At 63.6% G+C, this 57,671-nt stretch carries 39 protein-coding genes and 1 tRNA gene (2 of these 40 cut by a window edge); 29 read left to right on the top strand and 11 right to left on the bottom strand.

Going from position 1 to position 57,671, the window contains the following annotated elements; genetic code table 11:
• On the bottom strand, nt 1–1,763 hold the 5' portion of the coding sequence (locus tag E5675_RS16780; RefSeq protein ID WP_247594660.1) for a TonB-dependent receptor. Its footprint begins 1,240 nt before the window's first position; the window shows 1,763 of its 3,003 coding nt (coding positions 1–1,763); its start codon is at nt 1,761–1,763; its stop codon lies beyond the left edge, outside the window.
• A gap of 402 nt (nt 1,764–2,165) precedes the next feature.
• On the opposite strand from E5675_RS16780, the gene E5675_RS16775 reads away from it, so the two are divergent.
• Nucleotides 2,166–4,574 carry a penicillin acylase family protein gene (locus E5675_RS16775; RefSeq protein ID WP_136175496.1) on the top strand — a complete coding sequence of 803 codons (2,409 nt, stop codon included), beginning with the start codon at nt 2,166–2,168 and terminating at the stop codon, nt 4,572–4,574.
• Here E5675_RS16775 and dacB read toward each other — a convergent pair.
• From dacB to E5675_RS16755, 4 genes are all read right to left on the bottom strand, one after another.
• Nucleotides 4,555–6,042: a D-alanyl-D-alanine carboxypeptidase/D-alanyl-D-alanine-endopeptidase gene (gene dacB / locus E5675_RS16770; protein WP_136175495.1), complete on the bottom strand. Its 1,488-nt coding sequence runs from the start codon at nt 6,040–6,042 to the stop codon at nt 4,555–4,557. The two genes, E5675_RS16775 and dacB, sit on opposite strands and share 20 nt — an antisense overlap.
• Nucleotides 6,039–7,067, bottom strand: coding sequence for a serine hydrolase domain-containing protein (locus E5675_RS16765; protein ID WP_136175494.1), 1,029 nt, complete (start codon nt 7,065–7,067; stop codon nt 6,039–6,041). The genes dacB and E5675_RS16765 overlap by 4 nt, the downstream gene beginning before the upstream one ends.
• Entirely contained in the window at nt 7,064–8,599 is a 1,536-nt protein-coding gene (locus E5675_RS16760) for a permease (RefSeq protein ID WP_247594659.1), read from the bottom strand. Before E5675_RS16760 ends, E5675_RS16765 begins: the two co-directional genes overlap by 4 nt.
• A gap of 142 nt (nt 8,600–8,741) precedes the next feature.
• On the bottom strand, nt 8,742–10,385 hold the full coding sequence (locus tag E5675_RS16755; protein ID WP_136175493.1) for a hypothetical protein: 1,644 nt from the start codon (nt 10,383–10,385) through the stop codon (nt 8,742–8,744).
• Between the two features lie 338 nt (nt 10,386–10,723).
• On the opposite strand from E5675_RS16755, the gene E5675_RS16750 reads away from it, so the two are divergent.
• The 6 genes from E5675_RS16750 to E5675_RS16725 all read left to right on the top strand — a co-directional run bounded on the left by E5675_RS16750 (nt 10,724) and on the right by E5675_RS16725 (nt 16,444).
• On the top strand, nt 10,724–11,302 hold the full coding sequence (locus tag E5675_RS16750) for a superoxide dismutase family protein (RefSeq protein ID WP_136175492.1): 579 nt from the start codon (nt 10,724–10,726) through the stop codon (nt 11,300–11,302).
• 130 nt (nt 11,303–11,432) lie between these two features.
• Entirely contained in the window at nt 11,433–12,374 is a 942-nt protein-coding gene (locus E5675_RS16745; protein WP_136175491.1) for a hypothetical protein, read from the top strand.
• A complete protein-coding gene (locus tag E5675_RS16740; RefSeq protein WP_136175490.1) occupies nt 12,371–13,243 on the top strand; it encodes a ThiF family adenylyltransferase in 873 nt (290 codons plus the stop codon). Before E5675_RS16745 ends, E5675_RS16740 begins: the two co-directional genes overlap by 4 nt.
• The gene (locus E5675_RS16735; RefSeq protein ID WP_136175489.1) at nt 13,240–14,379 is read left to right on the top strand and encodes a hypothetical protein; all 1,140 of its coding nucleotides are present in this window, start codon (nt 13,240–13,242) and stop codon (nt 14,377–14,379) included. The genes E5675_RS16740 and E5675_RS16735 overlap by 4 nt, the downstream gene beginning before the upstream one ends.
• Nucleotides 14,376–15,470: a GNAT family N-acetyltransferase gene (locus E5675_RS16730; RefSeq protein ID WP_136175488.1), complete on the top strand. Its 1,095-nt coding sequence runs from the start codon at nt 14,376–14,378 to the stop codon at nt 15,468–15,470. The genes E5675_RS16735 and E5675_RS16730 overlap by 4 nt, the downstream gene beginning before the upstream one ends.
• Nucleotides 15,471–15,568: 98 nt before the next feature.
• Complete coding sequence (locus tag E5675_RS16725) at nt 15,569–16,444, top strand: hypothetical protein (protein WP_136175487.1); 876 nt, start codon at nt 15,569–15,571, stop codon at nt 16,442–16,444.
• On the opposite strand, the gene E5675_RS21935 is transcribed toward E5675_RS16725, so the two are convergent.
• The 4 genes from E5675_RS21935 to E5675_RS16705 form a co-directional block, all read right to left on the bottom strand.
• Nucleotides 16,441–17,796, bottom strand: coding sequence for a cytochrome c (locus tag E5675_RS21935; RefSeq protein WP_168707911.1), 1,356 nt, complete (start codon nt 17,794–17,796; stop codon nt 16,441–16,443). The two genes, E5675_RS16725 and E5675_RS21935, sit on opposite strands and share 4 nt — an antisense overlap.
• A 426-nt stretch (nt 17,797–18,222) precedes the next feature.
• Nucleotides 18,223–20,388, bottom strand: coding sequence for an AsmA family protein (locus E5675_RS16715; RefSeq protein ID WP_247594658.1), 2,166 nt, complete (start codon nt 20,386–20,388; stop codon nt 18,223–18,225).
• Between the two features lie 184 nt (nt 20,389–20,572).
• Nucleotides 20,573–24,334, bottom strand: a complete 3,762-nt coding sequence (locus E5675_RS16710) for a CHAT domain-containing protein (RefSeq protein ID WP_168707910.1) — start codon at nt 24,332–24,334, stop codon at nt 20,573–20,575.
• Nucleotides 24,335–24,540: 206 nt separating this feature from the next.
• On the bottom strand, nt 24,541–27,054 hold the full coding sequence (locus tag E5675_RS16705; protein ID WP_136175483.1) for a TonB-dependent receptor: 2,514 nt from the start codon (nt 27,052–27,054) through the stop codon (nt 24,541–24,543).
• Nucleotides 27,055–27,250: 196 nt separating this feature from the next.
• Between E5675_RS16705 and guaA the strand changes: the two genes are divergently transcribed.
• Complete coding sequence (gene guaA / locus E5675_RS16700; RefSeq protein WP_136175482.1) at nt 27,251–28,837, top strand: glutamine-hydrolyzing GMP synthase; 1,587 nt, start codon at nt 27,251–27,253, stop codon at nt 28,835–28,837.
• 18 nt (nt 28,838–28,855) lie between these two features.
• Here guaA and E5675_RS16695 read toward each other — a convergent pair whose 3' ends face one another.
• On the bottom strand, nt 28,856–30,361 hold the full coding sequence (locus tag E5675_RS16695) for a peptidase S10 (RefSeq protein WP_136175481.1): 1,506 nt from the start codon (nt 30,359–30,361) through the stop codon (nt 28,856–28,858).
• Between the two features lie 96 nt (nt 30,362–30,457).
• Nucleotides 30,458–32,644 (bottom strand): excinuclease ABC subunit UvrB, encoded by a 2,187-nt coding sequence (gene uvrB, locus E5675_RS16690; protein ID WP_136175480.1) that lies wholly within the window; start codon nt 32,642–32,644, stop codon nt 30,458–30,460.
• A gap of 102 nt (nt 32,645–32,746) precedes the next feature.
• Between uvrB and E5675_RS16685 the strand changes: the two genes are divergently transcribed.
• The 21 genes from E5675_RS16685 to E5675_RS21805 all read left to right on the top strand — a co-directional run.
• Nucleotides 32,747–33,265 carry a DUF3617 domain-containing protein gene (locus tag E5675_RS16685; protein WP_136175479.1) on the top strand — a complete coding sequence of 173 codons (519 nt, stop codon included), beginning with the start codon at nt 32,747–32,749 and terminating at the stop codon, nt 33,263–33,265.
• Nucleotides 33,266–33,818: 553 nt separating this feature from the next.
• Nucleotides 33,819–35,576 (top strand): tetratricopeptide repeat protein, encoded by a 1,758-nt coding sequence (locus tag E5675_RS16680; protein ID WP_136175478.1) that lies wholly within the window; start codon nt 33,819–33,821, stop codon nt 35,574–35,576.
• Between the two features lie 54 nt (nt 35,577–35,630).
• The gene (locus tag E5675_RS16675; RefSeq protein ID WP_136175477.1) at nt 35,631–36,827 is read left to right on the top strand and encodes a serine hydrolase domain-containing protein; all 1,197 of its coding nucleotides are present in this window, start codon (nt 35,631–35,633) and stop codon (nt 36,825–36,827) included.
• 46 nt (nt 36,828–36,873) lie between these two features.
• On the top strand, nt 36,874–37,110 hold the full coding sequence (locus E5675_RS16670) for an acyl carrier protein (protein WP_003039428.1): 237 nt from the start codon (nt 36,874–36,876) through the stop codon (nt 37,108–37,110).
• Nucleotides 37,111–37,293: 183 nt separating this feature from the next.
• The gene (fabF, locus tag E5675_RS16665; protein ID WP_136175476.1) at nt 37,294–38,553 is read left to right on the top strand and encodes a beta-ketoacyl-ACP synthase II; all 1,260 of its coding nucleotides are present in this window, start codon (nt 37,294–37,296) and stop codon (nt 38,551–38,553) included.
• Nucleotides 38,554–38,839: 286 nt separating this feature from the next.
• Entirely contained in the window at nt 38,840–39,781 is a 942-nt protein-coding gene (mltG, locus tag E5675_RS16660) for an endolytic transglycosylase MltG (protein WP_136175475.1), read from the top strand.
• Between the two features lie 25 nt (nt 39,782–39,806).
• Entirely contained in the window at nt 39,807–40,556 is a 750-nt protein-coding gene (locus E5675_RS16655) for an alpha/beta hydrolase (RefSeq protein ID WP_136175474.1), read from the top strand.
• Between the two features lie 230 nt (nt 40,557–40,786).
• Complete coding sequence (locus E5675_RS16650) at nt 40,787–41,272, top strand: 2'-5' RNA ligase family protein (protein WP_136176542.1); 486 nt, start codon at nt 40,787–40,789, stop codon at nt 41,270–41,272.
• Nucleotides 41,273–41,333: 61 nt separating this feature from the next.
• Nucleotides 41,334–41,410: transfer RNA gene (locus tag E5675_RS16645), tRNA-Met, on the top strand.
• 190 nt (nt 41,411–41,600) lie between these two features.
• Nucleotides 41,601–42,926, top strand: coding sequence for an integrase arm-type DNA-binding domain-containing protein (locus E5675_RS16640; protein ID WP_081095415.1), 1,326 nt, complete (start codon nt 41,601–41,603; stop codon nt 42,924–42,926).
• Nucleotides 42,927–43,298: 372 nt separating this feature from the next.
• Complete coding sequence (locus E5675_RS16635; protein ID WP_242528166.1) at nt 43,299–45,974, top strand: TonB-dependent receptor; 2,676 nt, start codon at nt 43,299–43,301, stop codon at nt 45,972–45,974.
• An 86-nt stretch (nt 45,975–46,060) separates the two neighbouring features.
• Entirely contained in the window at nt 46,061–46,204 is a 144-nt protein-coding gene (locus E5675_RS21565) for a hypothetical protein (RefSeq protein WP_168196078.1), read from the top strand.
• 1 nt (nt 46,205) lies between these two features.
• Entirely contained in the window at nt 46,206–47,630 is a 1,425-nt protein-coding gene (locus E5675_RS16630; protein WP_157228455.1) for an aldehyde dehydrogenase family protein, read from the top strand.
• A 76-nt stretch (nt 47,631–47,706) separates the two neighbouring features.
• A complete protein-coding gene (locus tag E5675_RS16625; protein ID WP_136175472.1) occupies nt 47,707–49,341 on the top strand; it encodes a GMC family oxidoreductase N-terminal domain-containing protein in 1,635 nt (544 codons plus the stop codon).
• A gap of 129 nt (nt 49,342–49,470) precedes the next feature.
• Nucleotides 49,471–51,015 carry an AMP-binding protein gene (locus E5675_RS16620; protein ID WP_026108915.1) on the top strand — a complete coding sequence of 515 codons (1,545 nt, stop codon included), beginning with the start codon at nt 49,471–49,473 and terminating at the stop codon, nt 51,013–51,015.
• Nucleotides 51,016–51,081: 66 nt separating this feature from the next.
• A complete protein-coding gene (locus E5675_RS16615; RefSeq protein ID WP_011415062.1) occupies nt 51,082–51,876 on the top strand; it encodes an enoyl-CoA hydratase/isomerase family protein in 795 nt (264 codons plus the stop codon).
• Nucleotides 51,877–51,919: 43 nt separating this feature from the next.
• Nucleotides 51,920–53,158 carry a thiolase family protein gene (locus tag E5675_RS16610; RefSeq protein ID WP_011415063.1) on the top strand — a complete coding sequence of 413 codons (1,239 nt, stop codon included), beginning with the start codon at nt 51,920–51,922 and terminating at the stop codon, nt 53,156–53,158.
• Nucleotides 53,159–53,195: 37 nt separating this feature from the next.
• Nucleotides 53,196–54,341: an acyl-CoA dehydrogenase family protein gene (locus E5675_RS16605; RefSeq protein WP_017499968.1), complete on the top strand. Its 1,146-nt coding sequence runs from the start codon at nt 53,196–53,198 to the stop codon at nt 54,339–54,341.
• Between the two features lie 105 nt (nt 54,342–54,446).
• Nucleotides 54,447–55,349, top strand: a complete 903-nt coding sequence (locus E5675_RS16600) for an SDR family oxidoreductase (RefSeq protein WP_011415065.1) — start codon at nt 54,447–54,449, stop codon at nt 55,347–55,349.
• A gap of 197 nt (nt 55,350–55,546) precedes the next feature.
• Nucleotides 55,547–56,611, top strand: coding sequence for a TonB-dependent receptor plug domain-containing protein (locus tag E5675_RS21810; RefSeq protein WP_231679520.1), 1,065 nt, complete (start codon nt 55,547–55,549; stop codon nt 56,609–56,611).
• Nucleotides 56,506–57,671, top strand: partial view of a TonB-dependent receptor gene (locus tag E5675_RS21805; RefSeq protein ID WP_231679523.1) — the 5' portion only. It continues 22 nt past the right edge of the window; only the first 1,166 of its 1,188 coding nucleotides appear in the window; the start codon lies at nt 56,506–56,508; its stop codon lies off the right edge, out of view. The genes E5675_RS21810 and E5675_RS21805 overlap by 106 nt, the downstream gene beginning before the upstream one ends.

Below are 57,671 nucleotides of genomic sequence, written 5' to 3'. Positions count from 1 at the left end.
TCTTCGCGATATTCGCCGCCGATCGCGATGCTCACGTCGCCCGCCCATGTCGCGAACGGCGTCAGCGACAGGTTCGCACCGGCGACATATTGCTCCATCACCTGCTTTCGATAGGGATCGCCGAGCACATAGTCGATCGCAGCCGGGTTGGCGACGCCGATACCCAGACGGTTGAGCGGCACGCAGTTCGGATCGTTGTTGTTGGCGTCCGCATCGACGTTGATCAGGCACTGGATCGAACCGGTCGCATAGCCGCCGGCATTTCCCGACGGCGCGAAGGCGGCATTTGACGCGTCTCGCATCCGGGCCACGTTCATGATGTTACGAAGCTGCTCCCGCAGGTCCGACCGGCTATACTGGCCATAGACGTCCCAGCGCGCCGATTTGCCGAACGCGTCGAACTCGCCCTCGGCGCCGATGACATAACGCTGGACCTCGCGCTTGTTGTTGATGCCGCGGAACGGGAGGTCGGCCGCGGTGGTCGTGATGCTGATGCTGTTGACGCCCGCGAGGCGCGCGGCACCCAACGTTTGAAGCGCGAAGGCGTTGCAGGTCGTGGGGACGGGGACGACCGTGCAACCGACGGTGCCGAGCGTGGCTGATCCGAGGTTGGGCCCCGCATTAAAGAAGACTTCCTGCCGGTTGTACGAGCCTTCGGCGAAGATTTCGACGCCATCGGCGATTTCGTAGCTCAGGCGGCCATAGGCGCCCCAGCGATCGTCCTTGGGGCTAAGGCCGATGCGGCGGCCCGAATCGTTGAGGCGCCAGTCGCCGCCGACGGTGCGCGTCACTGCGGAGCCGCTGGTCAGCGCGGGCGAGTTGAATGAGCCATAGTTGAATTGATTAACCTGACCATTCTGACCGAAATAGAGGCCGCGCAGTGCATTGTTGTTGCCAGCCGAGCCCGTGATGAAGCCGCCGGGCGCCTGATTGGTCTGGCCGGCATTCTCGCGAAAGGTGATAAACGCCGGTTGGCCATTGGTGGCGGTATAGGCGGGGTTTGCGAAGGCCAGATAGCCGCGGTGGTTCCACGGCCGGTCGTTCGGATCAATCTCGTAGATGCCATCCTGGTGCGCGATCTCGGCGTTGAAGACGGCGTGGCCGCGCCCGTCGGCGAACGACAGGCCGCCCGCCACGCTACCCGAATAGTTGAACCCGTCGCCCTTGTCGGTGAGACCGATGTCACCGGTGATGCGGAGACCTTCCAGCCTTTTGTTGAGGACGAAATTGACAACGCCTGTGACAGCGTCGGAACCATAGGCCGACGATGCGCCCCCGGTGACCACCTCGACCCGATCGACCAACGCCTGCGGGATGGTGTTGATGTCAACCCAGCCGAAAATCGTGGAACCGACCGAACGGCGGCCGTCGACGAGAACGAGTACGCGGCTTTCGCCGAGGTTGCGCATGTTGAGCGCGTTGATGCCCGCCGAGCCATTGGAAATATTGAGGCGCGAGTTGGCGGGCCGCGTCGAACCGGCGAGTTGCGGAAGCTGGTTGACGAAATCGGCGATATTGTTCGACGGCGAGGTGTTCTGGATGTCCTGTTGCGACAGAACGACGAGCGGGGTCGGGGCCTGGAAGCCGTCGCGTGCGACGCGCGAACCGGTGACGATGATCTGGTCGGACAGCGCCGCTTCGGTGCTGTCGGCGGCTGAGGCTTCCTCCTGCGCCAGGGCTGGTGCGGCCTGCACGAGCGCCAGCGCGGTCATCGCCGCCCCGAAACGGCCCAGCGGCCCACGAACATGTTCCATATCACGCATATCAGCAGTCCCCTGTTGCCCGAGCCGCACGCCCCGAGGCGCGTTCCGGCCTGTCGCCGGCTCGGCTTGCCTAATGTCCCACCTGACCATCTGGCGGATGATTTGCTCCGCCTTTTTTATTCATGATAAGCGCCGTACCGTACCCGCGGCCGCCACGCACAAGGCCAGCCCAAGTCGGTTTGGTGACGGTGAGGTTACAGGGTGCTTTCGGCAGGTCAACAACTACCCTAATAACTTGAATATATGGATATATAACCTCAAGGAATGGCGCTGCTGCAGCCTCTGCGGGAATGCTCGATAGCTTGCAGTTATAGGGCGTGACCCGCTTGTTATGGCCGCGCAGCGGCAAGGTGCGATAGGGTCGGCGTTCGTTGTGCCTTTTTCGATGTTGGAGGGCTCCTGTTGATCCAGCGCCGTGCGTTCCTGCTGGCTTCCGCCGCCTTCGTCGCGATGCCGGCCAGCCTGATGGCAAAACCCAAAGTGACGGGAGGGATGGGCACAGCGCGGCCGGTCCGGCTGTCGGGCGCGCGGGCACCGATCGAGGTGATCGAGGACGAGTTGGGCGTGCCGCACGTCCGCGCCGCTTCGTTGCACGACGCCTTTTTCGGACAGGGCTATCTGGTCGCGCGCGACCGGCTCTTCCAGATCGATATGGATCACCGCCGCGACATGGGGCGGATGGCCGAAGCTTTCGGCCCACGATTTATCGCGGCGGACAAGGCGGCGCGACTGTTCCTTTATCGCGGCGACATCGACGCCGAACTCGCGGCGCTGCCGCCCGACGTCCTCGAATGCGCGCGCGGCTATGTCGCCGGCGTCAACGCCCGCATCGACGAACTCGCAGCCGATCCGACACAATTGCCGCTGGAATATGGCATCCTCGGGATGAGCCCGCTGCGCTGGGATGTGCGCGATCTCGTGCGGGATCGCGGCATCAGCACGGGCGATGCCGACGACGAGGTTCGCCGCGCACAGCTTCAGGCGCGCGGCCTGCTCGACGCCGACCAGCTCATGATGCCGCTGCGCCCCGCCTGGTCCTTCACCATCCCCGAAGGGCTCGACGTCGCGGCGGTGAACGAAACCGATCTCGGTATCCTTGACCCTGCCAACCGGCCTGCGAGCTTCGCGCCGATCCAGGAAACGCAGCTCGACCCCGCCGAGCGCAGTGCCGAGCGCTTCGCACTCGGCAGCAACGCATGGACTGTCGCACCGTCGCGCAGCGCGACCGGGCGGCCGATTCTCGCCAACGACCCGCATCTCGGCATCGGCGGGTCGAGCCCGCGGCACATGATCCACCTGACCGCGCCGGGGCTCGACGTCATCGGCGCGGGCGCGCCGGGACTGCCCGGCATCATGCAGGGCCATACCGACCGCTTCGCCTTCGGCCGCACCAATTTCCACATCGATCAGACCGACCTCTTCATCCTCCGCACCAAAAAGGATGATCCCGGCCGCTATTGGCACAAGGGCGAATGGAAAGCGTTCGAGACGGTCGAGGAGGAGATCGCCGTCAAGGGTGCGCCGGCCGAGAGCGTGATCCTGCGCTATGCGGACGGCCGCCCGGTCGTGTCCGAGGATACGGCACGCGAACGCGCTGTCGCCTTGGCGACCGTCAACATGCTGCCAGGTGCGAACATGCGGTTCGCGATCATCGCGATCAACCTGTCAAAGGACTGGGCGTCGCTCCGCAAGGCGTTCAAGCTCCACGTTTCGCCGACCAATTTCCATTATGCCGATATCGACGGCAACACTGGCTGGCAGACGATCGGTTTTGTACCGCGCCGCCCGCGGCACGACGGGCTGTTTCCGGCGCCCGGCGACGGGTCGTTCGACTGGACGGGTATCCTGCCCGTCGAGGATATGCCCCACGTCTATAATCCGCGCGAAGGCTGGTTCGCGTCGGCGAACCAGATGAACCTGCCGGCCGATTATCCCTATCGCGAACGGATTATCAGCTTCAGCTGGAGCGACCCCTTTCGCTACGATCGCTGCGCCGAGGTCTTGCGTTCCCAGCCGAAACACCGGGTCGAGGACAGCATCGCGCTTCAGCACGATGTCCAGTCGCTTCCCGCACGCGCGATCGTCAAGCTGCTTCCGGCCGCGCCGTCGCCCGAAGCCGCCGGCGCCGCGGCGCTCCTCCGCCGCTGGAATTGCGGGATCGAGGCCGATAGCGCTGCGACCCTGCTCTATGAAATGGTCATGGCATCGCTGTCGACGGCCTTTTACGAGCGGATCGTTCCTGCGGCTGCGCGCGACCTGATCCCCTCGGTCAACCTGTCCGAAATGCTGCGGATCCTGGGCTCGCCCGACAAGCGGCTCGGCGACGATCCAGTGGGCGCGCGCGATGCGATGATCGATGGCGCGCTGGCGGCGGGCTGGAAGCGCGCGGTCGAACTGGCCGGCCCCGATCCCGCGGACTGGCGCTGGGGCGACCTGCACCGCGTGACGATCGCGCATCCGCTGGCGTCGTCGAACCCGGCGATCGCTGCCGCCTTCCCGAAGATCGAGGGCGGCCGTTCGGGCGGCGACTGGAATACGCCGATGGCGCGCGGTTTTAACGCCAAGCGCGGCTTCGACGTCTCGCACGGCGCGAGCTATCTCTTCGTCGCCGACGTCGGCGCTTGGGACAATAGCCGCTTTCTGTTGCTCCCCGGCCAGTCGGCCGATCCGCGCTCGCCCCGCTATCGCGATTTCTATCCCAAGTGGATCGCGGGCGAAATGCAGCCCTTGTGGTTCAGCAAGGCGGCGGTCGAACGGCACGCCGCCGCGCGTCTGATCCTGACGCCGGCGGCTAAAGCGCCTCGGCGATAGCGACCAGCGCGCGATCGACGGCGGCGGTCGCCTCGCTATCGGTGTCCTCGGGCATATCGTTCGCCAGCGCCGAGAAGATGAGCGTCGCGCCGCCACGCGTCACGAGATAGCCCGACAGCGCGCGCGACGCGTTGAGCGAGCCGGTCTTCGCGAACAATTTTCCTTCGAGGATCGTGCCCTTGAACCGGTTTTGCAGGGTCCCGTCGCGCCCGGCGATCGGCAGCGTTTCGCGCCACGCCTCGCCCCATGGCTGGCGCGCTATCCAGCCGAGCAGGCCGACCGCGGCGCGCGGGCTGAGGCGGTTGTAGCTCGACATGCCCGACCCGTCGGCAAAGTGATAGCCCGCCTCGGACACGCCCGCTCCGGTCATGACCTTTCGCATCACCGCCTGCCCGTCGGCGATCGAGCCGCTTCCCGCGTGCCGCGCGACGCGCCGCAGCATCAGTTCGGAGTGGAGATTCTGGCTCTCCTTGTTGATCCGCACCATATTTTCGGCGAGCGACGGCGCGGGCAATTCGGCAAGCATGGCGGGTTCGGGGGGCAGGGTGGCCGGCGCGTGCTTGCGCTTCTCGGGATCGTCGGCGGCGGCCAGCGGCCGGTGATGCACCGCAATATCGCCATCGACGCGCACGCCGCGCGCGCGCAGCAGTTCGCCAAAACGCCACGCTGCATAATGGGCGGGATCGTCGATCCCATAGCGGAGCGTCATCGGCGCGACGTCGGCGCCGACGGTGCCGGTCAGTCGAAGGGTGCGGCTGTTCGGCATGCGATCGGCCTCGATCGCCTCTTCCTTGCCCGCGACGGTAATGACGCGATTCTCGATCTCGTAATAGCCGGACGCCTGTATGCTTGGCGCCGCGCCGATCGCACCCGGCGCCAGCTTCACTACCAGCTCGTTATCGTCGAGCGTCAGCGCCGATATGCCGGTGCCGTAACGCGACGCGATATTGTTCCAGCTCATCCCCGGGCTCCAGCGCTCGTCGGGGAACCAGCTGTCATCGCCGACGATGTTGCCGACATGGCGCGTCTTGGCCGCGACCGCATCGGCGAGCGTCTGCAGGCAATCGACCTTGCAGTCGTTGGCGCTCGACAGCATCGCGTCGCCGCGCCCGTGCAGCACGACGTCGACCTTGCCGTCGGCGCCGGTTTCGAGCCGCACGCCCGTGCCCTTTGCCGTGCGCTGGAGCAAAGGCAGTTCGGCATAGGCGATCGCGGTCGTGAACATCTTGGTATTCGACGCAGGGATGAAGCGCTGATCGGGCGCGATCGACACCAGCACCTTCCCGTCGAGTGTCGTGACGAGCACACCGAAGCGCGAACCCGCTGGTCCTTCGGCCAGCCTTTGCTCGACAGTCGCCAGCAGCGGTGCAGCCGCCGGGCTCGTAGCCGTCTGCGCTTGCGTTGCGACCGACAAAAACGACAGCGCGAGCGCGGCAGCAAGGGCGAACTTGTTGATCGATGCGTTCATGATTTCGTCTGTTCGTCCCATGCAGTGATGACCCGGTTGCCCACCGCGGGGCGCAGAGCCGTGATGCCGCTATCGGCGTGGCGGGTCGGATGGACCCGGTTGGAGAGCAAGGTCCAGGCGAGGCCGCGTTCGAAATCGATCCAGAGGCCGGTGCCGGTGAATCCGGTATGGCCGATCGTCTCCGCCGAACAGGCATCGCCGCCGTGCCATCCGGTGAAGGCGCGTTCCCAGCCACAGGTGCGATGGCGATCGCCCGCCGTGCGGATTTCGGTCATCATCGCTTCCGACAGGATTTCACCGGCCATCAAGGCGCGTGCAAAGCCGAGCACGCCGTCGATAGTGCCGAACAGTCCCGCGTGACCCGGCGCGCCACCGAGCGCAAAGGCGTTTTCGTCATGCACCTCGCCCTTCATTACGCGTCCGCGCCAGCTGCAATCTTCGGTCGCGACCGCCGGGCCGGGCGGCGGGCCGAAACCGAGCCCTTCGCCGAGCGGCCAATCGGGCAACGGCGCGCCGGTAAGGCGTTCGATCGCGATGCCGAGCAGGATGAAATTGATGTCGGAATAGACCGGCGGTCCGTGTCGCCACTGGCGCTGGAGGACGAAGGCGCGCAGCCGCGCCGGATCGTCGCCATAGGTATATATGGGCTCAACCGCGGGCAGGAAGCTGCGATGCATCAGGCAGTCGCGAAAGGTCAGCTTGCGCTCGGCGGCCCCCGCGACGTCATATTGGCGCAGGTCGGGGATCGCGTCGGTCAGCGGCCGGTCGAGCTCGAGACGACCTTGCTCGGCGAGCGTCAGGATCATCGTCGTTGTCGCGATCACCTTGCTGAGCGAGGCGAGGTCGAACCAATGATCGCGCGTCAGTGTCTCGCGCGCGGGGGCGAGCGCGGCCATGCCCGCCAGCCGTACCGCACTCTGACCGTCGGCGCCAACCACGCCGACCGCTGCGCCGGGGATGCGCCCGCTTTCGACCGCCTCGCCCGTGGGGGCGAAGGCCGCCTCGCAAACAGCTTCGACCGTCATGCCGGCACGCGCCCTTTTACGCGGGCGACAACGGGCAACAGAAAGATCGCCGCAAAGCTCAGCGCGCCGGACAGCAGGAAAAAGCCGTCATAGCCGATCTGCGTCTGCATCGACCCCGATGCCCCCGCGAGGAGGCGCGGCAGCAGGAAAGCGAAGCCCGAAAGCAGGGCATATTGCGCGCCCGGAAAGGAAGGACTCACCAACATCGAGAGATAAACGACGAAGACCGCACCCGCGAAGCCATTGCCGAACTGGTCGACCGCGACAGAGGTGTAGAGGACGAGTGCCGACGGGTCGGCGTGCCACAGCCAGATATAGATCCAGTTGCCTACGGCCGCAGTCACCGCACCGATACCGAGCGTCCAGCCGAGCGACAGCCGCGTCGACAGAAGGCCGCCGAGCGCGACTCCCGCCATGCTCGCCGACAGCGCGACCACGCCGTCGGCAACGCCGATCTGGTGCAGGCTATAGCCCTTTGCGTTCCACAGCGGATGCGACAGCGTCAGCGTCAGCACGTCGCCCATGCGGTAGAGTGAAACGAAGGCGAGCATTGCGAGCACGGCATAGCCATAGCGCCAGAACAGCTCGATATAGGGCGCGGCAAAGGCGGGCAGGGTAGCCGCTGTGCCGGCGGAAAGGCGATTGATCCGTGGCAAAGCCAATGCCAGCGCCGCAAAGGGAAGCAGCGCCACCGCCAGCACGAAAGGCGTCACATTGGTCTTCGCCGACAGCCCTATGCCCGCGGCAGCCGACAGCAGGATCCAGCCGGCGGCCACGGTAATCAGCGCGGCGGTGAGCAGGATGAGCAGGCTGGCGCCGATCCCGCTCGCCAGCGCCAGGGCGCGACCGCCCACGCCATCGCGTTCGGGGCGCATCGCCGCGAGTATCGGGAAAGGCGCAAACGCCGCGATTGCGATGACCAGATAGGCGATCGTCCAGTCGGCCCAGGCCGCGACCAGAATCGCGCCGCTCCCCGCCGCGACCATCGCGCTGCGATAACCCCACAGATTGGCGGCGACGATCGGCGCCTGCTCGGTCTGCGTGGGCGCAAGCTCGATCCGCCAGCCATCGGCGGCAACCTCCAACGTTGTGGTCCAGAAGGCGAGCAGGATCGCGAACAGCGCGGTAAGTGGCAGGCTCTTGTCGCTCGAGGTAAAGGCCATCGCGACCATCGACAGGAAAATACCAAGCTGCGACAGCATGATCCATCCGCGCCTTCGCCCCCAGAATCGCGAAAATCCGGGGATGTCGTAGCGTTCGATAAGCGGCGCCCAGGCGAATTTGAAGGTCGGCAGCAACGCGATCCACGCGAAAAAGCCGATGATCACGATGTCGACCCCATGCCGCGCGAGGCGCAACGTCAGCACCGCATTGAACATGTAAAAAGGCAGCCCCGCCGCGAAACCCAGAAGTAGATAAAGGCCGAGCAGGCGCCTTGCCGACGGTTTGGCGGGCGTGTCATGAGGGAGCGCCGGCGCATCAACGCCAAGCACCGCGGCCGCTGCATTCGCCTCAATCGCCGATACAGTCACGTGCCGGCACCCAGCGCGGCGGTCCCCTGGTTCTCCGACGCCGCGATTCCGCGGTGGAATATCCCTCTCATCGCCCCTTTTTTGCCTCGATCTGTTCGTTCCGTCCCGAGCGTACGATCCTTCCGCGAGCGGAGCCCGCCCGTCAAGTTCGGCGTTTCTCGTTGCCCCCGCGGCGCGCCCGAAATTTGATTGGTGGAACCGTGATGGTCATGTTTTCGGAGAGGGCGATCGGGCCGGGCGGCGGTGGTACGCCAATGTCGATCGCGTGCGCCTCGACCTTCCACCGGCCGGTGCCATGGACAAGACGGATATCGCCCTTCTTGTCTCTGACGCCGACCGCGGGGTGGATCGCGCCAAGCAAGTCCTCGACCTTTTCCATCGTCGGCTCGCTGGTGAACAGAAGGCGGATATCGTCGTCATCGCCGAGCGAGGTGAGCAGGAAGTCGCGAAACTCGCCCGATGGCCGCGTCTTGTCGTGCGTTGCGTGCGACAGCAGCATGAAGGAAGGATCGGTCTGCCCGGGATAGTTCGCCGCGGCGAGAACGCGATAGAAATGGGCATTGTTGCCGCCGTGATGGGCCACCTGGATCACGTGCAGCGGCGCCATCGCCGCGAGCAGCTTGGGATGATAGGCGTTTCGGTCGAGCTTGAAGTCGACGCAGCCCGCATCGCCGGTCACGAGTATCGACTGACCGGCGTGGCGGAAGCATCCGATATAGCTGAGCTGATTGCTGGGCGTGATCGACCTTATTTCGCCGCGGAAGCTGACGGCCATCAGGCCCGCCTTGAGCACGGGCAACCGGTCGCGATGTTTTCTGACCAGCGATACCGATGGTCCGAGGAGGTCGAATATCAGGCCGGTTGCATCCGCTCTCGCGGCGATAAAACGCCGCTTCTTTTCATTCCACCGATAGCGGCGGGGCGTGCCGTCGTCGATGATCTCGGTCCGCATCGGCACATTTTCTTCTTCGAGGGCTTTCACCACTTCGTGGAGGGCCTTCGCATTGATCGCCTCCTTCGCCGCCGATTTCTGCAGGTGCGCGATGCTGCGGGACCGGGCGTGGACGAGGTCGGGCTCGACATGTGCACGGCGATCGGCGACCGCCTTCAGGCCGCCAAGGCTGCTGCGCTCACCGAAGAGCAGTTCGAATTCGGCTCCGCGCCGAATGGCGTCGGCCATCGCGATCACGGCCGGATGCCCCTCGACCTCCAGGTCCGTGCAATGGTCGATCTCGTGCGGGTCGTCGCCCGTCCCGGCAAAGCGGGCGAAAAACCGGTCGAGGCTTTCATCGTCGCGCCGCGCCGCGCGTTTATGCTCTATGGACGCGCTCCTATTCTCGAATAACGCGTACTCGACAGCGCCGAGCGTCTCGATATCCGAACGTTTCGCTTCCTGATACGATGCCAGCACTCCTGTGCCGGCTTCTCCGAGAAATTGCCGGGCGAGAAGATCGTTTTCGCGCAACAGATCGTCAGCCGCGAAATCGACGGTGTCGTTGACGACCGGGGGCATCCACGCCTCGCCGATCTTGAAGGCCTTATCCTTGATGATCGGGACGAGGCCGCTCAGATGATCCTCGTCGTAGTGGGTGCCGATGATCAGGTCGATCCTGAGATCGTCGTCGAGCAGTTCCCTGAGCTTGTCGAGCACATGCTCGTTCGAATAGCCGCTTGCCTTCACTCCGGCATCGGCAAGAATGCGGACCGTTTCGCCGCCGACGGTGAACTGGAGGAAAAGCGCGGCGCCAAGTTGCACCTCGAACATGTCGATCTGGATGTCGTTCATGGGGCTTCGGCGATCCCTGGCTGGTCCTCGACTGCATGAGCGCGCAGTTTTCTGGCGGGCGAACGGAAAGGAAGTTGCAAGCCTGATAATCGTCGACCGCCTTCAGTTCCAGTGTCTGAACACATAACGGACCGGAGGGAGGTTCGCTCGGCCCGGCGATGCCTGCACATCGGCATCGCGGTCTGGTGGACGTTCAACATCGGGATACCGAAGCGGGCGATCCCGGCCCGGCCGAGAGCGTTGGCCGCTGATCCGCGCTGGCCAGTTAACGGCTGTCGCGGAACATTGGAGCCCCCGGGCGGTTTGCTTAGTATGTGACATGGCAACGGAGGCCTTTGATGAACAAGCTCTACTTGATGACTGTCGCGATTTCCGCCGTTCTGGCTGGTTGCGACGCGCCTGAAACTTCGACGCAGGCGCCCGACCCGACGGTATCGAAAGAAGGAGAGGCCGGGTCCGGCGGCGATGGAACGACGGTAGAAAGTGCCGCGGCGATCCTCCGGACCGCCGGGGGCGAGCTTGCCGGACAGGCGACCGCAACAATGGTTGACGGGCGCGTCAAGCTGGCGCTTCAGGTCGAAGGGTTGCCGCCGGGTCAGCACGGGGTCCATGTGCATATGACGGGCAAATGCGACGCTCCCAAATTCGAGAGCGCCGGAGGTCATTGGAATCCCACCGATGCGAAGCACGGACTGGAAGACCCGGCAGGGCAGCATGCCGGCGACATGCCCAATCTGGTTGTCGGCGAAGACGGGCGCGGCACGCTTTCGTACGAGTTGCAGGGCGCGACCTTCGAAGGTCTGCTCGACAGCGATGGCTCGGCCATGGTGATCCACGCGTCGGTCGACGATCAGAAGACCGATCCGTCGGGCAATAGCGGCGACCGAATCGCTTGCGGTATATTCAAGACTGGCTGACGGCTCGGCGGTCTTGCTCGCAAGCGAATCGCCGCTAATCCTCCGTCGGGGAATCCGACCTGCGCCAGCTGCGCTATGGCATGTTAACCAACTGATGTTACAGTCCGCCTGATTGGCCGGGAAGGGGCGGATGAATATTCTGTTGGCGGCATTTCGGCACAAACAATTGAGACTGCAGTTCCGGGCATCGCCCGAGCATGTCGTCAATATCTACGAACGACCCGGCGAGTTCCTGGCGCCGGCGGAGCTCGACCGGCTGGTTGCGCAATGCCGCACCGTTGTGCGCGCGTGTCTGGCGGGACAGGATCTCGATTACGGCCTCTTCGACCCCCGGACCGACGCGTGGTCGCGCTGCGTTATCACCTTGGTATGCCGCAGCGCCGACGGCGCGCCGGTCGCCTTCAACGCGATGCCCCAGCTGGCGGTCAAACGCGCCGGGCGCGACGAGCATGTCCTGCACCTCGGCCTCGTCATGGTCGACCCTTCGGAACGTAGCGGCGGCCTGTCGTGGATACTCTATGGTCTCACCTGCTTTGCCCTGTTCCTCCGCGGCGGACTTCGACCACTGTGGGTCAGCAGCGTGACGCAGGTGCCGGCGGTCGTCGGCATGGTCGCCGAAACCTTCAGCAATGTGTTCCCCGCCCAGGACGCAACGCGGCAGAGCTTCGCACATCGCCATCTGGCACATCAGATCATGAAACGGCACCGCGCCGCTTTCGGTGTCGGCGACGACGCCGGGTTCGATCCCGACCGGCAGATCATCACCGACGCCTATACCGGCGGTTCGGACAATCTGAAGAAGAGCTTCGATGTCGCGGCGAAGCACCGGGTCGAACGCTATAACGAATATTGCCGGCGCGAGCTCGATTATGGCCGTGGCGACGATGTTTTGCAGATCGGCGCCATCGATCTTGGCGCCGGACAGCGCTTCCTGTCGCGCAGCGTTCCGCGCAGCGCCTTGCCGCAGCTTGCCGTGCAAGCGCTGGTGCTCGCCACCGGCGCCGTCGTCGCCCCGCTGATCCAATGGCTCGATGCGAGCACGCATTTAGGACGTTTGAGGCCGGCCCGATGAGTGATTTTGACTATGGCGAAATGACCACGCGCAATCGCGGTTTCGTGACCCGGGCCGAGCAGGAAAGGCTGCGCGACGCGCGCGTGTTCATCCCCGGTGTTGGCGGCATGGGCGGCGCTGCTTTCATGGCACTTGTTCGCGCGGGGGTCGGCAGCTTTATCATCGCGGATATCGATGTCTTCGAGGTGTCGAACCTCAACCGCCAACTTTTCAGCCGCGCCGACACCATCGGCCGCCCGAAAGTCGAGGCGGCCCGCGATCTGGCGCTGGAAATCAACCCCGGCCTCGATATCGAAGCGCTGAACGGTGCGTGGGTCGATGAACTCGACCGGATACTGCCGTCGGTGGCGGTCGCGATCAATGGCACCGACGATGCCGCGGCGGGGGCACAGCTTTACCGCAAGGCGCGCGAACATCGCCGGGCGTTGATCGACGCCTATGCGTCGCCATTGCCGTCGGTCACCGTGGTGCGGCCCGACGATCCGCGGATCGAGGACCGGCTCGGCTATCCAACGCGTGGCGTCGCTTGGACCGATATCGACCGCAACATGGCAGTCGAATGCCTGATGCTCGAAATAGAATATGTGCTGACGCACAGCAGCAGCCACAAATATGTCGACCTCGATGTTGCAGCGGAAGTGGCACAGGGCAAACGCTCGCGCTTTTCTTTCTCGACGATGGTCACGATGGCCGGAACGATGATGGCCGAAGAGGCGGTCCGCGTTATCCTGGGCCGCCCGGGAGGGCCCGATTATCGGGGCTATTTCTTCAATGCCCATACGGGAAAGGTGGAGCGACCGTTGGCGGCGCCGATCGCCGCGGTCAAGCGCGCCCTCGTGCGGCGCTTCATGAAAAAACTGATGGCGTGACCCTGTCGCCTACGATCCTGTTGACGCTCATTGCGCTCGCTGCGGTGCTTGTCGCGCGGCGGGGGATCGCGGCGGCTGCGCGGCGTTCGCCCGTCGCGGCGCGGCTGCGGCTGGTGTACGGACTGGTCGGGACGCTCCTCTTGCTGCGACTGGTATACGCCGCGTGGATGGTGCCGCCGGTCGCCTCGCTCGTGATGATCGCCGCCGCGTGGCTGCCTGTCGCCATGCTGCGCCTGGTCGAAGAGCTTGTTCGCCGCCATGCACCACGCGCCGCCAAACTGGCTGCGCTCGTCGGAGCGATCGGCTTCTCGGTTCTTGCGGTCACCTTCGGGCTGGTATGGAGCGGCGCCGCGATCGCGGCGCTCGCCGCTTTCCAGATGCTGGCGATGGTCACGGTGATCGTCATGCTGGTGCGCAGTCGCGGCGAGCTTTCGTTGTCGGAGCGGCGCGCCGCCGATCTTTTCGTTATCGCGCTGCTGCTCGCGATGCCGCTCGTCCTGACCGATTTTCAGCGACTGTTTCCCCAACTCTCGGTTCGCGGCGGCGCGTTTGCGGTGCTGATCCTGATCCTCGCGACGTCGCGGCTCGTGGCGGCCGAGGGACGGCCGCGTCAGCTGTTCGGTGACCTGCTCCTCGCGCTCGGCGGGGGTGGCATCGTCGCGCTGGCGCTGCTGGAGCCGTCCGGCCGCGGGATCGAAATGCTGCCGATCGTAGTCTGCGCGACCGCGGGCGCGGCGTTGTTGCTGCTGATCGAGCGTTTCGCCCGGGATGATGAAGCACGAGATGGTCTCGTTTCGGCGCTGGTAGGGGTCGAGCATTGCCGCAGTGCGATGCTTGCGGCACACCCGCTGCTCGATCGCGGCGTGCTGGTCGAAGGCGATGCCTTGTCGGACTATCCGCCAGCGGTGATCGAACAGCTTGCCGAGCATCGCCTGATCAACGGCGGGCTCGTGCCTGACGACCCCGCATTCGCGGATGCCGCCGCTGATCTGCTCGGCCATTATGCCGCAAGCCACCTGATCCGCCTGTCGCAACGGCCGCCGCGTTTTCTCGCCGTTTCTGCCGGGGGCCTATCCGAAGCCGCGCTCGACGAAGAACTCGAACTCGCGGCAAGGTTGCTGGAGGGGGCGGCATGACGATCGAGCTTCGTTCGGGCGATGCACGGGCCTTTTTCGACGCGCCTTTCAACGCCTATGATGACGCTGTCGGCTATGTTTCGCCGATGAAGGGCGACATTTTCCGCATGCTCGAAGCGGCGAAGAACCCGTTGTGGACTGCCGGAAATCCGTTCACATTCTGGACGGCGCATCGCGACGGGCGTCCGATAGGGCGGATCGTCGCGCATGTGCATGGCCAGTCGAATGCGGCCCATGGGTGGAAGCGCGCGCAATTCGGCTTCTTCGACTGCGCCGACGACGCCGAAGCCGCGGCCGCGCTGTTGGACGCGGCGCAGGATTTTGCGCGAAGGCACGGCCTTTCCGAACTGGTCGGAAACTTCAATCTTACGGCCATGCAGCAATGCGGGGTGATGACCGGCGGCTTCTCGCGGCGCGGATATACCGACATGGTCATCGGGCCGCCGCATCTGCCCCGACTGCTGATGGCGAACGGGTTCGAACCCTTTTTTCCGATGACGACGTTCGAGCTCGACCTTGGACGCGCCAAACCGCCGTCGGAGGAGCCGGTCGCGAGCGGCGGTTACAGCTTTGCCCCGATCGAGCGGCGCAGCTTTCCGGCGCGCATGGAGGATGCGCGGGCGGTGCTCAACGACGGGTTCGCGCAGAATCCGATGTTCGTGCCGTTGACGGAGGAAGAGTTCGCGTTCCAGGCGGGCGAAATGAGCGCAATTCTCGACCCGCGCCTGTCATCGGTGCTGATGGAGGATGGCCGGCCGGTGGGCACGATCATCTGTATCCCCGACCTCAATGGCTTTCTGCGCGCGACCCGTTCGCGCATCGGGATGCTCACCCTATGGCATTTCCTGCGATTCCGTTTTCGCCGTCGCCGCGCTGTCATCATCTTCTATTCGATCGTGCGCGATCGGCACGGTCGCGGCTTGATGGGCGCGATGCTCGCGCGCACGATCCGCCAGCTGCGCGCTGCTGGTTACAGGCAGCTGGGCATCACCTGGATCGCCGACGAAAATGCGGCAAGCCTGCGCCAGATGGAGAAGCTGGGCGCGGAACCTCTTCACCAGTTGCACCTGTTCCGAAAGACGCTCGCATGACCAAAGCGATATTGCGACGGCTGGTCGAAGACGCGATCACGGCACCGAGTGTTCACAATGTCCAACCCGCGCGCTGGCGGATCGAGGACCATTCGCTGTTGCTCGCCGAAGATCTGTCGCGCCGGCTGGCGGTCGGTGATCCGACCGGCAACGATGCCGCCATCAGTCTGGGCGCCGCTGCTGAAGCGTTGCGGATCGCAGCTTCGCGCGAGGGTTGGCATGTTCTCGAGGAACGAACGGGCCTTCCGGACCTCGGCGACGGGCTGCGGGCTATCGCACGATATCGGTTCGATCGCGGCGCGGACGTCGACCCGCTGGCCGGGTGGCTCGGTAAACGGGCATCCTGGCGCGGAAATTTCCTCGTTCCGACGAAGGCCGATCGGGAGGCGGTACAGCAGTTCGCCGGCGCCGATGCGACCGTCGTCACGGCACCCGACGCGCTTGCCCTGCTCGGACGGGAATTCGACGCCGCCAGCTATGGTTTCATGCGCGACGGCGCCTTTCGCGGCGAGCTGCTTGGCTGGATGCGGCTGCGGCGGTGTCACCCCTGTTGGGCGCGCGACGGGCTGAATGCCGAAGCGATGGCATTGTCGCCGGTCGAGGCGATCGGCGCGAAACTGGTCCTGGGACCGCTTTTCAGCCCGCTCGATCGCCTGCGCGTTGCACCAGCGCTGCTGGCAGAGGGTGCCAAGGTGGCTGCGGCCGCCGCCGTCGTCCTGTTCCACCGCCCTGTCGTCGAAGCGCCTTTCGAAAGCGGCCGACATTTTCTCCGCTTGTGGCTCGGCATCGAGCGGGCAGGGATGGGTGCGGCGGTGCTCGCCGCGCTGGCCGATGATCCGCGGGCGGCATCGCACGTCGCCTCAACCCATGGCATCGCCGCCGGACGGCGGCTGGTCAGCGCCTTTCGCGTCGGCCGGCGCTCGGGACCGGGCTTTGCCCGGGCCCGTCTGCCGATCGACGCTGTCCTGTTCTAGAGCTGCTTCAGAAATTCGATGAGCGCTTGCCGGTCGGCAGCCGTCAGTCCGGCTCCGAACAGGTGTCCTTCATTGCCGCGTCCGGGCTGCGTCGTGTCAGTCCACTGCGGTGTCGAAAAGGGGCGGTAACCGTCGGGATATGCGCCGACGGGGCCCAGACGGAGTCCGACGCTTTCGAAATCGAGCGCATGTCCTCCGACGAGGAAACGCGCCTGACGCCGTGCCGGGTCGAGCAGCGCGCCAAGGCTTGTGACCGAACCATTATGCAAATAGGGTGCGGAGGACCAGAGACCGGCCAGCGGCGGCGCCGCATATCCCCGTCCCGTCTTCACGGCGATCAGCTTGCGATACCCGGTATTGCCGACAGCCTTTCGGAGCCCGGCATCGAACAGGCGCGCGCGCAGCGGGTCGGTTCCGACATCGCCGATCCAGTTGGGGAAGCGCACGAGTTGCGGTGCTGCGTCTTCGTTCATCGTGTAATCGCCGTGACACGCGGCGCATTGCGCCCGGTAAACCGCCGCGCCGCGCCGCGCCGCCGCATGATCGATTGCTCCGGGGAAGGGCTGCGGTCGATAGGTTCGCAGCCAAGCGAAAACCGCTTCGGCATCCCCGATGCTTTGCTGCGCCCGGTCGGGGTGGACACCCATGCTCGGAACCGTGAAGAAGCTGGTGATCGCAGCCAGCTCGCGCAGTCTTTCGGCGGTCAGGTCGGCCTCGACGGTCGCGCCCGGCTTTACGCCGGGCAGCGCATAGGCTCCGTCGGCGAGCAGCGCGCTGCGCCACTCCCGGCCGCCTAGCTCGGGCACCGAAACAATTCCGTCATCGCCCGGCCCACCTTCGGCAAGCGGCGTACCAAGCGCGTGCTTGAGCGCTGCTACGCCGTTGGTGCTGCCGGGCGATCCGTTGGGAAAGGGCAAAGGTCGCTCTTGACCCTCCAGCGCGGCAAGCCGTCGCTTCGCAAGCGGAATGACCAGCCAGCGCAGGCTCTGCCGCTCGCGCCATCCCATCTCGGGGTAGAGCGTCGCGGCGGTGGTCAGCAGCTCTTCGGACCCGATGTGTCGGCGCGTCGCGTCGAATATCGCCTGCGTATAGGCCTCAAGGTCGATCGAACTGTTGGGCGCGCCCAGCCACGCCCGGTCGGGTCGGGGGGCGCCCGTTTCATCATAGGTCACGCCGGCATGGCAGGCCGCGCACCCGAGGTTGGCGACTTCCACCCTGGTGCCGCCGATCGGCGCGATGGCGCCGTGCGTGATGCCCAGCGGCATCTCGCCCCCGCGCGGGCGAAGTCCCGCGGGAAGGTTGCCGATCGTTGCGGGATAGAGGAACCCGAAGCGCTTCAAGATGCGGCGCACGGTTGCCCCGTCGATGGCGGCGGACGGGTCCCGGCGGCGTTCGTCAAGCACCAAGGCAGCGGTTGCAAGCCGCCAGGGAATAGCACTGGAGTCGAGCGATTCCATCGAGATGCCACCGAAACCCGCGCCCAGGAAAGCGGCTGCGCCACGTGCATCTGCGGGGGCACCGTCCGATAGGGCCGGGCGGGAATCGGCTTCGATTTGCGGTTTGGAGGTCAGCCACAGTAACGCAGCTGCCAGAAGGAGCGAGACAAGAATTCGCAGGATCCAGCGCCGCGTCGAGGTTGGGCGTAAGCTCTGTTGCCTCATTGCCATGACGCATGTTTGACGAAACGGTGCTGAAGGCAACCTGGAAATATCGGCGCCGGAGCTCGGGGTTCTATTTGGCCAGGCTTTGCCCGGGCTTACGTGCGCCGCTCCCCGCGATCAGAAAATTCCGAGGAATTTCTTGCGCTGTTCCTTCCTGCCCTCGGAATTCTGCTTGCCGTCCTCCGACTTGGCGGTCGTTCCTTTGCCCACGTCGTCGCGCGGCCTGCCCTTGGCTGTCCGCTGCGCCTTGGCGGTCGCGCCGGCGAGGACTGGGCCGCATTGGGCAGCCTTGGCATCGCCCGGGTCGATGAAGGGCGCGATCGCGGCGACGGGGCTCGCCAGAATACCGAGCCCGAGCCCGGCGCCCGCGCGCCCCACCAGCTCGTCGCTGATCGGATCGATTTTGGGCGCCGCGAAATAGCCGCCGACGCCGACCGGCGACTGGCCCGAAAATAGGCTGAAGGTCTTGCCGTCGGCGCGGACCGCCATATCGATCGCCTCGCTGCGGAAGGAAAAGCCGCCGCGGCCAAGCATCACGTTCTTTTTCGTGTCGATGAGGATCGGATCGGCGGCAGCGACGCCGCCGCGAACGGTAAAAGCGATGACACCGCAATTGATATCGACCGGCTTCTTCAGCTTTTCCTGGAACATCTTCTGAACGAACGTGCCGATATCGAGTTCGGCGAGCTGGATGTTGCGTGTCCAGAAGGTGCCCCGCGGCATGACGAACGCGATGCGGCCATTCGACGTGGCAAGGGATTCGCGCACGCTGTCGCCAAAGCCCGCCATCCGGACCCGCCCGCTGACCGTTCCGGTCGTCCCTGATTCTTCGGTACCGAAGTGGGCGAGGAGGGCACCGAGTTTGGTGGGAGACAGGCGGATGTCATATTCGGTGCGCACGATCGCGGGACGGCTGTCGATCGAAATGTCGCTTTTGACCGAGCCGCCGGCGATGGCGAAATTGAAAGGCTTGAGCTCCATCAACCCGTTCTTCAGCGCGAGCGTCAGATCGACATCGCTGATCGGAAAGCTTTCGGCGCGGACTCTCGTGACGCGGTAGCGCACGTCGGCATCGAAGCGCTTGATCGCCTCGACGCGGAGCGGTGCATCGGGAAGGATGCGCGGACGGCCCTTTTCGGTCCGGACCGTGCCGGAGGTTCCCATCCTGTCGAGGCGTTCGGGATCGTAGCCGACAAATGGTCCCGCATCGATGATATTGAGCGAGCGGGTGACGAGATCGGCCTTGAGATAGACGCGGCCCTTGGGCTGGCTGACCGCAAGGTTGCCGGCAAGGTCGCTGTCGCCGAACATGCCTTTCAGCCCCGTGAGCTTCCAGACTTCCCCCTCATAGGTGAGGGCGGAGCGCAGGCGATAGGCACGGGTGTCGGGAATGGCGACGCCCAGAAAATCGAAGATACGCGAAAGATTGCCGCCGCGCGCACTAAGATCGAGCTCGGCACCCTCGATGTCGGTCGGACCGCGTAGCGTGCCGGATATATCGAGCGTGTTACCAAGACCTTCGGCGTGTAGTGTGAGCGCATTCTTCCCTCCCGCGATCGTCTCGTTCGGCGAGGCAAGGCTGCCCGAAAGGCTAAAGGGCTGGGAGCGCATCGTCCCCCGGCCCGCGAAACGGATCGCGTCTTCGATCCGCGTATTCTTCGATGTCACCGTCTCGAAGCCGATGTCGGCGAACAGCCGCAGCCCCGGGTCGCGATAGGACAGGCCGCTGTTCGCGATCGCGGCGCGGCGGATCACGGGGAGGTCGAGCGGCTGGGGCGGACGATCGGGGTCGCCGAAGGTCCAGCTGTTATGCCTGTTTCCGGCCTCCCATTCGAGAGCGACTCTGGCGCCGTCGAAATTGGCGAAGCGGACGATGCGTCTTCCGAAGATCAGCGGGACGGTGGCGATCCGCGTATCGATCTTTCGGGCAACGAAAAACTGCTTCTCACGCGCCCAGGCGGGGTTCGCGATGCGGATGTCTTCGGCATAGAATTTGATGTCGAACGGCGCGAAATAAAGCTGGAAATCGCCGCCCACATCGACCTGCCTTTCAAGCTGCGACGTTGCGAAGCGCTCGAACGTACCCTTGAGAAACCGGCCTTTGGTGACGAAGAGAATCAGCCAGATCGCAAATAGCGTCAGCAGAAGGATCGCGGCCGTGCGGACCATGATGCGGACCGGGCGCGGGCGCTTCTCAAGCCAAGCCGGAGTCCAGCTATTCCGTGCCCAGTGCCGGGGATGGTCGAACCATCGCGGCGAGCGCGACGTGGCCGCGGAGGCCATTTGACCCGTGCGCATTTCCATGAGGTACCAATCCGCCGCTCGGCGCATCGTTCCGCCGGTTGCGCGCTGGTCCGAGCGCTGGCCGGGCCGAGCGGAGGATCGGGTTTTTGCGGCAGACGGGGCTCGACCTGGCTTGCTTCCGGCAAAGGTAGCGGGTGAAATCGGCAAAAAGCGTGCGAGGCCGTCAATCCTCGGTTGCGATCAGTGTGAAGGGCGCCCAGGCGGCGGGGTGCGCCCAGTCGCTGGTCCAGCCTTCGACCGCCGATCCGTCGTCGCGTTTGCCGGTGCGGATCGCCCGCATCGCGGACTGAAGCGCCGCCGCTTTGCCACCGGCCGGGTCTTGACGCGCGTTTACAAGCGTTTCGACGGTAAGCGCGGCGGTGACCTTGTCGCCGACGCGCCAGCGGCTCGCGAGCAGCGCGTCGGCGCCGGCATAGAGGAAAGAACGCGCCAGCCCGGACAATGCGTCGCCGCCGCCGGGGCCCTCGGTCGTGCCCGTGTTGCATGCTGACAGGATGACCCACTCGGCCGACAGGTCCAGCCCCGCGGCTTCCGCCGCGGTCAAGATACCGTCGTCGGCGTAAGTCGCACGCCCCGGCGGGGTAAAGATCAGCCCCGGTTCGGCAAAGCCTTCGATTTCGCCGGGAAGGACACCGTGCGTGGCAAAGGCGACGATACGCGCATGACGCAGTCGGTCGTTGGTGCGGACGGCCCTCTCGGTCGCCTCTGCGCCGAGATGGATCGCCGCCGTGTCGGCGCCCAGCGCCTGCGCCATCGCGTTCAGTTCGACCTCGGTTCCCGGCAAGGACGGAAGCGCGCGCAACCGTGCGGGATCCGCGAGCGCGGGACCGGCAGGGTCCGCCTGCGGCGACAGTCCGGCGGTCGCCGCACGCTTGCCCCCGGCTTCGGCGAGCAGCGGGGCGCCATAGCCGATGAGCGGCGGCGCGCCGCGCTTCTCCGGCCGCTGCCGGCCGATCCGCAGCGATTCGACCGACGGCAGGTTGACGATCGCGAACCGGTCAGCGAGCCACGGGGTCGCCGCGAGCGCCGCGTCGGTATCTTCGCCTTGGGGTTCGGCGGTGATGAAAGCCGCGAAGGGCAGGTCGGCGAGCGGCCCCGATGTGGTCACATAAAGCGTCTTCACATCCTTCAGCAGCGCTTCGTGCGGCTGGACGAGGAAGCGATACAGGTCCCAGGCATAGCGGCGATCGAATAGCGGCGAAGCCGTCCAGATGCCCGAGCAGGTCTTCGGATCGACTTCGCAGCGGAACGCCTCGATCGTGCCGCGCAAATAGGATTGCAGCCGCGGCACGGCGTTCCAGCCGGCCGCCTCGGCGGTGACGACGAAGGTGAAATCGTAAAGCTCGCCCTCGGTGACGAGGAGCAGCGCTTCGCCGGGGCGCAGACGGCGGCGCACTTCCTCCTCGCTCAACGACTGCGGAACCGCGAGCCGCGCATAATCGGGATAGGTACGGCGCAATCTTTCTTCGATCGCACCGAGCTCGCGCCCGAGCACGCCGATCCGGTCTCTTGTGGTCGCGGCGGTATCGGTGGCGCCGATCATCGCCTTGCCGAGACTCTGGTTGAGATCGCGAATGTCCTGCGCCAGATCCTGCTGGCGCCGCACCAGCCGGCCGAGCGGCGTGTCGCCGAGTGCTTCGCGCGCGACGATTCCGGCGAGCGCACGGGTCGCGGCGCTCGATGTCGAATCCTGCGCGATGCGAAAGGCTTCGGCGCGAAGCTTCGCCTCCTCGCCGCGGACTGCGGTCGCGTGATTGGCATAAAGAGTGAGCGCCAGTGCGAAAACGCCCGCGCCCGAGCGGTCGGACCAGTCGTTGTCGCTCAGCGCCGCTGCCGTCGCGCGTTCGCCTGCATTCGCACCCGACACGTCGGCCGCCGACAGCACGCGCGTCCGCTCGCCGCGCGCACGCGCGACGGCTTTGCGCATCAGGTCGACATATTCGTCCGATGCGGGGTCTTGCCGCGCGATCGACCGCGCCAGCGCCGTCGATGCGATCGCGATATAGGGATGGCCGGGGTCGAGCGTGTCGAGCGCGAGCGCCAGTGCGCGGCGCTGATAGGCGATCGCGTCATCATGCTTGCCTTCTTTCGCGAGGATCGCGCCCATCCGCCCGAGGTCGGCGATGCCCTCCTCGTAATTGCGTTCGGGCAAGGTCGACCGCCGCGCGATGACGCGCGTCTGCAGCGCACGCGCCTCGTCATATTTGCCTTCCTTGGTGAGCAGGCCGACGAGATTGCCGAGCGAGCGGAGCGTGTCGGGATTGGTAGTGCCGAGGTGGCGTTCGCGGATCGTGATCGCCTGGCGCAACCGCACTTCTGCCTCGAGCGCCTTGTCCTGCCGGTCGAGGTTGCTCGACAGGAGCGCGAGCGTGCGGGCTGTGTCGAGACTGCCACGCCCCCTGATACGCACGAGGAGGTCGAGGTTGCGGCGGTAGATCGTCTCGGCGCCCGCGACGTCGCCCATCTCCTCAAGGTTCAGCGCAAAGCCGTTATATTCCTCAAGGACGAACGGATCCTCGTCGCCGAGCGCCGCTTTCGCATGGTCGATCGCCTTCTGCATCGCCGCCGAGGCTTCGGGACGACGGCGCTGTCCGGCGAGAATCTCGCCGAGCGTGCCCCACGCCGCCGACAGCGAGCGCGTTTCGCCGTCCAGCGGCTCGACAAGTTCGATCGCGCGGCGCGCAAGGGCCTCGGCCCTGTCGTATTCGCCTCGCGCCGAAAGGACGAGCGCCAGACGCCGCAGCGCGGCCGAATGCGCCTTGGGCTCGCCGAGCCGTTCGCGGATCGCGACGGCATCGCGCATCAGCTTTTCGGCGGTGTCGGCGCGCCCGGTAAGGTAGAGGATGTTGGCGAGCAGTTCCTTGTCGGTCGCCGCGGCGGCCGAGCGGGCGCCTGCCGCGCGACCGTCGATGCGCGCCCGGACCACGGTCTCGGCCCGGACGAACATGCCGCGGTCGATGAGCCTGCGGATATCCGCATCGGTCTCGGCCGGCAGCGCCGCGACAGGTTCGTCCGGGGCGGCGGCGGTCGCCGCGCCCGCCTCGGCTTCGCGGCGGAGCATCGTGGCAAGCTGGTAGAGCGACGCTCGCGTATCGGCATGGTCGCGCCCGAGCGTTCGTGCCTGAATCGCGTAGGCCTCTTCGGCGGTGGTCGTCGCTTTATCGATCTCGCCTTGCCGTGCCAGAAGGAGCGAGAGGAGATAGAGTTCGCGGGCGGTTTCGATGCTGTCCGGCGCCGTCGTTTCCGCAGCCGCCGCGACCTTGCGGCGCTGGACCGTCGTGCGCTCGCGATAGGCCGACAGCGTCGCTTCGGCATCGGCGCGCAGCGATTGCAGTGCGGCGATCACCTCATCGCCTTCACCGGGCATCCGGCGGCCGGCCGCGATTCCCCGGTCATAGGCGTCGATTGCGTCCGGCAACCGATCGCGAGCTTCGAGGATGCGTCCCAGATTGCCCCAGGCTGCCACCAGCCGGTCGTCGGCCGGGCCCGGCGCGGCGAGCAGGTCGATCGCGCGCCGCGCCGCCGTTTCGGCTTCGACATGGCGCCGGCGCTCGAAGAGGACGGACGCCAGGCGGTTGAGGCTTCGGCCGGTAAGCCGGTCGTCGCCGAGCCGCTCGCGCGTCCGCGCCGCGGCACGGATCAGCGGTTCGGCCTCTTCGGCGCGCTTGGTCATCGTCAGCAGGAAGGCCAGCGTTTCACGATCGCCCGCCGCCGCCGCTGTGTCCATCGTCCCTGCCGCTTCATGCGCCGTCAGGCGACCGCGCAGGATCGTCTCGGCTTCGGGATATTTGCGGGCCTCGATCAGCGACTGGAGCGCGCCGTCGCCCGCCGATGCCGTCGGCGTGGTTCGCGCCCGGAGCGGTCCGGCCTGTGCCATCATCGTGATGCAGGCCAGCCAGCAAAGGCAGTGGACGACCCGAAGCAAGAAATTCCCCAATTGCACCGTCGATCGAAAGCGGTTCGTTGGGCTGAAACAGCCCGGTGCCGGATTGGTTCCTCATGCTTCAGCGGGCCCGTCGAGAACAGGTCCGCGCGAAGCGGCTCTCGACGATAACTCCGTGGGACGCCGTGAGTGCGGTCGTGCGGCTTGCGGACACCCCGAAGCCGCTATCCCGCTTGTGACTCCAGGGGTTAGAACGCCTTGCGCCACTCCAGTTCGACATAGCGGCCGAGCGGATCGGTATAGCCTGGCTGATAATTCAGCGGCACGACACCGCTCGCGTCGGTCACCTTGCGCTGCGCGTCGAACAGATTGTTCACCGACAGGCGCAGGCGCGATCCTTTCAGGAAGGGGAGGTCGTCGGTCAGCTTCGGCATCTGGTTGAAATCGGCGAAGAAGCGCAGGTTGAAGGTCGCGAGATCGTGGAATTTGAGGTCGCCGTTGGCGCCGCCTACAATGCTGCTGCCGCTGTCATATTTCGCGCTGACCCGGGTGCCGAAGCCCTTGTAGAAAAGGCCGCCGTCGAGTTCGACAAGATGGCGATTGGCGCCGCCGCCGCTCCCCGTCGCTGATCCGTTCAACAGGTCGAGTTCGGGCACGCCCGGGCCGATCAATATTTTGTCGGTCAGCTTGATCGTGTGGTAGAGCGACACCTGCCAGCGCCCGCCCTGCTGCTGCCGTCCGCCGAACATGCCGCCGCGCCCGCCGCCGCGGCCACGAAAGCCGCCGGCACCCCCGCGGCGACGCTCGCCGGCTTCCGCCGGGGCGCTCCGTCCTTCGGCGGGAGGCGATGTCGCCTCGCCACCCTCGCGCGGGGGCGGCGAGGTGGCATCGCCCGGGGCCGGACCGCCGGCACCTGCACGGCCGTCAAAGCGTCCGCGGCCGCCGCGCCCGCCCGCTTCGCTCTGGCCGAAGCTCTTGCCGAAATTGAAGCCCCAGCGAATCTGCGAGTTGGTCGCGCGCTCGTAATTGACCGGACGCTGGTCGATCGCGAGCAGGGTCCCGTCGTCGTCGCGGATTACCCGGTCGGGAAAGGCTGCCTCGATCTCGGGGGTCAGCAGCGGGAAGCCATTCGCCGTGTCGTTGCTCCGGTTGCGGTTGTAATTGATCGAGAAGCGCAACCCTTCGACCATCGGCACCTCCCAGTTCAGTCCGACCTTGAGGTCGCGCCGCTGTTCGGCGAGCAGGAACGGGTTGCCGCCGGTGATCGTGTTGATCAGTACCGTCTGGCCGGTCCGGAAGTCGTAATAGGTCACGCCTTCGGTTTCGAGCGGCGCCGCGCCGAGCTGGGTCATGCTGGGCGCCGCTTCGTCGCTGGCATAGCTGGCGAGCAGCGACAGATTGTCGGTCACGCCCCAGTTCAGCGTCGCGCCCCAGCTCGTCAGCGCCGAAAAGTCGCTCGGCCGTTCGGCCTGGGCGTTGAGCGTCAGCGAGAGGCGGCCGATGTTGCCGATGTCATATTCGGGATCGAGCAGCGGCACGGTGAGCGAACCGAAGACGCTCGGCGTATCGCGCGCGAGCTCGGTGGTCGTGATGTCGACGCCGCGTTCGGTCCGGCTGTGGAAGCGCAGGCCGCTATAGCCGCCGGTGATCGAGGCGCGGATCGGGCCGGCCCAGCCTTCGGTGACGCTGCCCGAGATATTGGCGTTGGTGCCGAAGCTTTGCTGGCTGCTGTCGAACCGGTCGCGCGCGCCGCTTTCCTGTTCGGTGAAGGTGCGTTGGTCGGCGTCGGCATAATTGCCCGTCACCGACCAGCGCCAGTCGCCCAGCATGCCGTTGACGCTGGCAGAACTGGTCCAGTTCTGCGAGCGGCCGTCGCGGCGGCGGGGATCGTCGGGGTTGCCGTTCCGCGGGCCGAGCAACGACAGGCTGTCGGTCTGGTCGAAGCGGAGGCTGACGGACGCTTCGGTCACCTTGTCGATGTTGCGCACCAGCGTGCCGTCGATGACATATTTGTCGCTCGCGGGCGCCAGGCTGCGTGCCGGCGCACCCGCGGCGAGGACGGGATCGTCGTAGACGAGATCGCGTTCGCTTTCGCGCAGCATCGTCTGATGTTCCCAGCTCGCGTTGAGGTTGAGCCGGCCGTTGTCGCCGATCGCGATGAAGGCGGGTTCGAGTTCGTTCTTGAACTGTCCTCCCTGCGTCGGAATGCCGGCTTCCGCCTCGACCGAAATCTGGCGGAAATCGGGCTTAAGCACGAAATTGACGACGCGCTCGGTCGCGGCATAGCCATATTCGAGCGCGACCTCTTCGGGGAAAATCTCGACCTTCGCGATCGCTTCGGGCGGGATGTTGCGCACCGCGCCGAACCCCGAAATGCGCCGTCCGTTGACGAGGATGACCGGCCGTCCGCCACGCCCGCGGCCCGAACGCGTCTGCGGCTCGAGCGCGTCGAGCAGCTCCTCGATGGACGAGGCGCCATAGCTGGCGATCGCCGCCTCATCGAGTTCGGCTTCGGCCCTGATGTCGGTGGCAAGTTGGCCCGCAAGGCGCGGCGCCGTGACGATGATCTCGTCCTCGCTATATTCGTCATCCTCCGCTTCATTGTTGGCCGACGCCGGGGGGGCGGCCTCGGCGGGCTGCTCGGCCACCGCCGAGGCCGCGGCGGGTCCGATCGGCGCTGCTGCCATCGCGGGGAACGCGAAAGAAGCCCCGGCCGCAAGGAGCGCCGCGCGCGCTGAAATGGACAGGCGGATATTATTCATGGGGGAGAGCCTTTGTTCTTTTCTGTCTTGGTTTTTTCTTGGCATGGCGGGGCTTAACGCCTCCTGACACCGAAATTTGTCCGGCATTCACTTATGTCGCGCAATTGTCGCAACAATGTGTCGGGGCCATGCTTGTTCGACGGGCACACCATATCGACCGCTGGACAGCATGGCCCCATGCCCTTATCGGCCAGCCATGCCGACTCCCGACTCTTCCGCTCCGCCCGAATCCATCCTGATCGTCGATTTCGGCAGTCAGGTGACCCAGCTCATCGCTCGCCGTGTCCGCGAGGCCGGCGTCTATAGCGAGATCGTCCCCTTCAGCGCCGCCGAGGCTGCGCTCGAACGGATGAAGCCGAAGGGCGTGATCCTTTCGGGCTCACCCGCCTCCGTTCCTGCCACGGGCAGCCCGCGCGCGCCACAATCGGTGTTCGACAGCGGCCTTCCCATCCTCGGCATCTGCTACGGCCAGCAGGTGATGAGCCAGCAGCTCGGCGGACAGGTCGAACCCGGCGGCGCCGATGGCGAACGCGACGGCGAATTCGGCCGCGCCTTCCTGACCGTCACCGAGCCCTGCGTGCTGTTCGACGGATTGTGGGAGGTCGGCGAGCGCCATCAGGTTTGGATGAGCCACGGCGACCGCGTGACGAAATTCGCTCCCGGCTTCCGCATCGTCGCGATCAGCGACGGCGCACCCTTCGCACTGATCGCCGACGACGAGCGCCGCTATTACGGCACGCAATTCCACCCCGAGGTCGTCCACACCCCCGACGGCGCCAAGCTGATCGCGAACTTCGTCCGCCATGTCTGCGGCTGCAGCGGCGACTGGACGATGGCCGAGTTCCGCGCGACCAAGATCGCCGAAATCCGCGAACAGGTCGGCGACCAGCGCGTGCTTTGCGGCCTGTCGGGCGGGGTCGACAGCGCGGTCGCCGCGGTGCTGATCCACGAAGCGATCGGCGAACAGCTGACCTGCGTCTTCGTCGATCATGGCCTCCTCCGCATGAACGAGCGCGAGCAGGTCGAGGAGTTGTTCCGCGGCCATTACAACATCCCGCTCGTCGTCGTGGACGCCGAGGAGCGGTTCATGGCGGGCCTCGCGGGCGTCACCGACCCCGAGAAGAAACGCAAGTTCATCGGCGCCGAATTCATCAACGTGTTCGAGGAAGAAGCGAAGAAGATCGGCGGCGCCGATTTCCTCGCACAGGGAACGCTCTACCCCGACGTGATTGAATCGGTTTCCTTCACCGGCGGCCCGAGCGTGACAATCAAGAGCCACCACAATGTCGGCGGCCTGCCCGAGCGGATGAACATGAGGCTCGTCGAACCCTTACGCGAATTGTTCAAGGACGAGGTCCGCCTGCTCGGCAAGGAGCTCGGTCTCCCCGACATTTTCGTGGGCCGCCACCCCTTTCCGGGCCCGGGCCTCGCGATCCGCATCCCCGGCGAAGTGTCAAAGGACCGCTGCGACATCCTGCGCAAGGCCGATGCGGTCTATCTGGAGGAAATCCGCAATGCCGGCCTTTACGACGCGATTTGGCAGGCGTTCGCGGTGCTGCTTCCCGTCAAGACCGTCGGTGTGATGGGCGACGGCCGCACCTACGATCATGTCTGCGCGCTCCGCGCCGTCACCTCGACCGACGGCATGACCGCCGACATCTATCCCTTCGACGCGAGCTTCCTCAGCCGCTGCGCGACGCGGATCATCAACGAGGTGCAGGGCATAAACCGCGTCGTTTACGACTATACGTCGAAGCCGCCGGGCACGATCGAGTGGGAGTAGCGCCCTAGTCCTGGGCGCTCACCGCGCCCGGATAAACGCCCGCACATCTTCGGACAATTTATGCCGGTCCTCGTCGCGGATATACATCATGTGGCCGGCGTCATAATAAGTGTAAGTGATGCGATCCTGCGGAATGCCGGTGCGCGACAGCGCATATTCGGCGGCGAAAAAGGGCGTCGCGAAATCATAATAACCCTGCGCGACGAGCACGCGCAGCCCTGAATTCTCGCGCAGCGCCTGCCCGATATAGGGCGCAACGTTGAGATAGGCGTTGGTGTCGCGGCTGCCGAGGCGCCAGTCCCACTGGCCGCCGATGCGTCCGATCGACTGATACTCGCGGTCGGTCTTGAAGCCCAGCCCGTCGCGGCTCCAGCTGTTGATTGCCGCGGTGTAGCCCGCGTCGATGCCATAGAAGCTCGGATCATTGTCTGGGCTTTCGCCGGCGCTGTCATAATCCTTTCCCGTATAGCGGCTGTCGAGGCGGCCGACTGTGAGGCCGCGGTCGCGCAGCAGTTCCTTATAGAAGCGGCTCGGCGTGACGCGCAGATCGGCGCTTTCGAGATAGGTTTCGCTAAGGCCCGTGAAACGCGCGAGTTCGCGGCGGATCGCGGCGCGTTCCTCGCCCTGCAATTTCTGACCCTTGAGCAGCGCCGAGGCATAGGGGCCGATCGCCCATTGCCGTGCTTCCTCGACGAACCCTTCGACCGACGGCGCGGTCGCCTTGCCGTGATAGAGCGCGGTCGCCGCCATCGAGGGCAGGTTGGTGATCGGCGACAGCTCGTTGCCCGGCGTGTCGGCGCCCGCTGCGAAGTCGAGCACGGTCGAGATCAGGATGATGCCGTTCAATGCGACGTCGTTATACGTCTCGTTCATCAGCTGGTTGGCGACCGCGGCCGAACGTGTGGTGCCATAGCTTTCGCCGCCCAGATATTTGGGGCTGTTCCAGCGACCGTTCTCGTTCAGCCAGCGGCGGATCACCTCGGCGACGAGCTTCGCGTCCTGCGTGACGCCGTAATAATCCTCGGGCTTGGCCTTGCCGATCAGGTGCGAAAAGCCGGTGCCCGGCGGGTCGATGAACACGACATCGGTGACGTCGAGCAGCGCGTCGGGATTGTCGACGATCGGGTAGGGCGGGGCGCCGTCGTCGGTGCCGTCGCCGGGGATCGCGACGCGCTTCGGCCCGAAGGCGCCCATCATCAACCAGACGGTGCCCGACCCGGGGCCGCCGTTGAACAGAAAGGTGATCGGCCGGCTGGGGTCGCGGGGCTCCTTGACATAGGAGGTGGTAACGACCGCGACTTCGGGCACGCCGTCCTTGTTCTTGATGATCGTCTCGCCGATCGTCGCGGCATAGTTGATCCGCTGTCCGCCGAAGGTCCCCGACAGCTTGGTCGTGCGAACCTGCGGTTCGTAGTCGGCGGGCTTTTCGGCCTTCGCCTTGTCGGCGGCCTTGTCCTCAGCATGAAGCGCGGCGGGCGCGGCAAAGGCAAGCGCCAAGGCGATGAGCGAAAGACCCGATTTCATAGATAATCTCCCCGATTGCGGGGCGACCCTATGCAGCGCGCGCGGAGGCGGCAAGGTTACTTGTCGGTTACAGCGGGGGTTTCGTCGAAGGGGGAGCTACCGTCCCCACTTCGTCTTGCTCTGCTTCCCGAACCGCCCCTTGCGCGTGCCTGGCTTGCCCTCGTTCGAGCGGCCGACGCGCGGCGCGACCTGTTCGTCGGGCGGCAGGCCAAGTTCGTCGGCTTCGAGCTTGCGGATTTCGTCGCGCAGGCGGCCGGCTTCCTCGAATTCGAGGTCCGCCGCCGCATCGCGCATCTTCTTTTCGAGCTCCTGGATATAGGCGCGGAGGTTGTGGCCGACCATGTGCTGCGGCTTGTCATCGCTAATGTCGATCGTGACGCCGTCCTTCGACGCGACATGCGCGATGATGTCGCCAATGTTGCGCTTGATCGTCGTCGGGGTGATGCCATGCTCGGCGTTATACGCTTCCTGCTTTTCGCGGCGGCGGTCGGTCTCGCGCATCGCGCGTTCCATGCTGCCGGTGATGCGGTCGGCGTAAAGGATGACGCGGCCGTCGACGTTGCGCGCGGCGCGGCCGATCGTCTGGACGAGGCTGGTCTCGCTGCGCAGGAAGCCTTCCTTGTCGGCGTCGAGGATCGCGACGAGCCCGCATTCGGGGATGTCGAGCCCTTCGCGCAGCAGGTTGATCCCGACGAGCACGTCGAACACGCCGAGCCGCAAATCGCGGATAATCTCGATGCGCTCCAATGTCTCGACGTCCGAGTGCATGTAGCGGACCTTGAGGCCTGCCTCGTGGAGGAATTCGGTGAGGTCTTCGGCCATGCGCTTGGTCAGCGTCGTGACGAGCGTCCGGTATCCCGCCGCGGCGGTCTTCTTCGCCTCGGCGATCAAATCGTCGACCTGCTCCTCGACCGGCTTGATCTCGACCGGCGGGTCGATCAGGCCGGTGGGGCGGATCACCTGTTCGGCGAACACGCCTTGCGTGCGGTCCATCTCCCAAGTGCCGGGGGTCGCCGAGACGCTGACCGTCTGCGGGCGCATCATGTCCCATTCGGCGAAGCGCAGCGGCCGGTTGTCGATGCAGCTCGGCAAGCGGAAGCCATATTCGGCGAGGGTGATCTTGCGGCGATGGTCGCCCTTCGACATCGCGCCGATCTGCGGGATCGTCTGGTGGCTTTCGTCGACGAAGAGCAAGGCGTTGTCGGGCAGATATTCGAACAGGGTCGGCGGCGGCTCGCCGGGCAGGCGGCCGGTCAGGAAGCGGCTGTAATTCTCGATCCCGGCGCAGCTGCCGGTCGCGGCGATCATCTCGAGGTCGAAATTGGTGCGCTGTTCGAGCCGCTGCGCTTCGAGCAGGCGGCCTTCGGCCTCGAGTTCCTTCAGCCGTTCGGTCAGCTCGTGCCGTATCGCCTCGCTTGCCTGCTTGAGCGTCGGTCCCGGCGTGACATAGTGGCTGTTCGCATAAATGCGGACATGATTGAGGTTCGCGATCTTCTTGCCCGTCAGCGGGTCGAACTCGGTGATCTCCTCAATCTCGTCGCCGAAGAAGCTGACGCGCCAGGCCATATCCTCATAGTGCGAGGGGAAGATTTCGAGACTGTCGCCGCGCACGCGGAAGTTGCCGCGCGCGAACGCCTGATCGTTGCGCTTGTATTGCAGCGCGACGAGCTTCCTTATGATCTCGCGGCTGTCGGCGACCTGGCCCTTCTTTAGATCGAAGATCATCGCGGAGTAAGTCTCGACCGAGCCGATACCATAGAGGCATGACACCGATGCGACGATGATCACATCGTCGCGTTCGAGCAGCGCGCGCGTCGCCGAGTGGCGCATGCGGTCGATCGCCTCGTTTACGCTCGACTCCTTCTCGATATAGGTGTCACTGCGCGGCACATAGGCCTCGGGCTGGTAATAGTCGTAATAGCTGACAAAATATTCGACCGCATTGTGCGGAAAGAAGCTCTTGAACTCGCCATAGAGCTGCGCCGCGAGGATCTTGTTCGGGGCCAGGATCAGCGCGGGGCGTTGGAGCTCGTCGATGACCTTCGCCATGGTGAAGGTCTTGCCCGACCCGGTGACGCCGAGCAGCACCTGATCGCGCTCGCCCGCCAGCGCGGTGTCGACCAGCTCCTTGATCGCGGTCGGTTGGTCGCCCGCGGGCTGATAGTCGCTAACCAGTTCAAATCTTTTGCCGCCTTCGACTTTGTCCGGGCGCGCGGGGCGATGCGGGACATAATCGCTGCTGGTGTCGATTTCGTCGAGCGAGGTGCGAATCTGGATTGCCATCGCCACCAATATGGTATCGATTGCGCCCAACGACAATTATAATGGCTCGCAACCAAATGGCCGCATCTGGGTTCGCCCATTTGCTCAACACGAGGATGATTTATGAAGAAAATTCTGACGGTAGCGGCCATCGGCGCTCTGATCGCCGTAGCCGGTTGCAGCGGCGGCAAAACCGAAAATGCCGGCGGTACGGTAAAGCGCGAGGCAGGCAACTGGAAGACCGACGTCAAGCTGGTCAAGTTCGAAGTTCCGGGCCTGCCGGCGGAAGCGAAGGACGCGATGTCCAAGCAGTTCGCCGCGGCGAGCGGCATGGATCAATGCTTCACGCAGGAACAGGTCGACAAGGAAGACATTGCGGCCGAACTCGCCAAGGGGCCCAACGGCGGCGGCGAATGCACCTGGTCCAAGAAGGAGGTCGCCGGCGGAAAGATCGACGTTGCGGGCACCTGCACCGCCAATGGCCAGACGGTCGACATGGCAATGGCCGGGACGATGGAAGCCAAGAAGACCGACGTCACGATCACGACCAAGGGCAAGGTTCCGACCGGGGGCGACATGGAAATGGTCATGCAGATGACCAGCACGCATACGGGTCCGTGCAAGGCCGCGACGACGACTTGAATCCTCGCGCCTTTTTCGACGAACGACGGGGCGCCGGTGGAAACCGGCGCCCTCTTCATTTGGGCGGCCTCAAAACAAAAGCGATCGCACGCCCGCCGGACGCCCTGACGCACGGACGGCAGGTGTCCTGTCCGGACCGGCAAATATCGAGGAAGGGAGATCGACTTGCCGGGCGACAGAACAGGTGGGGCTGTCGGGTCGCCCGGCGAAGTCTTGAAATGAAGCCTGAGGGGGATCGAAAGGTGCCAGGGACCAGCTCGCACCATTCGCCTTTTGGCTCCACACCGCGTCATCACAAGGATGTCGCGACGTCGGAAAGGATGCCAGAGTTTCGCCTGTGCGGCAGTTACAAGGGGTCACATGCCGCAATGTTGCCATTTGATAACCAATCCTTAACCCGTTTTCGCGCTTTTCCTTGCGGATTGGCGAGACGATTTTCTTCTGATATGGCTCAAGGTTGCCGTGTTACCGTTACGTCAAAGTAACAACGGGTGGCCGCGCTGGCTGATTGGCGTATCTACCGCACCGCCCGTCGGGGGTATTTGAGGGTAGCATGGATCAGGCGAAAGCGAACGAGACACAGGATCCGGTAGAGGTCGACCGGATCATCGCCGAAGAGCTCGAGAAGCTGCTCGATTCCCCGCTCTTCACGCGTTCGCCCGTGCTGTCACGGCTGCTGCAATTTCTTGTCGAACATCGCCTGCGCGGCGGTCGCAGTTCGCCCAAGGCCTATGCGATCGCAACCGAGGCGCTAGGACGCAGCGAAGATTTCGACCCCGCCGTCGACAGCTATCCGCGCGTCATGGTCGGGCGGCTGCGCGGCCTGCTCGACCGCTATTACGCCGACACTCCATGGGTCCATCGCCTGCGTGTGCCGCAAGGCAGTTACGAGGTGGTCGTCCAATATCGTTCGGCGCCGCCGTCGTCGCGATCGGCTGACGGCGCGGAGGATGAAGATGACGTCAAGGCTGCAACGCTCCGACCAGCCGCCGCTCACTCGCCCACGTCCGGGCGCGTGTCTCGCGCTCGCGGTTCCCGGTTTGGTCGATGGATCGTCGTGCTCATTCTGCTCGCGGTTGCGCTTTTCACCTTGTGGACACTCCGCGAAGGCTCCGGCCGGCTCTTTGCCGGCGATCCGGTGCCCGTTCCATTGCTCGAAGTCAGCCCGCCGATGGCGGGGAATCTGCCCCAGTCGCGGGCGCTTGCGCGCGCGCTCGACGGCAAGCTGCGCGACGGGCTGCGGCGTTTCGATCTGATCGACCTGCTGAGTTCGAAAGCGCCGGGCGGCGCAGCGGCGCGAACGGGGGACTATCGCCTCGATACCTCGCTGGTTCGCACGGTCGAAGGCGACACCGATGTCACGCTCGTCCTCAACCGCGTCGCCGACCAGCGCGCGATCTGGTCGCAGCAGATGCGCCTGACCAGCGACGAAACTCCCGAATTCACCGCGATCGAACCGCTGATTGCGCAGCTTGCCGGCGACTATGGCGTGATCGTGCGCGACCAGGTTCAGCGCCAGCCCGACAATTTTGCGGCGGGCTTTCCCTGCCTCGCGCAATTCAACCGGATGCGCCAGATGCGGAGTGCGGCGTCGGCGAAGCGGGTCGACGCCTGCTTGCGCGCGACGATCGAGGCGACACCGCGCGATCCGGTCGCGCTGACCGCGCTGTCGCTCGTGCGCTATGGCGACTGGCAGCCGCAGCGGTTGACGCCGGCGGGCCGCGAAGCCTTGGGAGAAGCGCGCGCGCTCGCGCTGCGCTCCTATGAAAGCAGCCCCAATTCGACGGCAGGCCTGTTCGCTATGGCGCGCGCCAATTTCTATTCGGGCAATTGCGCTGGCGGCAACGCGATGGGCGACGCCGCGATTGCGCTCAACCCCTTTGATGCCGACATGTCGGGCTTCCTCGGCTTGTTCAAGCTGGCGTGCGGGCAGGCGGGCGAAGGCGAAGTGCTCCTCCGGCGGTCGTTGCAACTCGACGCCTCCTATCCGGGGGTTCCAGCAGTCACACTGGCCTTTGTCCTGTCGCAGCGCGGCGAACTGGAGGAGGCGCAAAGGATCCTCGATCATATGCCGTCGCCCAGCAATATGGAGCCGCAATATATGATGGCGCGCGCGGTCGTGCTCGCACGGCGTGGCAATCTGGCCGAAGCGCGCGCGCAGTGGCGGCAACTGCTCGCCTATACGCGCCAGCCCGCCGACGCGTCGCCCGAAACCGTGCTCGGTCATTTCATGATTACTCCGGCGGTGATTCAGGCCGCTTCGGCGGCGCTCCGCGATTCGGGGGTCGTCGTCGCCAAAACGGCGCCGTAAGCGACGCTTGACCGTCTACTTGACCGCAGGGTTGATGCCGCGCACGGTGGCGCCATGTTGTCCGCCTTTGCTCTGCTGGCCCTCGCCGCACCGCCGCCGGCAGCGGTCGCGGTGCATTTCAACCGCGACGGAAAGGTCGAAACGCGCGTCACGGACGGCCTCGCCGATCGCGCGGGCGGCAGGCCGGTCGGCCCCGACGATCCCGTGCGTATCGCGTCGGTTTCGAAACTGGTCGTGGCATTGGGCGTTTTGCGGCTCGTCGAGGCGGAGCGTCTCGACCTCGATCGCGATGTGTCGGAGTATCTCGGCTGGCGGCTCCGGCACCCGGCCTATCCGGACCGGCCGATCAGCCTGGCGCAATTGCTTGGACATCGTTCGGGGCTCAACGACGACACCGACTATGCGCTGCCGCTCGACGCCGATCTCGAAACCGCGCTTCGCGACCCCGCGGCGTGGGACAAGGTGCGCGCGCCGGGCGGCGACTTCGCCTACGCCAATTTCAACTATCCGGTCGTGGCGGCGGTGATCGAAGCGGCCACCGGGGAGCGGTTCGACGCGGCGATGGCGCGGCTGGTTTTTCGTCCGCTCGGCCTCGACGCCTGTTTCAACTGGCCGGCGTGCAGCGACGCCGCTGTTGCGCGTGCCGTTGTGCTCTATGGCGCCGACGGCAGCGTCCAGCGCGACGACATGAAGGGCGTGCGCCCTGCCTGTCCGGTCGTGCCGGCGACCAACGGTAGCTGCGACGTTACGACCTATCGTCTCGCCCGCCACGGCGCGGGGTTCAGCCCGCAGGGCGGACTGCGTATTTCGGCGAACGGGCTCGCACGCATCGGCGTGATGCTGCTGCGCCGCGGCGAGGGTTTTCTGAAAGCCGAAAGCCTGGCCCGGCTGGAAGCGATGGCGCCCGTCCGGCCGACCAGCGGCGAAGGGACCGGCGGTTTTTTCTGCGAATATGGCATGGCCATGCACAGTACGGGCGGCCCGGCGCTAAAGAACCCGGAATGCCGCGACGACCTGTTCGGCGATGGACGCCTGCGCCTCGGCCATTCGGGCGACGCCTATGGATTGCGCTCGGGGCTTTGGTTCGACCTTGAAGGCGGCGATGGCATTGCCTATTTCGTCACGCAGGTGCCGGAGGGGCAGAAAGGGACACGGTCGGCATATAGCGCTGCGGAGGAAGTCTTGGTCGATGCGGCGCTTCGCCGCGCGGCCGGTGCCAGCCCTCTTGCCAGCCCCGCCCACGGGCACTAGGGCAATTTTCAACATTCACGACATAGTCAGAAAAAAGGAACTGTGCATGAGCGATTCGGCCGAAAAGGTTAAAAAGATCGTCGTCGAACATCTGGGCGTCGAAGCCGACAAGGTCACCGAGGAAGCGAGCTTCATCGACGATCTGGGCGCCGACAGCCTCGACATCGTCGAACTGGTGATGGCGTTCGAAGAAGAATTTGGCGTCGAAATCCCCGACGACGCGGCGGAAAAGATCGCCACCGTCAAGGACGCGATCGACTATATCGAAGCGAACAAGGGCTGATTCAGCCTGTCCGGCGTTGCCGGATGGGGCGGCGACGCCGTCCACGCATTTCCGGCTCCCCGGTCTCGAGCGCCCGTGCGCAGCGACCGGGGAGCTTTTTTTATGCGCGCGGCTCCTCTAGAAGCGCGCCGACGGTAATGACGCGACGCTCTGCGGGGGCAGGGGTCGATGAAAGGAATGATTATGCGCCGGGTTGTGGTGACGGGTCTGGGTTTGGTGACGCCGCTGGGCGGTGACGTCGAAACCAGCTGGAAGAATCTGATCGCGGGCAAATCGGGCGCCGGCACGATCACCCACTTCGACGCGTCGGACCAGAAATGCACGATCGCGTGCGAGGTCAAGGGGCCCGACCATGAATATGGCTTCGACCCCGGCAAGCGCGTCGACCACAAGGTCCAGCGCCAGGTCGATCCGTTCATCATCTTCGGCATCGACGCCGCGGGACAGGCGCTCGAAGACGCCGGCCTGACCGATATGCCCGAGGAACTGAAGGTGCGCGCCGGTTGCTCGATCGGCTCGGGCATCGGCGGCCTGCCGGGCATCGAAAGCGAAAGCCTGCTACTCGCCGAAAAGGGCCCGGGCCGCGTCTCGCCGCACTTCGTCCACGGCCGCCTGATCAACCTGATCTCGGGGCAGGTCAGCATCAAATATGGCCTCAAGGGCCCGAACCACGCGGTCGTCACCGCCTGTTCAACCGGCGCGCATTCGATCGGCGACGCGGCGCGGATGATCCGCGACGACGACGCCGACATCATGCTCGCAGGCGGCGCCGAAGCGACGATCTGCCCGATCGGCATCGCGGGCTTCGCGCAGGCGCGCGCGCTCAACATGACCTACAATGACCGCCCCGAACAGGCGAGCCGCCCCTATGACAAGGACCGCGACGGCTTCGTGATGGGCGAGGGCGCGGGCGTCGTCGTGCTCGAGGAATATGAGCATGCCAAGGCGCGTGGCGCGAAAATCTATGCCGAGGTCGTCGGCTATGGCCTGTCGGGCGACGCCTATCACGTCACCGCGCCAGACCCCGAAATGGACGGCGCCTTCCGCTCGATGAGCGCGGCGCTCAAGAAGGCGGGCATGACCCCCGCCGACATCGACTATATCAATGCGCACGGCACCTCGACGATGGCCGACACGATCGAACTCGGCGCGGTGAAGCGGCTGTTCGGCGACGCGATGGCGAACGTGTCGATGAGCTCGACCAAGTCGGCGATCGGCCACCTGCTCGGCGGCGCGGGCGCGGTCGAGACGATCTTCTGCATCCTCGCGATCCGCGACCAGATCGTCCCCCCGACGCTCAACCTCGACAATCCGGACGAGGGCACCGAGGGCGCCGACCTGGTTCCCAAGGTCGCCAAGAAGCGCAAGGTGAAGGCCGCGCTCAACAACAGCTTCGGCTTCGGCGGCACCAACGCCAGCCTGATCGTGAAAGCGGTCGACTAGCCTTTAATCCTCCCTGCGGCGAAGCCGTGGGGAGGGGGACCGTCGCCGCAGGCGATGGTGGAGGGGCCGCGACCTCGCGCCATGGCCCCTCCGTCGGCGCTTCGCGCCGCCACCTCCCCATGGCTTCGCCACAGGGAGGATTAAAACCTCTTTCCTACATTACCCCGCCATGCTTTACCCCTCGGCATGGCCCACCGGGCGACTGGCGCTAAGGCGACAAAGGAGACAGTTTCGATGCGTATATGCGTATCCTTTGTCTCCTTAAGCGCCGATTGGAGAGATTAGGGTGCATCCGTTCCGCTGGCTGACGATCGCGATTCTCGCGCTCCTCCTCGCCGCCTGCTCGCCCGGCGCGCCGAAGGATGCCGAAGTCGTCATCCTGCAGGGCGCGAGCATCGCGAAGGCGGGCGAGATTCTCGAGGAGGCCGGGCTCGTCTCGGCGTCGAGCTTCCGCAATCAGGCGCGCTTCTTCGGCTCGGACGAGCCGATCAAGCCCGGCGAATATAAAATCGAAAAAGGGATGGACGCGGGCGACATTCTCGCGCTGTTCCAGTCGGGCAAGACGATCCAGCGGCTCGTGACGATCCCCGAAGGCATGCCCTCGATCATGGTGTGGGAACGGTTGATGGCCGAGCCACGCCTTAAGGGCGAAATTCCGGTGCCCGTTGAGGGCAGCATCCTGCCCGATTCATACGCCTTCACCACCGGCGAGACCCGCGCCGCGGTCGTCAAGCGGATGCAGACAGCGATGGACAAGGCGTTTGGCGAATTATGGGCGAAGCGAACGCCGCGCACCGCGGTCAAGAACCGCAACGAAGCGATCACACTCGCGTCGATCGTCGAGAAGGAAACCGCGGTCGCCGCCGAACGCCGCACCGTCGCGGGGGTCTATACCAACCGCCTCGGAGTCGGGATGCGGCTCCAGGCCGATCCGACGATCATCTATCCGATCACCAAGGGGAAGCCGCTCGGCCGCCGCATCCTGCGCTCCGAAATCCAGGCCGTGAACGGCTACAACACCTACAGCATGGCCGGGCTACCCAAGGGGCCGATCGCGAACCCGGGCAAGGCGTCGATCGCCGCCGTGCTCGATCCGCAAGCGAATGATTATCTCTTCTTCGTTGCCAAGGGCGATGGCAGCCACGTCTTTTCGCGCACGCTGTCCGAGCATAATGCCAATGTGCAGAAATGGTATGCGCTCCGCCGCGAGCGGGGGGAGATGGAGTAACGATTCCTAACGAAGAGGATACAGGATGACCGCCAAACTCTTCATCCATGGCGTTCCCGACAGCCCGGCGATCTGGCGGCCTTTGCTTTCAGCGCTCGAACTTGGCGACACGCCCGTCGCCGTCCCCGCGCTGCCGGGTTTCACCGCGCCATTGCCCGCCGGCTTCACGGCGACCAAGGAGGCCTATGCCGACTGGGCGGCGGGGCAGGCGGAGGCGCTGTTTGCGGCGCACGGCCCGATCGATATTGTCGGGCACGACTGGGGGGCACTGATCGCACAGCGCGTCGCGATGCTGCGCCCCGACCTGATCCGCAGCTGGGCGATCTCGAACGCGGTGATCGAGCCCGACTATCGCGGTCACCGCATCGCGCGCATCTGGAACACGCCGATCCTCGGCGAAATCTTCATGGCGCTGAGCAAGGCCGACAAGCTCGCCGAGGGGCTTGCCGGACAGGGCATGCCCGCCGACATCGCGCGCGAAGAGGCCGAGCAGTGGAAGAGCAGGGACAAGCGGCGCGCGATCCTCAAACTCTATCGCTCGGCAGGGGGGCTGAGCTTCGCGCACGACTGGGCGCTGGACATCCCGAAACTGCCTGCGAACGGCGCGCTGATCTGGGGCGCGGGCGATCCCTATGTCGAACTGTCGGTGGCCCGGCGCTACGCCGCGAACACCGGCACGCCGCTGATGGTGATCGAAGGGGCGGGGCACTGGGCGATCGCCGAACGCCCGGCCGAAGTTGCTGCGGCGCTCCGCGTCTTCTGGAACGGGCTGTAAAACGCACATAATTTTATTTCATCGGTTTGCACGATTATTGTGACGCAATAAATCGATTGGAGCGCGGGTCCGATCCGGCGCATGGAATGGATATCGAGAAAGGGCGTCCTGTGGACGATGGCAAACCTCCCCCGAAATTGCCCCGTCCATCCCCTCTCGAAGCAGATGGCCCGGACCTCCCCCCTCCCGACCGGACCACTGGCGCCGTGCCCATCATCGCGACCGCGACGATGGGTGCGGCGGACCAGCGCTATTTCGACGCGTTGCGCACCGCGCATTTCCCGCCCGAACGCAATTATCTCGCGGCGCATATCACGCTCTTTCACCAGCTGCCGCCGTCGTGCGTTGACGAACTCGGCCGCCTGTTCCGCCGGATCGCCGCCGACACGCCGCCGCCCGCCGCGACGCTGCGCGAGGTCTATTCGCTGGGGCAGGGCGTCGCCTTTCGTATCGAGAGCGCCGAATTGCTCGCCGTCCGCGCGCGCATCGCCGACCATTTCGCCGGCATGCTGACCGCGCAGGACCGGGGAACGCCGCGGCTCCACATCACCGTGCAGAACAAGGTCGCCGCGGCCGAGGCGCGCGCGCTGCTCGCGGCGCTGGCGCGTGATTTCCGTCCACGCCCGCTTGCGATCACCGGACTCGCGGCGCATCATTACCGCGGCGGCCCGTGGGAGCCCGCCTTCGCGCGCAGTTTTCGAACCACGCGCAGATGATATTGACCGGCGCGACGAGCCTGCCTATAGGCGCGGCTCGCCCGATGCGGCGGCCTTACGGGGCGGAGTAGCTCAGCAGGTTAGAGCAGCGGAATCATAATCCGCGTGTCGGGGGTTCGAGTCCCTCCTCCGCTACCAACCCGGATTGTCCACCAGTGACCCACTGAGGCCACTGGCAGACATTTTTCGAGGAAAATCAAATATTTTTCGCGTCCCGTTGCGTACGCCGGCGTCCCGGTGCGACCGGCTGCGGCCACCCACGGCGATTTGGATTGGGGGTATTTTGGGGGTATTTTTCGGCTGTCCCCAAAACAGGCGATACCCCCAGATGGCTTTGAAAGAACTTGAGGTCAAATACGCCACCAAGCGGCAGCGCCCCTACAAGCTGTCCGATGGAGAAGGCCTGCACCTGCTCGTCCAGCCGAACGGATCGAAGCTCTGGCGCCTGAAATACCGCTTCGACGGCAAGGAAAAACTGCTGAGCTTCGGCAAATATCCGACCGTCACGCTGGCGATCGCCCGCGAGAAGCGGACCGAAGCCAAGCGGCTGCTCGATCAGGGTGAGGACCCCGCCGAGGCCAGGAAGCGGGCGAAGAAGCAGAGGGCCGCGCTCAAGCTGTTCGAAGAGATTGCGCGGGCCTGGCACGCCAATCGTATTGAAGGGCTGGACTCGGCCCATGCCCTGCGCGTCATCAACCGGATGGAGCGCGACGTCTTTCCGGTCATCGGGAAGCGTCCGATCACGGAAATCGACCCGCCCGAGATTCTCGAGATGATCCGCGCGGTCGAAGCGCGCGGCGCCCTCGATATCGCCCGTCGCCTCAAGCAGAACGTCAGCCAGATCTATCGCTTCGCGATCGCGAGCGGCTGGGCGACCATCGATCCGACGCTCGGCCTCAACGATGCGCTCAAGCCCAAGCCGCCCGTCAGGCACATGGCGCGCGTGCCGCTCGCGGAGTTTCCGAAGCTGGTGCGAGCGATCTTCGCCTATGACGGCGAGGACACGCCGCGCCGCCGCGAGATCACCCGTGACGCGCTGCTGTTCACCTTGCTCACATGGGTCCGAACCAGCGAAACCCGCTTCGCGGCCAGGGACGAGTTCGAGGATCTCTATGGACCGAACCCGCTATGGCGTCTGTCGCCGGAGCGCATGAAGATGGAACGTGAGCATCTTGTTCCGCTGTCCCGCCAGGCCGCAATGATCGTTCAGCGCCGCTTGCAGGCGACGAACGATGCGTTCCTCTTTCCCGGAGCCAAGCCTGGAAAGTCTATTTCCGAGAACACCATGATCTATGCCTGTTATCGGATGGGGTATCTCCATCGGCAGACGGTACATGGGTTTAGGGGGCTCGGCTCGACCTGGGCGAACGAAGCCGAACGCTACAAGCCGGATTGGATCGAGATGGCGCTCGCTCACGAGGACGAGGATGAGGTGCGCGGCGCTTACAACAGTGCGCTCTATCTCACACCGCGAAGGCGGATGCTCCAAGACTGGGCCGACGTGATCGACGCGGCAACCGCAGTGTCGAATGTCGAGAAGAATCCTATCGAGTTCTCACAATTCATGCGCTGTTCCGCTCCCATCCAGCACCTGCCACCAAGCGACCAGAGACAGCCGTATTGGCAACGCCCCCTTCGGGCGGCTTCGCGATGAGCCTCAAAAGTCAGAACCGCCGATTTAGAGGCGCGGTTTTCTGCCATAGTTGTTAGAAATATCAGCTACTTAGATGCATCCGCGAATAGTAGAATGAACTCCAAGAAACCGTATCTCACTACATCTCATCATAGCTGATTCCCCTTGCAACTCGACAAGGGAAACCGCCGGGACCGCCAATTACGCCGATACATCGTCTGGAAGGGCTCGATTGGGGCGAGCAGAACGCGCGCATCCGTCCCGATGGACGCGCTCAGCGTGACTAATTCAATGAAATATATGGGGTTATTTGCGTCGCCACGAAGCGTCAGCGGTGCAGGCTCATCAGTCCTTAATCAATGAGTGGGAGGAATAGTTCGCCAACAAATTGAATTGGACGATGAGCCCCAAGGCGCGGCAAATGGCGCCAACTCAAAAAATGCCGTGGGGAGGACAGTCATGGTCACAGCCTTTAGGACAAATTTGCTTTGTGCCACCGCGCTATCGATCGCGTGTGCGCTTGCAGTGCCGGCACATGCCCAGGACGCTGCATCGCAGGGCGAAAAGCCCGAGGCGCAGGAAGGTGGCCTTGAGACAATCGTCGTCACGGCGCAGAAGCGCGAACAGAATTTGCAGGATGTTCCAGCCGCCGTTTCCGCCATAGGCGGCGAGACGCTGCGCACGCGCGGCATCACGGAGACCTCAGACTTGATGGGCGCGATCCCCAGCCTGCAAGTCACCACTCCCTATGGTCGCACCCAACCGAATTTCTCGCTGCGCGGGATTTCAGTGGCGAACGAATTTTCCGCCTCCACTGCGTCGCCGGTTGGCGTCTATGTCGATGAAGTCTATCAGAGCTTCCGGGCGAGCCATGGCCTGCAACTCTATGACATCGACCGGGTCGAGGTACTGCGCGGACCGCAAGGAACACTCTACGGTCGCAACACCACGGGTGGCGCGATCAGCTTCTTCACGCGCAAGCCGGATCTGGGAGAGGCCAATGGCTATCTGACCGCCGGCTATGCCAATTACGACACTTTCACGGTGCAGGGCGCCGCTGAAGCGACGCTGGTTCCCGACATCTTGGGCGTCCGCGTCGCCGGTACTTTTGCAAAAGGGGATGGTTGGCAGCGCAATGTACTGCCTGGGAATGAGCGCGACCTAGGGACCACCGATACGATCGGCGGTCGCATCTCGATCCGCTTCCGGCCCGATCCCGATCTCGACATCAATTTGAAGCTCTATGCCGCGAAGGACGATCCATGGGGCACCGCGCCCTATGCAGGTGGTCAACTCGCGGGCGGGCAGGATGCGCTCGGCTATTCGCGTTACGATCCGCAACCTTTCCTAGGCGGGCGGTTGCTGCGTGACAATGAGGTCGCAGTTGATCGGGTAGGTAAGAACATCAGCAAGTCGAAAGGGATAGCCCTCAACATCAAATGGGATGTCAGCGACCAATTCTCCGTCACCTCGATTACCGGCTACGACACCGGCGACTATATCAACAATCCTGATGATTGCGATGGCGGCCCAGCCGATCTCTGCTCGATCGGCTACACGTCGACGAGCAAGAATTTCAACCAGGACCTGCGTTTCAGCTATTCGAACGACCGCCTCGATATCATTGCCGGCCTTTATTATGGCAGGGACAAGGTCAAGACGGTCAACTACCCGGACTTTTTCGGGGCGCTGAGGCCGCTGCTGCTTGGCGCCGGTCTTCCGGGCAGCTACAATAACGCCGCAATCGGAACGCCCGACGCGATCCGCTATATCCCAGCCTTTGCCGCCAATCCGGCGTTGGGGCCTGGCGATGCCGGATTCTGCGACGCGATCGAGATCAATCCCAACGGCTTCCTTGATGCACGCTCGCTGATTGCACTCCAGACCGACATCGCGATCAATAATACGGGCAATGGCGGCATGGGGGGTAGCTTTTCGGCGGGCTGCGCCGGGGCAGGCGCGCCTCCGTTCACCCCGATCCTCGGCGAACAGCGTTTTGACGTGTCGCGCCCCTCGAAGGCGATCTACGGCGACGTAACCTGGAAAGCGACCGAGCGGCTGACCGTGGCGGTGGGTGCACGCTACACCCAGGATAAGGTCAATTACCTTAACGGCAGCACTTTCCTCTATGCGCTCGACGGTACGACGCCGGTTGTCAACCTGATCCCCTACAGCAATCCATACAACCCCAATCTCGCGCCGCTTGAGCAGCGCGAAAAGGCAAACAGGCTAACCGGCCGTATCAATGTCAGCTATGAGTTCGCCGATGATATCATGGGCTATCTCCAGTACAGTCGCGGTTACCGCAGCGGCAGCTTCAACGGGCTTGCCTATCAGGGCGTCAATCAAGTCTATTATATCCAGCCTGAAAAGGTGAATGCATATGAGGCGGGGCTCAAAACCCGGCTGTTCGATCGCCGCGTCCAACTTAACCTCGCGGGCTTCTACTACGAGTATTCGAATCACCAAGTAACGCAGGTGGTCGGCGCTACAACCTTCACGCGCAGCGCCAATGGTCGCCTGTTCGGTGGCGAGGCCGAACTCGCCTGGCAGGTGGCCGATACGTTGCGTTTCGATGCTTCGCTGGGCTATCTCAACAGCAAGTACAAAGGCAATGTGATCGATCCGGCAAACCCGGCCAGCCCGACATTGAACGTCAACGGCAATCCCTTCCCGAACGCGCCGGAGGTTACGTTCCAGGCCGGATTCGACTGGGATATGATCGATGACGGCACCAACAAGCTGACCTTGCGCGGTGATGCGTCCTACATGGGCAAGTACTATTTTGATCCGTTCAAGAATTATGGGCAGACACCGTGCGATACACCCCCAGCGGGATCGAACATAACGCTCGCGGGTAAGGCGATTACATGCGCAAATCCGGGCTACTGGCTCGCCAATGCGCGATTAACCTATGCGCACGACAATATGTCGGTTAGCTTGTGGGCGAAGAATCTGTTCGACAAATATTACTACACCTACGGCCTCAACCTCAACGTGTTCGGCTACGATTATCTGAACCGCGGCATGCCGCGCACTTATGGCGTCGAAGCGACAGTCAAGTTCTGATCGCTGCTGCGACGGGGGCGGCGGGCATCCTCTCCCGCCCGCTGCCCCCGATTTTTTCGACCTGACTTTCAGACCGAGGAGTATCCATGATGCGTTCCACCGGCAACGGTCCCTCATTCATCGGCACGGCGTACAGAATCGAGCGCGCTGTGATCACTGAGATCGGCGCAGCTGAAAGCACCGCCCAGGCGAGCAGCGCCGAGCGGCCAGCGCGCCTCCGGACGATTTAACGTGGATGCGTCTCGGAACAGAACTGAGCTGGAACGAATTTTCGCGACCCAACGCGAAGGGACGCGTGAGCAGGTTTCGCGCAGCTACGAAGAACGCATGGACCTGCTCGGGCGCCTTGGCCGGATATTTGAGCAGCACAGAGACGAATTGGTCGATGCCGTTGCCGCCGATTTCGGCATTCGATCCCGCTACGAGACTATCCTGCTCGACCTGATGCTTGGCATATCGGAAATTAAATTTGCGCGCCGCAATCTGAAGACGTGGCTGAGGCCGCGGCGGGTGAAGACTGACATCTTCGGCCTTCCCGGTTCATCGCGCCTGGTCCCCCAGCCCCTAGGTGTGGTGGGCGTTCTCGGCACGTGGAACTATCCGCTCGGCACCATATTCGTTGGCGCGGCCGGTGCATTGGCGGCCGGCAACCGCGTGATCGCAAAGCCGAGCGAAGTTTCCGCCAACGCCGCCGAAGCCAGCGAGCGGCTTGTGCGCCGGTATTTCGCCGAAGAGGAATTCGCGATTGTCCAGGGCGGGCCCGACATGGCACAGGCGATGACGGCCCTACCTTTCGACCATATTCTCTTCACCGGTTCACCCGCGGTTGGCCGCAAAGTCTATGAAGCGGCGGCTGCCAACCTTACACCTGTTACTCTGGAACTTGGCGGCAAATGCCCTGCCATCGTGGGCAAGGGTGCATCGCTTGCACAAGTCTGTGAAAGCTTAGTGTTCGGCAAGCTGCTCAACGCCGGCCAGACCTGCATCGCCGCTGACTATGCCTTCGTCCATGTCGATCAGATGGAAAGCTTCGTCGCCGCACTCCGCGCTCAGGTTGCCAAATGCTACCCCAACGCGGCAAGCAACCCCGATTTCACCAGTATCATCAATGACCGACAGTTCGCGCGGCTCCAAGGTTTGCTCGATGATGCCGAAGCCAAGGGCGCGACGGTGCTCAACCTCTCGGACAACGGCGATGGAACGCTTCCTGAACGGCATCGGATCGTGCCGTTGGCGGTTCTCGACGTTACCGATGACATGGCGATGATGCAGGAGGAGATTTTCGGACCGATCCTGCCGATCATGCCATATCGCTCCGAAGACGAGCTCATTCGCTACGTAAACCGGCATGAGCGCCCGCTGGCGCTCTATTATTTTGGCGACGAAAGTGAGGAACGGCGCAAGATCATTTCCGAAACGCACGCTGGCGGCGTGACTCTCAACGGCACGGTCATGCACGTCTTCCAGCGCCGGCTGCCTTTCGGTGGCATCGGACAGAGCGGCATCGGTGCCTATACCGGCGTCGCCAGTTTCGAGCGCTTCACTCATTACAAGCCGGTGTTCTCTCAGCCGAAACTCAGCCTGCTTGGTCAACTTCTGCCACCCTATTCGAGCAAGACCGAAGGACTACTCAACATCTTCGAAAAGATCCTCTGACGTGGCTGCGGCGGTTGATGCTGGCATGTTGCATGACGCCGGGTCGCCAGCATGGGTCGAATGACAAGGGAAGCAAATGGCTGACTATGTAATTATTGGAGGTGGGTCGTCGGGCGGCGTTATCGCCAGCCGGTTGTCCGAGGACCCCGATGTCACCGTTTGCCTGCTCGAGGCAGGCGGCCCAGGCACCTCGCCGCTTGTGTCCACGCCCGGCGCTTTTGCGGCGCTGATCCAAGACTATCGGATCAATACGCTCAACTGGCGGTTCAACACCGACCCTTCAAAGGCGCTCAACGACCGCCGCCTCTACAATCCGCGCGGGAAGATGCTGGGTGGATCGAGCGGTATGAACGGGATGGTCTATATCCGCGGCGACCGGTCGGATTTCGACCACTGGGCCGAACTCGGCAACGACGGCTGGGGTTACAACGATGTCCTGCCCTATTTCCGCAAGGCTGAGAATAATGAGCGCGGTGAGGATGAGTTTCACGGCTCGTCGGGACCGCTTCACGTATCCAACGGCAAGCGCGAATTCGATGTCTATGATGCTTTCATCGAGGCGGCGACTGGACTGGACCATCAAGCCAATCCGGACTTCAATGGTGCCAGCCAGGAAGGTGTCGGCATCTATCAGTTTACCGTGAAGGACGGGAAGCGCGCCAGCGTGAAGGCGTGTTACCTTGATCCGGTGATGGGCAGGCGCGGCAACCTCCGCGTCGAAGTACATGCCCGCGTCCATCGTATCAGGTTTGAGGGCAACCGCGCGGTGGCAGTCGAGTATTCCCAGGACGGGCAGTTGAAGACGATCCCGTGCGAAAAGGAAGTCATTGTCAGCGGCGGCGCCTATAATTCGCCCCAACTGTTGATGCTTTCCGGTATCGGACCGCGTGATGAGTTGGAGAAGCATGGAATCGAAGTGATTCATGATATTCCCGGTGTCGGCCAGAATCTTCACGACCATCCTGACCTGATGCTGGTCTACCAGTCGAAGAAGCGGCTCGGGATCGCACTCAATGTCGTTGGCGCGCTCAAGACCGTGCGAGACCTATTCCAGTATCTCACGCAAAGGAAAAGCTGGCTGGCATCGCCGCCCACGGCTGCAGGCGGTTTCTTGCGATCCGCGCCGGGGCAGAACCGGGCGGACTGCCAGGTCCATGTCGTGCCGCTCGCCTATCGCGACCATGCGCGCGACTACAAGCTGATGACGAAATGGGGCTATACGATCATTCTCAATATTGGGCGCCCAAAGAGCCGCGGCTGGGTTGCCTTACATGACTCAAACCCCGAATCCGATCCCAAGATTGACCTCAATCTCTTGAGTCATCCCGACGACCTCAAGACGTTGCGCAATGCCTTCCGTGTCGTGCAGGAGATCCTGCATTCGGATCGCATGAAGGCGATGATGAAACGGCCTCTCTATCCTGACCGCTACCTTGAAACTGATGAAGAGATCGACGCCTATATCCGGGCAGAAGCCAATCATGCTTATCATCCGGTGGGAACATGCAAGATGGGCACCGACGAGATGGCGGTGGTCGACAACCGCCTGCGCGTTCACGGCCTCGCAAATATCCGCGTGGCCGATGCCTCGATCATGCCATCAGTCGTCAACGGCAACACCAATGCAACCTGCATCATGATCGGCGAGAAAGCCGCCGACATGATCCGGCACGATAATATGAGCAGCAAGAATAGCATCGCAGAATATTGAATTGGACGATTGGATCAATGCTGCAGACACAGATGCTTACGAAAAGAAGTCCGGAGAGGCCTATCGCATGTCAGTTTATTATGTGTCGACTGCGCCATTGTGGGCGAGCGCCTTAGAGGAGCGCGGCTGATGGACGTCCGTACGCAAATACGTCGCGCCGCACGTTATTTCGCCCAGCAAGAGGCTCTCGTTCACGGCCACAGGCGGTTGACTTTCTCGGAAGCCTGGTTGCGCGGCGTGAAGCTCGCAAATGCTCTTGCGGAGTGCGGCCTTCAACCGGGTGACCGGATTGCTACGCTGGAGAAGAACTCCATCGAGGCCGCCGACATCATACTGGCGGCTGCCATTGGAAACTATACGCGTGTTCCTCTCTATGCGCGCAACCGATGTGAAGCGCACGCCCATATGATCGCGAGTACCGGATCTCGGTTGGCGCTGGTCGATGAGGCATTGGCTTCGGAGTTGGCGGGGCTGGATGCCCAAGCTCCGACGCTTGAGCGGATCATTATCCGCGATCACAACTATGAGAATTGGTTGGCGACAGCCTCGGACCGGGATCCTGATCCCGTCGTCGCGCCGGAGGACTATTGTGTCATCCGCCACACCGGCGGCACGACGGGCAAACCCAAGGGCGTTGCCTATCGGCACCGTTCATGGATGACGATCTCCGCCGCATTTTTCAGCATCGGCCCCCAAGTGGCCCCAGGGGATGCCATTCTGCATGTCGGCCCGTTGTCCCATGCATCGGGCTTCCTGTTCGTGCCGGCCTGGTATTGCGGCGCCCGCAACGTGATGATGGACGGCTTCGATCCAGCGTCCTTTCTTGACACTCTCGAGCAGGAACGGATCAGCCATGCCTTTGTAGCCCCCACCATGCTCAATGCCATAGTGCATCACGACGGGGCATATGGCCGCCACTTTCCGAATTTGAAGTTTCTGCTGAGTGCTTCAGCGCCGATCTCCGAGCCGACGCTTCGCAAGTCGTGCCAGATATTCGGGAATCATGTTCTTCATTCGGGCTATGGACAGACCGAAATCCTGCCCATCGCGTCTATGGGGCCCAACGAGTGGTTCGGCGAATTTGAAGGTTCTGCCCCAATTCGGGCGGTCGGACGTCCCATGAGTGGCGCCGATATCGAAATCCGTAACGAGGACGGAAAGGTGCTGGGACCAAACGAGCCCGGCGAGATCGTCGCACGGTTCGAAAATGGCCAGATGGAGGAATTCTGGAACGATCCGGAGGAAACCGCCCGGCGCATGGAAGATGGCTGGGTCAAAACCGGCGATGTCGGCATGATCGACACAAACGGATTTTTGTATCTGCTCGATCGCAACAACGACATGATCGTGTCAGGCGGCTTCAATATCTATCCCACCGAAATCGAAAACGTAATTGCCGACCATCCCGGTGTACTCGAGGTCGCGGTCTTTGGCGTGCCCCATGAAAAATGGGGTGAAACGCCGCTTGCAATGGTGCGTGTCAAGCCCGGAGCACAAATCACGGAGACCGAGATAATAGATTTGGTGCGCCAGCGTCTGGGCTCCGCAAAAAAGCCAAGCAAGGTCGTTTTTACCGCCGAGCCACTGCCGTTGAGCAATGTCGGAAAGGTGCTTCGTTCAAAGCTTCGAGAGCCCTATTGGGCGGGCCAGGACCGGCGCATTTCGGGGGCATGACCGACGCAGCCATCCTAGCCACATCCTCTATTCCGGTGACCGCCTGCCGGCGCGCGGGAGACTGCAATGGACTATGAATACATCCTGGTTGAGCAACGCGGCCCAGCGCTTTGGGTGACCCTCAACCGGCCGGCAGCGTTGAACAGTCTGTCGTTGGCTTTGGCCGAGGAACTCGCCGCAGCGATCGAGGCAGCGGAAGCAGATGCGACGGTGCGCGCTTGCATTCTTACCGGCGCCGGACGGGCGTTTTGCGCTGGCGCGGATCTGCTCGCAATTGGCGATGGAACAGGCGGACAAACTCTCGCCGAACGCTTAAATCTGTTTCTGCCGCCGCTCGGTCAGGCTTTTAACAGGATCGAGACGTCGCGCCTTCCGATAATTGCGGCGGTCAACGGCCTTACGCTCGCCGGCGGCTTGGAACTGGTGTTGTGCTGTGATCTCGTCATTGCCGCGCACCCGGCCAGATTTGGCGACGCCCATGCAAATTACGGCCTGTTGCCCGGCGGTGGAGGGTCGGTTCGACTCCCTAGGAAGATCGGCGAAGCGCGTGCGAAACATCTGATGATGACCGGCGGGACCATCTCGGCTGCCGAGATGAAGGAAGCCGGACTCGTGACCCAACTGGTTGCTCCCGAGGATCTCATTGCGGCAGCGCAAGCGCTGGTAGAATCTCTTGCAGAAAAGAGCCGGCCAGGGCTCGCCTACATGAAGCAGCTAGTCCGCGCTGCGCAGGATAGCTCGCTCGAAGTCGGGCTGCGTCAGGAACTCGAAACCATGGCTGCTTACGCCTTGTCCAACGACATTGTCGAAGGACTGGCGGCATTCCGGGAGAAGCGGAAGCCCGATTTTTCCGACCGGTGAGACCTGATCGGATGCGGAACACATTGGAAGAATGGATCAACGAATGACCGACATATTCGTCATGGGGGTTGGGATGACCCCGTTCGGAAAACAGTTCGACAAGAGCCTGAAAATGCTCTGCGCCGAAGCTTCGTCGCAGGCCTTTTCCGACGCAGGATGCACCGCCGGCGATGTCGAAGCCATCTTCTTCGGCAATTGCGTCCAGGGGCATATGGAGGGCCAGGACATGATCCGCGGCGAAATCGTGGCGCGAGCGATGGGCATCTCAAGCGTTCCCGTGGTGAATGTCGAAAACGCATGTGCGACGGCTTCCACGGCCTTGCACATGGCCGCCGCCTATGTTCGATCGGGGGCAGCGGATGTCGTACTCGCGCTCGGCGCGGAGAAGATGTACTCGCCCGACAAGGCGCTCATGTTCAGTGCATTCGATGGCGCTTGGGACGTGCATGAAACCGAGTCGGGCCGCGCGCAGCTGCTGGCCATGGGCAATGGCGTCGATGTTCCGGAAGGAACGACATCGAGTCAGCCTTACAGCGTTTTCATGGATGTATACGCCGCGATGGCACGCGCGCACATGAAGACCTACGGCTCGACGCAAGCGCAAATCGCGGCCGTCTCGGCGAAAAATCACATGCATTCGACGCGCAATCTGCTTGCCCAGTATCGCCTCCCATATACCGTCGAAAGTGTACTCGCTGCGCCTCCGATCGTTTACCCGTTCACACTGCCGATGTGCTCCCCGATCAGCGACGGCGCCGCCGCTGCGATCATCTGCAGCGAAGCCGGTCGGCGCAAACTGTCGGCAGCCCCGGACAGGGCGCTAAGAATCCTGGCGTCTGTGCTGCAAACCGGCGCCGCGCGCGATCCCTTTGATTATGACCACCATGTCAGCCGCCTTGCGGCGAACCGGGCCTATGCGATGGCCGGCGTGGGGCCAGAAGATATTGGCGTCGCGGAGGTGCATGACGCCACGGCGGTTGGCGAGATCATTGAAATCGAGGCGCTCGGCCTGACGCCGCCTGGCGAGGGCGGACTCGCGGCAGAGCGCGGTGAGACGGCGCTGGGTGGGCGTATTCCGGTAAACACGTCGGGCGGGCTTGAATGCAAGGGACATCCGATCGGCGCCACCGGGCTCGGCCAAATCTACGAGCTTGCGCTGCAATTGCGCGGCGAGGCGGAAGATCGACAGGTTCCGAATGCCCGGTTCGCGATCGCGCAGAACGGCGGAGGTGTCATCGGGGTGGAAGAGGCGGTGGTCGCCGTCACGATCCTGGGCCGGTAGTTGTCAGAGCGCGCCTAGGGAAACACGGGGTCACGATATGAACTTTGAGCTGTCCGATGAACAACGCATGGCGGTGGAAACCGTCCGCCGCTTTCTCGACAACAAGCTTGAGCCGGAAATCCGCCGGCATGGGGAGCGATTCATCCCCAAACCGCTCATGAAGGAATGGACTCAAGCACTGACCGGCTATGGCCATATTACCGCACCGCATCAGGAGCAATGGGGCGGGCTTGATATGGGATGGCTCACTCATCTGCTCATTTTCGAGGAGATCGCCTATTCCTCGCTCGATGTGGCCATACCCGGCTTCATCAACGCGGTTGGCGCAGAACTCATCCGCCGCTTCGCCCCGGAGACGATCAAGCAACGCTATCTTGCCGACCTCGTCGCGGCCGAGAAGTTCGTTTCGCTCGGCATCTCGGAGCCCGATGTCGGCTCGGACGTCGCCGCCATCAAGACACGCGCCGTACGAGACGGCGATTTCTGGGTCATCAATGGCGAAAAGACCTGGATCACCAACGGAGCCTACTCGGACATCTTCATCTGTACGTGCAAGACTGGCGAAAATGAAGTCACTCACATCCTGGTCGATCGTGACGAGAGTGAGTATGAGGTGCGCGATATCCAGAAGATGGCGCTCAACGGCCAATCGACTGCACAGATATTCCTGTCCGATTGCCGCGTACCGGTGGCAAACACGATCGGCCGGGTCGGCGATGGATTGCGCAATACGTTGCAAGTGTTCGAGATTGCCCGCTGCCATATGGCGATGTGGAGTATCGGCATCGCACGGCGAGCAATGGATGAGGCGATCGCGTACGCTCGCGATCGCGCGCAGCATGGCAAGAAGATCGCCGGCCATCAGCTGATCGCCGACAAGATCGCCATCATGGCGACCAAGATCGACGCAGCCCGTCTGTTGACGCACCGGGCAATATCCCTCGTCCAGGCGGGCACGCGCGCAGAGACGGAATGCTCGATGGCCAAGTGGTACGCCACCGAAATGGCGATCGAAGCGACGCGCGATGCGCTTCAGATCCATGGCGGCAACGGCGTCACCCGCGAATTCATCGTTGAGCGGCTGGTGCGTGAGGCGATCATTTGCCCCATCCCCGATGGCACGACGGAGATTCAAAAGCTTGTTGTTTCGCGCGCCCTGACCGGCATTCAAGCCTTTCGGTAAGGCTCAGACGAAAACGACAGCGTCGACGGAAATGGAGCCGCGTGCCTGACTCGCACAGGATCAAATGCGCAGATGCGTCGCTCAGGTAAAAGAGGCAGACAAGCGATGGACGAAGAGCTTCGTTTCGATGGCAGGGTAGTGGTTGTGACCGGAGCCGGAGGCGGACTTGGGCGCCAGTACGCGCTGATGTTTGGCGGGCGCGGAGCCAAGGTGGTGGTGAATGATCTGGGTGGCGACGAGAAAGGGAGCGGCAGCTGCTCCACAGCCGCTGACAATGTGGTCGACGAAATTCGAGCCACGGGCGGTCAGGCGGTGGCAAATTATGCGTCGGTCGAGGAGGGCGCGCTGATCATCCAAGCCGCGGTTGACAACTTCGGAACCGTTGACGTCGTCATCAACAATGCCGGCATCCTGCGCGATGTGAGCTTCCACAAAATGACCGACGAAGACTGGACACTGCTTCAGCGGGTCCATCTGAATGGGACGCGGGCAGTGACGCAGGCAGCATGGCCGATACTGCGCGACAAGGGCTATGGCCGCATCGTCATGACCACGTCTGCAGCCGCAATCTACGGCAACTTCGGTCAGGCCAACTATGCCGCAGCCAAGCTCGGAATATTGGGGCTTGCGAACGCGCTGGCGGAGGAGGGGCGGTCCAGAAACATCCAGGTTAATACGATCGCCCCAATCGCCGCATCGCGTATGACCGCGACTGCCTTTCCACAAGAGTTTCTCGCCAATCTCAGAGCGGAAGCGATCAGTCCATTGGTCGGTTGGCTTGCGCACGAGAATTGCAGCGAAACCAAAGGGCTTTTTGAAGTTGGAGCCGGCTATATCGCCAAGCTTAGGTGGGAGCGCGCGCTTGGGCACGCCTTCGGAGCGGACAGGGCGTTCACGCTCGATGATGTCGCCCGGCACTGGGGTAGAATTGTCGACTTCACGGATGCCGAGCACCCGCTCGGGCTGAATGACAGCCTTGAGGCGGTAGAACGGGCGCTGAGAGCGTAATCAACCCGATGAATTACCATGATATTTTTGAGCGGCCGTCGGGCTGCCGATGGCGTCGTGCTGCCGCCAGATATCGATGAGCAGCAGGAATAGTTCTGCAGCGAATTGAATTGGACGACGGCCCTCAAATGCCGCCAAACGGCATGAACTACACAATATCTCCTGGGAAGAGAGGATCAGCCATGAGAGGATGTCTATTGGCTTCTGCCGCGTTGTTGTGCTCGGGAACAGCATTTGCCCAGGAAGCAACGCCCCAGGCGAACGACCAAACCGGGAGCGCCACGGAAGCGCTGGCTGAGGACATTGTCGTTACCGCCACCAAAAAGGGCTATGGCGAAAGCGTGCAGAAAGTACCGATGGCGGTCACGGCTTTTGGTGAAGCGCAGCTGGATGCCAAGTTCGTCCAGAATCTTCAAAGTCTGAGCTACGACGTTCCCAACGTCCAGCTCGAGGATGTGGGTACGGCACCGGGCTATGCCAATTTCACTATCCGGGGCCTCGGCATCAACAGCACGATCCCATCGATCGACCCCACCGTAGGCGTTTTCACTGACGGTATTTACCTCGGCATCAACGCTGGTGTCGTGCTGGACAACTTCGACCTTGAGGGGATCGAAGTTCTGCGTGGACCGCAAGGCTTGCTTTTCGGTCGCAACGTTACCGGCGGTGCCGTGGTTGTGCGGACCACGCGGCCCAGCTTCGATTTTGGAGCCAAAGCCAAGCTATCCATTGAAACGGGACTGAAAAAGACCGTAAGCGGCACGGTTACCGGACCTATCGTCGATGACGTTTTGGCTGCCAAATTGGCCGTCTACTACAGCGACGACAATGGCTGGTTTCGCAACCGCTTCGACAATCGCAGCTTCGGTAAATCACATGACCTTATCATTCGCCCGGCACTTTCGCTCAAGGGTGGCGACCGCTTCCGAATGGATCTCCGCTATGAGCATGGCGATGTCGAAAGCGATGGAGCCCCTGTCCAGAGTCACGCGCTGTTTCCCGCGACAGCTTCAGGTTTTCGATCAATTTCCCAGGTTTCTATGATGCCAAATGGGACCAGGCGATCGTGGAAACCAACATCGATGTCGGTCTGGGCGAAGGCGTCTTCACCAACATCGCTGGCTATCGGAAATTCCGATCCTCCGCGGGCGCTGATATCGATGGAACACCACAGTCCTTCTTTCATGCCTTTTTCGAAATCGACCAGGATCAACTCAGCGACGAACTTCGTTATGCCGGAAGGTTCGGTGACGTCGAATTGACAACCGGTCTATACTATTTTTCCCAGGATCTTCGTTACGCCGAGCTGCGGAATCTTTTGGGCGGTGCTCGGATCGTTTCCGGTGGGGGTACGCAAGACCAGACAACATGGGGCATTTTTGCTTCGACCGACTGGCATTTCACCGATACGCTGACCTTGAATCTCGGCGCGCGGTATAGTTGGGAACGCAAAGCCGTTCGGGTCTCGGCCTTACGCGCAAATGGTTGCAATCTAGACACGCTGATCTGTGCAACCAATTTCGCCGACGCGGCAAAATGGCGAGGGTTTACGCCGAAAATCGGCCTTCAGTGGAAGCCGGATGACGACACGCAGATTTATGGCCTTTACACGCGCGGGTTCCGCAGCGGCGGATATAATTTGCGCAACACCGATCCCGCTGTGCCGCCGGGGCCATTCAATCAAGAGACCCAGGACAGTTTCGAACTCGGCGCCAAGAAGCAATTCGGGCGCCACCGGATCAACCTGGCGGCCTTCTACAATCGCATGAAGGACCTGCAGCGCGAGATCAACCTGCCCGGACCGCTTGGCGTCAGCCAGGTCATACGGAACACCGCCGACGCCACAATCAAAGGCGTCGAGGCCGAGGGGCAGTTTTTTCTTTTGTCCAACCTCGTGATTTCGGGTCAGCTCGGCTACGTGAATGGCCAGTATCGCAACGTCCAGTTCGACCTCAGCGGTGATGGCGTCATCAACGATGTGGATCGTGCGCTCAAATTGCCAAGGCTGTCGCCATGGACCTATGGCGTGGGGCTGACTTATGATCAGCAGCTTGGCGAATTGGGGACAGCAACGGCGCGTGTCAGCTTCACGCATCGCGACAAGGCGGCATTCACCGACAACAACGTCGGCTTCCTTCAGGGCGCCGATATGCTCGATGCGAGCCTCACATTGGCGACCGACAACAAGCACTGGCGCTTCTCCATCTATGGCCGAAACCTCCTGAATGAGGTGACGATTGGCGGCGATACACCTTTGCCGGCGGCCTTCGGGGGCACGGGTGCAAGCCTTTCACCGCTAAACAGGGGGCGCGTCATCGGCGG

Source organism: Sphingopyxis sp. PAMC25046, assembly GCF_004795895.1.
Lineage (GTDB): Bacteria > Pseudomonadota > Alphaproteobacteria > Sphingomonadales > Sphingomonadaceae > Sphingopyxis.
Note: the sequence above shows the minus strand (reverse complement) of the source record. Positions and strands in the feature narration are given on the sequence as shown.

Excerpts from the sequence above, each read along its gene's own strand:
- dacB (WP_136175495.1), bottom strand. The coding sequence starts at position 6,042 with ATGAACGCATCGATCAACAAGTTCGCCCTTGCTGCCGCGCTCGCGCTG.
- E5675_RS16765 (WP_136175494.1), bottom strand. The coding sequence starts at position 7,067 with ATGACGGTCGAAGCTGTTTGCGAGGCGGCCTTCGCCCCCACGGGCGAG.
- E5675_RS16755 (WP_136175493.1), bottom strand. The coding sequence starts at position 10,385 with ATGAACGACATCCAGATCGACATGTTCGAGGTGCAACTTGGCGCCGCG.
- E5675_RS16750 (WP_136175492.1), top strand. The coding sequence starts at position 10,724 with ATGAACAAGCTCTACTTGATGACTGTCGCGATTTCCGCCGTTCTGGCT.
- E5675_RS16745 (WP_136175491.1), top strand. The coding sequence starts at position 11,433 with ATGAATATTCTGTTGGCGGCATTTCGGCACAAACAATTGAGACTGCAG.
- E5675_RS16740 (WP_136175490.1), top strand. The coding sequence starts at position 12,371 with ATGAGTGATTTTGACTATGGCGAAATGACCACGCGCAATCGCGGTTTC.
- E5675_RS16730 (WP_136175488.1), top strand. The coding sequence starts at position 14,376 with ATGACGATCGAGCTTCGTTCGGGCGATGCACGGGCCTTTTTCGACGCG.
- E5675_RS16715 (WP_247594658.1), bottom strand. The coding sequence starts at position 20,388 with ATGGCCTCCGCGGCCACGTCGCGCTCGCCGCGATGGTTCGACCATCCC.
- E5675_RS16705 (WP_136175483.1), bottom strand. The coding sequence starts at position 27,054 with ATGAATAATATCCGCCTGTCCATTTCAGCGCGCGCGGCGCTCCTTGCG.
- guaA (WP_136175482.1), top strand. The coding sequence starts at position 27,251 with ATGCCGACTCCCGACTCTTCCGCTCCGCCCGAATCCATCCTGATCGTC.
- E5675_RS16695 (WP_136175481.1), bottom strand. The coding sequence starts at position 30,361 with ATGAAATCGGGTCTTTCGCTCATCGCCTTGGCGCTTGCCTTTGCCGCG.
- uvrB (WP_136175480.1), bottom strand. The coding sequence starts at position 32,644 with ATGGCAATCCAGATTCGCACCTCGCTCGACGAAATCGACACCAGCAGC.
- E5675_RS16685 (WP_136175479.1), top strand. The coding sequence starts at position 32,747 with ATGAAGAAAATTCTGACGGTAGCGGCCATCGGCGCTCTGATCGCCGTA.
- E5675_RS16680 (WP_136175478.1), top strand. The coding sequence starts at position 33,819 with ATGGATCAGGCGAAAGCGAACGAGACACAGGATCCGGTAGAGGTCGAC.
- E5675_RS16675 (WP_136175477.1), top strand. The coding sequence starts at position 35,631 with ATGTTGTCCGCCTTTGCTCTGCTGGCCCTCGCCGCACCGCCGCCGGCA.
- E5675_RS16670 (WP_003039428.1), top strand. The coding sequence starts at position 36,874 with ATGAGCGATTCGGCCGAAAAGGTTAAAAAGATCGTCGTCGAACATCTG.
- fabF (WP_136175476.1), top strand. The coding sequence starts at position 37,294 with ATGCGCCGGGTTGTGGTGACGGGTCTGGGTTTGGTGACGCCGCTGGGC.
- E5675_RS16655 (WP_136175474.1), top strand. The coding sequence starts at position 39,807 with ATGACCGCCAAACTCTTCATCCATGGCGTTCCCGACAGCCCGGCGATC.
- E5675_RS16650 (WP_136176542.1), top strand. The coding sequence starts at position 40,787 with ATGGGTGCGGCGGACCAGCGCTATTTCGACGCGTTGCGCACCGCGCAT.
- E5675_RS16640 (WP_081095415.1), top strand. The coding sequence starts at position 41,601 with ATGGCTTTGAAAGAACTTGAGGTCAAATACGCCACCAAGCGGCAGCGC.
- E5675_RS21565 (WP_168196078.1), top strand. The coding sequence starts at position 46,061 with ATGATGCGTTCCACCGGCAACGGTCCCTCATTCATCGGCACGGCGTAC.
- E5675_RS16625 (WP_136175472.1), top strand. The coding sequence starts at position 47,707 with ATGGCTGACTATGTAATTATTGGAGGTGGGTCGTCGGGCGGCGTTATC.
- E5675_RS16620 (WP_026108915.1), top strand. The coding sequence starts at position 49,471 with ATGGACGTCCGTACGCAAATACGTCGCGCCGCACGTTATTTCGCCCAG.
- E5675_RS16615 (WP_011415062.1), top strand. The coding sequence starts at position 51,082 with ATGGACTATGAATACATCCTGGTTGAGCAACGCGGCCCAGCGCTTTGG.
- E5675_RS16610 (WP_011415063.1), top strand. The coding sequence starts at position 51,920 with ATGACCGACATATTCGTCATGGGGGTTGGGATGACCCCGTTCGGAAAA.
- E5675_RS16605 (WP_017499968.1), top strand. The coding sequence starts at position 53,196 with ATGAACTTTGAGCTGTCCGATGAACAACGCATGGCGGTGGAAACCGTC.
- E5675_RS16600 (WP_011415065.1), top strand. The coding sequence starts at position 54,447 with ATGGACGAAGAGCTTCGTTTCGATGGCAGGGTAGTGGTTGTGACCGGA.